Source organism: Halorubrum sp. SP3 (assembly GCF_005435195.1).
In the GTDB taxonomy this organism is placed as follows: Archaea; Halobacteriota; Halobacteria; order Halobacteriales; family Haloferacaceae; genus Halorubrum; species Halorubrum sodomense.
Window position 1 is genome coordinate 1 of the sequence record NZ_SGTU01000014.1, and the last position, 56,107, is coordinate 56,107.

A 56,107-nucleotide genomic window follows, 5' to 3' on the forward strand; every position below is an offset into this window, starting at 1 on the left:
TCTCGAACGACAGCGAGCGTGCGCCCGCCTCGCGACTGGGGCTTTGGCGGTGTTCGTCGCCGATCTACTGTCGTTCATTCACAAACAGAACTCCGACCAGACAGTATTCAGTTATAAATAACTGCTCGTGAGGTCGACGCTCACGCCGGCGACCGCAACGACGTAGCGCGACCGCTCACCGAACGAAACGAAGTATGAATGACGGACAGGCGGGGTAGCCCGGCGTTCCGGCACGGGGTATCCCGATTGCCTCCTCCACCCCGCGACCCGACGAGCGACGGGCGTTCGGCGGTGGGCTGCTCGCTTCCGCGCCTGACCCGGTGCCGCCGACGAACCGCGACGGACCGCTCCTGCGAGCGGGCGCCGCGGACCGCTGTCCCCGGCGGACGAGGCTTCCACGTTGGCTCTCGGGGCCCGTGCCGGTCTGACCGGACGTGCCCGCTGTTCGGTCCCCGCTGAAGACTACCTCGCGGGTTACGAGCGGGGCCTAACCGCCCGACCTAGTCCGTTCGACGCTACTCGGGTGTCCCATAAGGGCCTTTCGTTCGGAGACCGTCGCCGCCGCGGCGCCGTTCCGGCGACCTACGACAGCAGGTCCCACGCGTACGCCGTCGCGGCGAGCGGGACGGGAACGGACAGCGCGACGACCGCGCGCGCGTGCCACACCAGCCAGAGGTGGTCGCGGAACACCGGGCTCGGCTCGACCGCCAGCGCCCAACTCGCCGCGCTCACGGTCGCCGCGAGCCCGAGAACGACCGCAACGCCGGCGAGCGTTCCGGGATCGACGTTTCCCCGTTCAACGGAGGCGATGACGACCGCGGACAGCAGCGCGAACAGCGCGATGCCGCCCCAGCCGACGACGCCGGAGGCGTAGTACGCCGCCAGCTGGCCCGCGTACTCCGGCCCCGAAATGACCGCGTACGGGGCGACGAGCGCGACCACGGTGACGACGGCGGCGGCGATTCCGACCCGACGCGAGGCGGCGCGGAGGTCCATACGCGCACTCGGACCGGCGCCGCGGTAAAAGGACCGGATCGGGCGCGGCGTCGCCGGACGCAGGGGCAACGACGTCGCCGGACGCGTGGGCAACGGCGTCGCCGCTAACCCGTTCCCGTAGCGTTTTGCCGCGTCGGCACGCATACCGGAGCATGTCACTCGACGTCGACCCGCCGGAGCCCCCCGAACTCGCCGCCGTCGACCCGAACGAGTACGAGGACGCCGAGGTGGCGGGCGGGGAGTACCGCCGCGACGACCTGGAGGCGCTCCTCCGCGAGGGAGCGTGGGAGGACGCGTTCGACGAGTGGGCCGACGCGACCGACATGGACGAGTCCGACTGGGCCATCGCCGTCGACCTCGGTCTCGTCTCCCGGTTCGACTTCTTCTGGGACGACTTTGCCGACCGCGTCGGCTACCACGCGCCGGGGCTGCCCGAGGACTGGAAGGAGCGCGGCCTCCACCCGGATCTGGACTCCTGGGGCACCGTCTCCGCGATAAACGCGGGGCTCACGGAACTCGGCCAGATCGTCTGTGAGACGCTAAAAGAGGAGTACATCGACTGGGAGGCCGACTTCGACGCGCCGGACGACCTCCCGGACTTCGAGACGTAACTGGGGCGACCGCGAGCCGGCCGCGCCGCCGCCGCCGGCCTCAACGCCGACGCCGACTCCGCCGCTGACGTTGGCCCCGCCGCCGCGCTCAGTGACCCCAGAGGTTCCCGTCCGGATCGTAGCGCGCGTCCATGATCCGGTCCCACTGCTCGTCCGAGAGGCCGAGGTCGGCGGCCGCGACGTTCTCGTCGAGCTGATCGACCGTCCGCGCGCCGACGATGGGAACGCAGGTGAACTCGTCCCACTCGGTGAGCCACGCCAGCGCGACCTGAGCGGGCGTCGCGTCGAGTTCGTCGGCGACCTCGCGGACCGCGTCGAGCACCTTCCAGCCGCGCTCGGAGAGGTAGAAGCGCTCGAACCGGTCGTCGAAGCTCGCGCGGGAGCCGTCGGGCGCGATCACTTTCTCCGGGTCGTCCGGGTCGGCGCGCTCGTACTTCCCGGTGAGGAACCCGCCCGCGAGCGGGGAGTACGGACAGACCGCGAGGTCCTGGTCGATACAGACGTCGAGGTACTCGCTCACGTCCTCGTAGTAGCCCGCGTGGTGGAGCGGCTGGACGACGTCGAAGCTCGCGTAGTCGTTGACGTCGGCGGTCCACTGCGCCTTCGTCAGCTGCCACGCCGCCATCGTCGACGCGCCGAGGTGGTGTACCTTCCCCTCCGCGACGAGTTCGTCGAGCGCGCGCATCGTCTCCTCGATCGGCGTCTCCTCGTCCCAGCGGTGGATGTAGTAGCCGTCGAGGTAGTCCGTGTCGAGGCGGTCGAGCGTCCCCTCGATCTGCGCCCGGATGTGTTTCCGTCCCAGTCCGGAGTCGTTGGGGCCGGGCTCGCCGCGCCCGTCGAACGGGAAGTACACCTTCGAGGCGACGACGTAGTCCTCGCGCTCGCGGTCCGCGAGCCACTCGCCGATGTACGTCTCGCTTTTCCCGTTCGGCGTCCCGTACACGTTGGCCGTGTCGATGAAGTTGATCCCGCGGTCTGCGGCCGCGTCGAGCAGTTCGTGCGACTCCTCGCGGCCCGTCTCCACGACGCCGTTCGTCTCGCGCCCGAACCGCCACGTCCCGAAGCAGAGCTCCGAGACGCTGAGCCCGGTGTCGCCGAGTCGTCGGTAGTCCATGTCCGCACCTCTCGGCGGCGGTACCTAAAGCGTGTGGCACCGGCGGACGAGGCCGGCAGGAGGACGGTACTCTCGGCGACCGCGGCTAGCCGAAGTTCTCGACCTTCGCGGCGTCCGCGTCGCCCCCGGCCGAGTCGACCGCGGCCTCCGCGTCGGCGACGAGGTCCGCGAACCCGTAGACGAACACCGTCTCGCCGTCCGCACCGGTCAGGACGTCGGCGACGGCGTCGGTGAGGGGGTCGCCCGCGTCGAGGAGCCGGATATCGGCGCCGCGCTCGCGGAGCGCGTCGATCCGGTCGGCGTGTGCGACGTCGTCGTCGCGGTAGACGACCGCGGCCTCGGCGCCCTCGTCGAGCGCGCGCTCGGCGATGGCGACCGCGGGGCCGACGCCGGGGCCGCCCGCGATCACGACCGCGCGCGGTTCGCCGTCGTAGTGCTGGTCGCCGTAGGGACCGGAGAGCGTCATTTCGGTGCCGGCCTCGGCGTCCGAGAGGAAGGCCGAGAACTCCCCGCCCTCCTCGGGGTCGATGCCGACCGTGACCTCGAACGTCTCGCCCACGCGCGGCGACGAGAGCGTGTAGAAGCGCGCGACCGACTCGCCGTCGATGTCGGTGCCGAGCTTCACGAACTGGCCGGGTTCGGCCGCGAACCCGTCCGGCGCCCGGAAGCGGAGGGCGTACGTGTCGGGGCCGACCGACTCGACCGCCTCGACCGTCGCTGTCGTGTCCATACCCCGGATCGGCGGGGGAGACACAAACGCCTTCCCGTCCGCGTCGGTCCTGCCCGTGTCGAAACCGGTTCCCGTGACGCGTTCGGAGCCGGACCCGACTCTCGCCGACGCCGCCGGAAGGTCGACCCGCGACCGCGGAACTTCGACGGTCGTCGAAAACCGGTCCGACGCGAGGGGTCGATCGTGAGGATTTCGGTGAACGAACGTCCAATTACAGTTCTATATTGGCCGATATCGGCGCCTAAACCGACAATATTCGCGAACACAATCACGTTCGTCCAGAAACACGTCGGTGGCTCCTTCCAGAAGCCTTTTGATGAGTCCGCCGGAACCTTGCCCATAGCACATGGCCGCGGATTTCAACTGGGCTGTCGGCGGAGAGGCCGGCGACGGCATCGACTCGACGGGGAAGATCTTCGCACAGGCGCTCTCCCGCGCGGGTCGACACGTGTTCACGTCGAAGGACTTCGCATCGCGGATCCGAGGCGGGTACACCGCCTACAAGGTGCGGACCTCCGTCGACAAGGTACAGAGCGTCGTGGACCGACTCGACGTGCTCATCGCGTTGACTCCCCGGACGATCGAGGAGAACCTCGACGAGCTCCACGAGGGGTCGGTGATCATCTACGACGGCGAGCGGACGACGATGCAAGACGTCGAGATCCCGGAGGGGATGATCGGCCTCGACGTGCCGCTCAAGAGCCTGGCCGAGGAGGCCGGCGGGGCGATCATGCGGAACGTGGTCGCGCTCGGCGCAGCCTGCGAGGTGGCCGAGTTCCCCATCGAGAACCTCGACTCGGCGCTCGAGAAGCGGTTCAAGGACAAGGGCCAGAAGCTGGTCGACAACAACAAGGAGGCCGCGCGCGCCGGCCAGTCGTACGTCGCCGACGAGTACGATCACGAGTTCGACTACTCGCTGGAGACCACCGACGAGGACTACGTCCTCCTCAACGGCGACGAGGCGATCGGCATGGGCGCCATCGCGGCCGGCTGCCGCTTCTACGCCGGCTACCCGATCACGCCCGCGACAGACGTGATGACGTACCTCACCGGCCGCATCGAGCGGTACGGCGGCCACGTCGTTCAGGCGGAAGACGAGCTGTCCGCGATCAACATGGCGCTCGGCGCGGCCCGCGGCGGCGCCCGCTCGATGACGGCGACCTCCGGACCGGGGATCGACCTGATGACCGAGACGTTCGGGCTCATCGCCACCTCGGAGACGCCGCTCGTCATCTGTAACGTGATGCGCTCGGGTCCCTCGACGGGGATGCCGACGAAACAGGAGCAGGGCGACTTGAACCAGATGCTGTACGGCGGCCACGGCGAGGTGCCGCGGTTCGTCCTCGCGCCGACGACGATCGACGAGTGCTTCTGGAAGACGGTCGAGGCGTTCAACCTCGCCGAGAAGTACCAGCTCCCCGTCTACCTCACCGCCGACCTCTCGATGGCGGTCACCGAGCAGACGTTCTCCCCCGACACGTTCGACATGGACGAGGTGGAGGTCGACCGGGGCAACGTCGTCGACGAGACGACGATCGACGACCACACCAGCGACTCCGGCGGCTTCCAGCCCCACGAGATCACCGACGACGGGGTCTCGCCGCGGGCGTTCCCCGGCACCGCCGACGGCGCGCACATGTCCACCGGGCTCGAGCACGACGAGCAGGGCCGGCGGACCGAGGACACCGAGATGCGCGTCGCACAGGTCGACAAGCGCAACCGGAAGGTGGAGACCGCCCGCGAGCGCGAGGACTGGAGCCCGCGCGAGTTCGGCGACGAAGACGCCGACACCCTCGTGATCACGTGGGGGTCGAACGAGGGCGCGCTCGCGGAGGCGGTACGGATGCTCGACGAGGAGGGACACGACGTGCGGGTCCTCTCGGTCCCGTACATCTTCCCGCGGCCGGACCTCTCGGAGGACGTCGAAGCGGCCGAGACGACGGTCGTCGTCGAGTGTAACGAACAGGGGCAGTTCGCGGACCTGGTCGAACACGACGTGCTCGAACGGGTCGACCGCGTGAACAAGTACAACGGCGTGCGGTTCAAGGCCGACGAACTCGCAAGCGACATCAAGGCGACCCTCGCGGAGGGGGTGGAGGCGTAACCAATGAGCTCAGACATTCGATTCACCGACTTCAAGTCCGACAAGCAGCCGACGTGGTGCCCGGGATGCGGCGACTTCGGTACGATGAACGGGATGATGAAGGGTCTCGCGGAGACGGGCAACGACCCCGACAACACCTTCGTCGTCGCCGGCATCGGCTGTTCCGGGAAGATCGGCACGTACATGCACAGCTACGCGCTCCACGGCGTTCACGGGCGCGCGCTCCCCGTCGGGACCGGCGTCAAGATGGCCCGGCCCGACATCGAAGTGATGGTCGCCGGCGGCGACGGCGACGGCTACTCCATCGGCGCGGGCCACTTCGTCCACGCCGTCCGGCGCAACGTCGATATGACGTACGTCGTGATGGACAACCGTATCTACGGGCTGACGAAGGGACAGGCCTCCCCGACCTCTCGCGAGGACTTCGAGACGTCGACGAGCCCCGAGGGCCCCAAACAGCCCCCGGTCAATCCGCACGCGCTGGCGCTCGCCTCGGGCGCGACGTTCATCGCGCAGTCGTTCTCCTCCGACGCGCTCCGCCACCAGGAGATCATCCAGGAGGCCATCGAACACGACGGGTTCGGCTTCGTGAACGTCTACTCCCCCTGTGTCACCTTCAACGACGTCGACACGTACGACTACTTCCGCGACTCGCTGGTCGACCTGAAGGAGACGGACCACGACCCGACCGATCGCGAGGACGCGAAAGACGTCATCCTCGACAGCGAGACGGAGACCCAGGGCGTCATCTACAAGGACGAGTCGTCGGTGCCGTACCACGAGCAACACGGCGTCGACGAGGACATGTCCGTCATCCCGGAGGGCGCCCCCGAGAGCGCGACCGACCTCGTCCGCGAGTTCTACTGAGACCGCCGGACGAAACCGAGCCGATTCCGACCTCTCACGGCGGCCAAAACCGGCCGCACGAGGGTGTCCGCGCGGATTTTTCGACGGGTTTCAGCAAGCCTAATTAGGTGGGTCCGTATTTTTCGTGTATGGTTGACCGCTACGACGTCGCGATCGCCGGCGCCGGGCCGGCGGGCGCGCAGTGCGCCCGCGACCTGGCGACGCGCGACTACGACGTCGTCGTCTTGGAGACGGAGTCGGAAGACGAGTTCCCGCGACAGAGCAACAAGTCGACGGCCGGCACGTTCCCGTCGATGATGTCCTCGTTCGGGGTCCCCGACGACGTGGTGATGTCGTACACCGACGACGTGGTGCTGGAGTCGCCCAACGAGTACTACGAGAGCTACCAGCCCGGGGCGGTGTTGGAGTTCGCGGAGTTCAAGCGGTTCCTCGTCGCCGACGGCCGCGAGAACGGCGCGGAGTACCGCTTCGACGCGCGGGTCTCGCGGCCGATCCTCGACGACGACGACGTCATCGAGGGCGTGCGCTACAACGGCGACGAGGAGGTGTACGCCGACGTCGTGATCGACGCCACCGGGCCGGCCGCGCCGCTCGCGAGCGCGCTCGACGTCGTCGACCTCGAACGCGAGAACCAGGCGATCGGCATCGAGTACGAGATGGAGGGCGTCGAGATGAACCACCCCGAGTACGCGGACCTCCGGCGCGCGATGATGCTCCGGTTGGACCACGACATCGCGCCCGGGGGCTACTCGTGGATCTTCGCGACCGGCGAGGACACCGCGAAGGTGGGCCTCTGTTACATCCAGAACGACCGCCACCGCGAGTTCGCACAGGCGGGCAAGACCGTCGACGGCTACCTCGACGACTGGGTGAGTCGCGACCCCCGCTTCGCCGGCGCCGAACGCATCGACGGGAAGGTCCATCGCGGCTCCGCGCACATCCAGCGCCCGGGTCGGATGCACACGGACGGCTTCCTCGCGATCGGCGACACGGTCCCCACCATCGACCCGCTGTGGGGCGAGGGGATCCACAAGGGGATGAAGTCGGCCCGCGCCGCCGCGGCGACCGTCGACCGGTGTCTCACGGACTCGGAGCGGCGGGTGGACGCCGAGAGCCTCGCGGTCTACGAGCGGCTCTGGCACCGCGACGTGGCGCCCCGGATGCGCTCGCGGCTGATGCTCACCCGACTGCTGTACCTCGCGCCGAACGAGCGGTACGACCGGCTCATGCGTGACCTCCGTCAGGCGGACGAGAACACCCTCGAGAAGGCGAACCGGGGCGATAAGACGGCGATGGCGAAGCTCCTCCACCTCGACGACGTCCCGCTGCTCGCGAAGTTCGCCCGCGAACGAGTCGACGTCTGAGGGGGTCGACCGGACCGCGACGCGCGAGCGGCGGCGAACGCGGCGGAACGGCGGCCTCGGGCGAACCGCTTTTGCCGATTCGACGCGCACGAACGGTCATGCTCGACTACGTCGGATTAGAGGCCGATCTCGACGAGGAGGCGCGGCTGATCCGCGACACCGCCCGACAGTTCGTCGACGAACAGGTCCGCCCGGAGATCGGCGACCACTTCCGCGCGGGGACGTTTCCGACGGACCTCATCGAGGAGATGGGGGATCTCGGCTTCTACGGCTCGAACCTCGACGGCTACGGGCTACCCAACGTCTCCGAGACCGCCTACGGCGTGTTGATGCAGGAGTTGGAGGCGTGCGACTCCGGCCTTCGGTCGATGGCCAGCGTCCAGGGGGCGCTCGTGATGTACCCCGTTCACGCGTACGGCAGCGACGAGCAGAAGGAGCGGTGGCTCCCCGCGCTGCGGGACGGCGAGGCGGTCGGCTGCTTCGGGCTGACGGAGCCCGAACACGGCTCGGACCCCTCGTCGATGGAGACGACCGCGGAGCGCGACGGCGACGGGTACGTGCTCGACGGCTCGAAGACCTGGATCACGAACGCCCCCATCGCGGACGTGGCGGTCGTCTGGGCGCGCGACGTCTCCGCCGAGGAGCGTCCGGTTCGCGGCTTCCTCGTGGAGACCGACCGCGACGGCGTCACCACGAACGAGATCGACGACAAGCTCTCGCTGCGGGCGTCGATCACCGGCGAGGTCAGCCTTCAGAACGCGTACGTCCCCGAGGAGAACGTCCTGCCGGGCGTGAGCGGGATGAAGGGGCCGCTGTCGTGTCTCACGCAGGCGCGCTACGGGATCGCGTGGGGCGCGGTGGGCGCCGCCCGCGACTGCTTCGAGCAGGCCCGCGAGTACGCGCTCGACCGCGAGCAGTTCGGCGGCCCGATCGCGGGGTTCCAGCTCCAACAGGAGAAGCTCGCGGAGATGGCGACGGAGATCACGACGAGCCAGCTGCTCGCCCACCGGCTCGCGGAGCTGAAAGAGCGGGGGGATCTCACGCCCCAACACGTCTCCATGGCGAAGCGGAACAACGTCCGAATGGCCCGCGATCAGTCCCGAATCGCCCGCGAGATGCTCGGCGGGAACGGGATCACGACCGACTACTCGCCGATGCGACACATGGCGAACTTCGAGACCGTCTACACCTACGAGGGGACCCACGACATCCACACGCTGGTACTCGGAGAGGACCTGACGGGGATTTCGGCGTTCGAGTGAGGAACGGGGACGACGGCGGAGTCGAAACGCGACCGACGGCGCTCGCGACCGCTTACCGCTCGTCGAGCGGGACGAACTCGGCGTCTTCGGGGCCGGTGTACCGGGCGCGGGGGCGGATGAGGCGGTTGTCCGCCTGGTACTCGGCGATGTGCGCGATCCACCCGCCGGCGCGGCTCATCGCGAAGATGGGCGTGTACATGTCGACCGGGATGCCGAGCGAGTCGTAGACGGAGCCGGAATAGAAGTCGACGTTCGGGGCGATGCCCTTCTCGACGAGCCCCTGATCGGTGAGGTACTCCTCGATGGCGGTCGTGTAGTCGAGCCACTTCGTGTCGCCCGACGACTCGGCGAGGTCGCGGAGCTTCTCCTCTAAGATCTTCGCACGGGGGTCTTTCACCTTGTAGACGCGGTGGCCGAACCCGGGGATTCGCCCGCCGTCCTCGCGGGTGTCTTTCACCCACTGAACGGGATCCTTCGAGGAGGCGTCTATCTCGTGGAGCACCTCCATCACGTCCTGGTTGGCGCCGCCGTGGAGGGGGCCGGAGAGCGCGCCGATGCCGCCCGTGACGCCGGAGTAGACGTCCGCCATCGTCGAGCCGATCACCATCGCGGTGAACGTGGAGGCGTTGAGCCCGTGGTCGGCGTGGAGCGTGAGCGCCATGTCGAACGTCTCCTCGCTCACGGCGTCGGGCTCGGTCCCGGCGAGCATGTAGAGGAAGTTCCCGGCGTGCGAGAGGTCGGGGTCGGGGGCGACCGGCTCCTCGCCCTGCCGGACGCGCTCGAACGCGGCGAGGACCGTCGGGATCTTCGCCGTGATCCGCCGGCCCTGACGGAGGGTGGCCTCCTCGTCGCTCTCGTCGCTCTCGGGGTCGTACGCCGACAGCATCGACGTCGCGGTCCGGAGCGCGGCCATCGGTCGCTCCCCGGCGTCGGCGAGCGCGCGGACCGTCTCGATGACGTCGTCGTCCACGTCGCGCTCCGCCGCGAGGTCGGCGGCGAACGCGTCGAGCTCGTCGGCGGTCGGGAGGGAGCCGTGCCACAGCAGGTACAGCACCTCCTCGTAGCTCGCGCCGCGCGCGAGGTCCTCGATGTCGTACCCGCGATACACGAGCTTACCGACCTCGCCGTCGACGTAGCTCAGATCCGACTCCGCGACGAGGACGCCCTCGAGCCCGCGTTTTAACTCGTCAGCCATACCCCGAGTTATCTAGGCCGTCAAAAAAGCGTTATCTTTCAGGAGGGATACGTTACGACGATCGTGGTGAGGGACGGCGTCGAACGACGATTTGACAGGGAGCGGAAACGTCTCAGTTTCGACGATCGATTAAACGGGGCCGAGCCGAGCGCGCTCGGACGGCCTCAGTCGCCTCGCCTCACCGCGCCGGGACGACCGTCACCGTCCGGTTCCGGTCGATCGCGTCCTCCAGTTCCTCGGCGATGGCGGAGCCGCGGGAGACCTGGACCTCGCCGCCGCGGCCGACGGTAGCGGTGAAGAGGTACTCACCGTCCGCGCGCACCTCGACCGTCTCGCCGACGCCGTCGTCGACGTCGATGACGACGTGACGCGAGGTTATCTCCGGCGCGACCACCGTCCCGCGCTCGGCGCCGACCTGCCCGTCGCCGTGACCGTTCTCGGGGGCGCCGCCGCCGGAGCCGCCGCCCGACCCGCCGGGCTTCTCGTCGTGCGTGCGAACGTCGATGTCGATCCCGAGGCGGTTCTCGATGTCGGCAATGCGGCCGCCGCCCTTCCCGATGACGGTGCCGATGTCGCCCTCGGTGACGTAGACGACCGCCTCGTCGTCACCGTTGAGCGTCACGTCGACCCGGCCGTGCGCGACCGACTTGATCTCGCGTTCGATCTCCTTTTTCGCGATGCGGCCGACGCCGGACTCGCTTTCGGCCTCGCCGCCGTTCTCGTCGAGCGGCACCGTGACGACCTGCCGGTTGAACGTGTAGATCTCGTACTCCGGCCGGCCCGTCTCGAAGTTCGACACCTGGATGACCGGGCGGGCGAGGTCCTCGGCCGTCAGCCCGGCGGGCACCTTCACCTCGGTGGTCACGTCGTAGACGGTGTGGACCTCGCCGGCCTCGATGTAGACGACGGTGTCGACGATCTGGGGGATCATCCCGAGCTCGACGCGGCCGACGAGCCGCTGGAGCGCGTCGATGGCGCGGGAGGCGTGGACGACGCCGACCATCCCGACGCCGGCCATCCGCATGTCCGAGAACACCTCGAAGTCGTTCGTCTTCCGCACCTCGTCGTAGATGGTGTAGTCGGGCCGGACCAAGAGCAGCGAATCGGCCGTGTTCTCCATCTCGCCGCCGAGCGCGCCGTACTGGGTGATCTCCGGACCGACCTGGAGGTCCCGCGGCTTCTCCATCGTCTTCACCGCGTAGTCGCTGTCGTTCAGGAACTCCGCGACCGCCTGCGCGAACGTCGACTTCCCGGCGCCGGGCGACCCGGAGATGAGCACGCCGCGCTTCCGCTCCGTGAACCGGTCGCGGAGTTCGTCCGCGAACTCGTAGTCGTCGAGCGTCGTCTTCGCGATGGGGCGGACGGCGGTGATCTCGATGCCGTCGGCGAACGGCGGTCGCGCCACCGCGATCCGGTAGTCGCGGAACTGGACGATGTCCATCCCGTCGTCGGAGAGCTCGATGAACCCCTGGTTCGACTGGCGGGCGAGGTCGACGATCGAGTTGGCCCACTCGCGCATCTGTCCTTCGTCCGTCGCCTCGTCGTCGATCTCGACGTAGCGCATCTCGCCGAGCGTCCCGCGCTTCGCCTTCGGGACGGTTCCCGTCTTGAGGTGGACCGACATCGTCTCGTCGGTGAAAAAGTCCCGGATGGGGAGGTCGTCGACGACGCCGCGGGCGACGGGTTCGACGTACTCCACGTCGAGCCCCTTCGCGCGGGCGACCTCGGCCTGGACCACGTCGCTCGACAGCAGCGTCGCGTCGTGGTCGGCGGCCAGGTCGCGGATCAGCGCGTCCACGTCGCCCTCGTGGGCGTTCGAGCGGGCGTCGCCGCCGGCGCGCTCGCCGACGTACCGCAGTTCGACCGTTCCGTCGTCGGCGTAGTCCGCGAGCCGCTTCAGCTCGCTCAGCCCGTCCCAGCCGGATTCGAGCCCGTCGTTCGCCTGCGACTCCAGCTCGCCGACGACCGCCTCCGGGACGAACACGGTGACCGACTCGTAGGTCCCGTCCGCGACGCGTTCGGACACGCGGCCGTCGACGACCGCGCTCGTGTCCGGTACTACGTTCATACCGCAGATCGGTCCGGGAGGCGTATAAGGGTGTTTGACCGGGAGCGCGGGCCGCGACCGCGTCGGCCACGGGGATCGGCCGTCCGCGTCGGCGGGTCGCTCAGTCGTCCGCCGCGGCCGGCTCCGCGCCGTCGGCCGCAAGCCGCTCGGCGTAGGCCGTGAAGTTCTCGAACAGCGCCTTCGCCTCGCAGGCGGCGTCGTACGCGTCGGGCGTGATCGACCCGAGGACGGTGTCCACGCGAGCGTCGCCGATCTGGTCTCGCTTGCCGTCCGTCACGTCGCGGGCGGTCTCGACGTCGTACTCGGGGTGGAACTGGACGCCCCAGCAGTGGCCGTCGCGGAACGCGTGGACGCCGCGGTCGTTCTCCGCGAGCAGCGTCGCGGAGGGCGGGAGTTCGACGACCGCGTCGCCGTGGGTCGTGAAGGCGGTGAACGACTCGTCGATCCCCTCGAACAGGGGGTCGTCGCGGACCCGGCGGATCTCGTTGTACCCGATCTCGAAGCCGTCCATTCCCGCGACGCGACCGCCGAGCGCCTCCGCGAGCACCTGGTGGCCGTAACAGACGCCGAGGACCGGGACGCCGCGCTCGGCGGCCTCGGCGACGTAGTCGACGAGCGGCGGGATCCACGCCTCGTCCCAGTAGACGGACGAGCGCGACCCCGTCACCACGACGCCGTCGAACTCGGTGTGGTCGGGGAGATCGCCGGCGGTGGCGTCGAACTCGACGAGGTCGGCGTCGATCTCCCGACGGAAGTTCCGACGGGTGTTCGCGCCGTCGTGTGCGGCGTTCAGCAGGGCGAACCGGAGGCGAGTCATCGACTGAACGGAGAGGCGAGAGCGACAAAACGGTTGCGGCGCCGGCCGCGCCGGCCGACGACGCCGACGGAGGCCCCGCGGCTTCGAACCGGCCGGCTATTCGAACGTCGCGGTCGCGTGCTCCGCGAGCCAGCCCGTGAGCAGGTCGTTGACCGCCGCCGACGCCTCGACCCCGACGAGGTGCCGAGCGCCCTCGACGGCGTGGAACTCGCCGCGCGGGAGCCCCTCCGCGAGCGTCTCGCCGGCCGTGACGGGACAGGCCGTGTCGTCGGTCCCGTGGACGACGAGCGCCGGCGTCGTGACCTCGAAGAGGCCGTCTGCCAGATCGAACCCGTCGAGCGCGGCGCGGTGCGCCTGATACGCCTCGCGGTCGGCGTCCTCCGCGAGACGCCACTCCGCGATCCGCGAGAGGGCGTCCGGATGCGCCTCGCGGAAGTCGACCGAGAGCAGCCCGTTCAGCGACCCCTCGACCGCGGCCGGGTCGGCCGGGTCGGCCCAGACGCCGGCGGGGTTGTACGCGTCGCCCGCGGGCGGCGTGCCCACCAGCGCGAGACTCGCCGGGCGCGACGATTCGAGCGCGGCCGTCAGCGCGACCGCGCCGCCGAGGCCGTAGCCCACGAGGTGGGCGTTCCGGACCCCCTCGGCGGCACAGACCGCGTCGAGGTCGGCGGCGAGCGTCTCGACCCGGTACGGACCGGGCGGCGCGTCCGACCGCCCGACGCCGCGCGTCTCGGGCGTTATCACCGTGTGCGGCCCCGCCAGCGCGGCGTGTTGCCAGCCGAACTGCCAGGCGCCGAGGCCCACGTCGCCGCAGAAGACGACCGCCTCGTCGTCCGGGCCCGCGTCGGGCGCGTCCACCTCGTACCGGATCTCGACGCCGGCGTTGGTCGCGTATGGCATATCGAACTCGCGGGGAAGGAACTAGGCCTCTTGGAGACTGCGAAGGACGTCCGGCGCCGCCGCGAGCGCGTCGTCGAGCGCGTCCGCGTCGGGTCCCCCGCCCTGCGCGAAGTCCGGCGGGCCGCCGCCCCCGCCGCCGACGCGGGCCGCGAGTTCGGACACCACCTGGCCGGCGTTCACGTCGACCCCGTCGGGCACGCCGACGACGAAGCTCGCGGAGCCGCCCGCGCCGCTGCCGATCACCGCGACCTTCCCGTCGTCGACGTGGGCGTTCGCGGTCGCGCGCAGCTCGTCGGCGTCCCCGTCGAGCCGCTGGATCACCGCGGTCGCCCCGGCGACCTCGACCGCCTCGGCGTCGGCGCCGCCGGCGGCGCGCGCGGCCGCCAGCTCCTCTTTGAGCGACTCGATCTCCTTCCCCCGCGCCTTCCACTCCTCGAAGAATCGCTCGGCGGTGTCGGGGACGTCGAGCGGGTCGACGTCTAAGACGTCGGCCGCGTCGTACAGCGCGTCCTCGGTTCGCTGAGTCGCCTCGATCGCCGCGGCCCCGGCGGCGAAGGCGATGCGCTCGACGCCGTCCTGAACCGGCTCCGTCTTCAGCACCTTCACGGCGCCGATCTCGCCGGTCCGGTCGACGTGGGTGCCCGCGCAGGCCTGGACATCGGCGTCGCCGACGTGGATCAGGCGGACGTTCGTTCCCGGCGGAACGCCGCCCTGGTACAGGTCGAAGCCGTGTTCGGCCTCCGCCTCGTTGCGGTCGGGCCACTCCTGCCGGACGCGGACGTCGTCGCGAACCAGTTCGTTGGCGACGCGTTCGATCGCCGTCACGTCCTCCCGGGTGATACGCTCGAAGTGGCGCACGTCGAGCCGCGCGGAGTCCGTCCCCTTCTGGGCGCCCGCCTGTCGGACGTGGTCGCCGAGCACCTCGCGGGCGGCGTGGCCGATGAGGTGGGTCGCGGTGTGGTGCGCGCGGAGCCGGTCGCGGCGGTCGCCGTCCACCTGTCCGCGGACGAACTCGCCTTTCCCGGGGTCCGCGTCCGCCCGATGGAGGACGACGCCGTCGACCTCCTGGACGTCGGTAACGTCGACGGTGGTCTCACCGACCGTGAGCTGCCCCCGGTCGGCCGGCTGGCCGCCGCCCTCGGGGTAGAACATCGTCTGGTCTAACACCACGTCGTACCCCTCCTCGGCCTCCAACACGTCGAGGACGACCGCCTCGAACTCTGTGCGTCCCTGGTCGTCGTAGAACAGCTTCTCGGTCTCGGGGAGGTCCGCGAGCCGCTCGTCGCGCTCGTCGCGCTCGTCCGCCGCGTCGCCCTCCTCGTGTCTGTCGGCGACGAGCGCGTAGAAGTCGTCCGGCACGTCGACGGTCGCGCCCCGCTCGTCAGCGATGTCGGCGACCATGTCGGGCTGGATCCCGTGGGAGTCGTACAGCTCTAACAGCTCCTCGGTCGGGATCGGCTCGCCGGTCCCGGCGTACTCGTCGGCGAGCTGTTCGACCTTGCGGGCGCCGCGCTCTAACGTCTGTTCGTACTTCCGCTCCTCGCTCCGAACGATCTCCCGGATCGTGTCGCGGTTCTCGTAGCCGAGCCGCTCGGCCTGCATGTCGACGAGCTCGTCGAGGGGCGCGTCGACGCCCACCTCGTCGACGAGCCGCTTCATCCGGCGTAACACCATCCGCGCGAGGTAGCCCGTGCCGACGTTCGAGGGGACGATCTCGTCGCCGAACATGTACGCGAGCGTCCGCGAGTGGTCCGCGATCGCGTAGATCGACTCGAGCGGCTCGACCAGTTCGCGCAGCCGGTCGACATCGACGTCGAGCCGGTCGGCTATCTCGCCGCGCGCCGCCTCCACGTCGTCGACGTCGTCGATGTCGAGCCGGCCGGAGAGCTTCGCGGCGCGGTGGACGATCTCGCGTTCCTCGTCCGTGCGCTCGATGCCCGCGTTGTCCTTCAGGAAGTCGATGGCGTCGGGGTAGATCGCCTCGTACACCGTCGCGGTCCCCTGGCTCATCCACGTCCATCGTTCGAGCCCGTACCCGGTGTCGACGATGTACGTGTCCATGAACGAGTACGTGTGCCCGTCTTTCATCTCGTAGTCGCCGTCGGGGTCCCGCTCCATACACATGAAGACGAGCGTCGCCAGCTCGGCGCCCTTGTAGATGACCTCGATGGCGGGACCGGCGTTGCCGCCGCCGACCCACGGGTCCTCGATGTACGTGATCTCCTCGAGGTCGGCGCCGAGGGACTCGAACAGCTCGTCGCAGTACCGGACCGTCTCGTCTTTCCAGTACACTTCGCCGTGGTAGGCGTACTCCCCTTCGTCGACCGCCTCGCGCGTGTTGAACGCGTGGTGGGCCATCATCTCGAACGCCATCGTGTGCCGACCCGTCTTGCCGACGTTGTCGATGTCCTGCATCCGGATACAGGGCTGGGAGATGGTCAACGGGTTCGCCGGCGGCGGGGTCCGTCCCGACGTGACGAGCGGCTGGAAGTCGTAGATCGACGCCTGCGTCAGGAGGACGTCGTCGCGCCACCGGTTCGCGGCGACCGGGTACGGGTCGATCCGCTCGTGGCCGTGTTCTTCGAAGAAGGAGAGGAACGCCTCGCGCATCTCCGACAGCGATCGGGCCTCCGGGAACCCCGGGTCGTCGATGAAGCTGTAGTCCTCGCAGGGCGGCTCGCCGCACAGTTCGCGGTCGGCGTCGCGGGTCCAGAAGTGCGCGCCGCAGGAGGTGCACTCCTTGCGCTCGAACCCCTCCTCCTCGAAGTAGTCGAGACGGTACTCCGCTTCGAGATCGCTCATTACACGAACGTGGCCCGTGTTGCTCCAAAAGGGTTCCGGGGTCGCTCGTCGGCCGCGACGCCGTCGCTCGCCGCCGCGAGACGGACTCGACCGGCGACGTTCGTCGAGAGCGCCGGCGATCGGTCTCCCGGACGGCCGAGGCGGCCTCCCGGACGGTCGAGGCGGCCTCCCGGACGCGTGAGGGTGCCACGATCGTCGGAAACGGACAACCGCGCCGGGGTTCGCCGATCGGTACGAAGATTTATACTCTCTGCGCGGCGTAACATGTATAATTGTGACTTCCGCGCTAGGCGAGCGCGCGTCGGTCCTCGTGCTCGCCGACGACCCCGAGCTGGGCGACGACGTCGGGAAGCGGCTCGGCGCCGAGCGCCGCGACTCCGCCGACGGCGAGACCGTCGCGGTCGAGACGCACGCCGCCGCCCCGGGGGGAGTGGACGAGGCCCGGCTCGTCGGGGCCGACGCGACCGTCGTCGTCGACGAGGCGGGCCTCGAACGGGTCCGGTCGGCCGACCGCGCCGGCGCCGTGGTCGCGTACGTCGACGACCCGACGGGCCGCGTCGCGACCGACCCGCTCGTGGACGCGGTCGCCGGGTCGCTCGAGGCGCTCTCGGGGACGGTGTCGTGGCTGCTCGCCCGGGACCGGCGGTCCGTCGTCCGGTCGGAGCCGACGCGGACTCCCTCCCGGATCGAACAGCTCAACGCCGGGATGACGGAGCTCGCAGCCGTCAGGTCGGTCGACGAGGCGTACCGGGCGGCCGTCGCGGTCGCCGAGCAGGTGTTCCCGGAGTACCAGTGCGTGGTCGCCGTCCGCGACGAGGAGTGGGTCGAGCCGGTCGTCGCCTCCAGCGGGACGCCGGTAGAGGACTGTGACCGCGTCCGCGTCGGCACCGGCGTGGCCGGAAAGGCCGTCCAGACCGGCGACGTCTCCATCGCCCCGAATCCGAACCCCGAGAGCCGGTTCGACACGGTTCTCACCGTCCCCGTGGGCGACGACGTGGTCTTTCAGCTGGCCGCCGACGGGGGCGACTGCGCCGATGACTTCGACGGCGACGACCGTCGGCTGGCGGAGCTGCTCGCCTCCCACCTCGAGGAGACGCTCGACCGGATCGCCGTCACCGAGACGCTCCGGACCGAGCGCGACCGGCTGCTCGCGCTGTTCACGAACGTCCCGGACCCGGCGATCGCCTACGATTACGTCGACGGCGATCCGATCGTCCGGCAGGTGAACGACGCGTTCGAGCGGACGTTCGGCTACGAGGCCGAGACGGTGCTCGACGAGTCCATCGACGACTACATCGTTCCTCCCGACTCCGGGGAGGAAGCCAGCGAGCTCAACGATCAGCTGCGGCGCGGCGAGAACGTCCGGAAGGAGGTGACGCGGACCACTACCGAGGGGCCGCGCCACTTCATCCTCCACGTCATTCCGATCCGGCTCGACGCGGCGAACGCGGCGGGCTACGCCATCTACACCGACGTCACCGACCGGCGCGAGCGAGAGGAGACCCTCCGGCGGCAGAACGAGCGGCTCGACGAGTTCGCGTCCATCGTCTCCCACGACCTCCGGAACCCGCTGTCGGTCGCGGAGGGGTACGTCGACCTCGCGCGCGAGACCGGCGACGTCGACCACCTCGCGAAGGCCGCGGACGCGATAGACCGGATGGACGAGCTCGTCGCCGACCTCCTGTCGCTGGCCAGACAGGGGCGGGCTGTCGGCGAGACGGAGTCCGTCTCGCTGTCCGAGGTCGCTCGAGAAGCCTGGGAGAGCGTCGACACGGGGAGCGCGACGCTGACCGTCGAGTCGGACGCGACCCTCGACGCCAACCGGACGCGGCTGTGCGAACTGTTCGAGAACGTCTTCCGGAACAGCGTGGAACACGGTTCCGCGGGCGGCCGGACTTCGTCCGGCGACAGCGTGGACCGCGGCTCTGCGGGCGGTCAGGCGGAGCCCGACGGCAGCGCCGAGCACGACCGCGACCTCCCCGACGACCCGCTCTCGGTCCGGGTCGGTGCGGGAACGCTCCGCGACGACGGGGAGGCCGCGCCGGGGTTCTACGTCGAAGACGACGGCACCGGCCTGCCGGCGGAGGAGCGGGATCGAGTGTTCGAGAGCGGGTTCACGACCGACGAGTCGGGCACTGGGCTCGGACTCGCCATCAGCGAGCGCATCGCCGAGGCGCACGGCTGGACCGCTCACGCGCTCGCCGCCGAGGACGGCGGGGCCCGCTTCGAGTTCCGCACGGGCTGAAGATCGTCGAGCGCGCTGCGGTCCGAAACGACCTTACGCCGCGCGCGAGGGTATCCGGTATGGTCGAGAACGTCGTCTACCCCGCCTACTTCGACGCCGAGCTGTCCCGCTCGGAGGGCCGCCGCGTCCCGACGGATCTGGCGGTCGAAGCGCCGACGGTCGACGAGATCGCGAAGGCCGTCCAGCAGGTCGGCTACGACGCCGTCGTCGAGCGCGACGCCACGTACTCCCGGGAGTTCGAGGCCCGCGGCTCCGTGGCCGTCAAGGGCACCGAAGACACCGCGAAGAACGACCTCGTCCAGGCGATCGCCGCGTACCTCGGCGTCCTGCGGGAGTGACCGTGCGGCGCGTCGGTACCGTCGTCCGCACCGCCGGCGGGCTCGCGATCGCCCGCGGCGACGCCGGAGCGGACCCCCCGCGGATCGGCGCGAGCGTCGTCGACGAGTCGCTCTCGACGGTCGGCCGCGTCGTCGACGTGTTCGGGCCGGCCGACCGGCCTTACGTGGCCGTCACGCCCGGTAACGGCGTCGGACTCACCGACCTCGTCGGCGGCAAGCTGTACGCGCGGTAGGACGGGCGAGCGGCGCTACCCCTCCGTCGCGTCGCCGCCGACAACGTCGAAGTCCGCGAGCGTCTTATCCGTGCGAGCGAGCCGCTCGGCGACAAGCAGCTTCTCCCGGCGTTCCAGTCGGTCCCAGTCGAGCTCCGCCGGCGGCGACGCCTCCAGCGACTCGAACCGCTCGATCACCGACTCGTTCGCGAACCGCTCGAACGACCCGCAGTCCGGACAGGTCATCGAGAGGTGAGAGGTGTCGAACGAGCGCGTGACGGTCTCGTCGAGGCAGTTCAGACACCGGTAGGTGCGAGTCCGGGACACGAGGGTACCGAAGCGCCGAACGAACGAGTATCTGTGGGCGCCGGCGCGCGACTCGCCGATCGGCACCCCGCGAGCGCGGCGCGGTCGCTGCGGGTGCCGAACGCGTGGAAAGCGAAAGGAGCGGGAGGGGAGCGCCGCTTAGAACAGCGCGGAGGCCGCCGCCTCGGCCGTCTCGATGACGGGGCCGAAGCCGGGTAAGAGCAGGACCGTCGCGACCGCCGCGAAGACGACCGCGGCGTACAGCGCCGTCGGCCGCACGTCGATCGCGTCGAGCGCGCTCGGCGACGCGGGGTCGTCCAGGAACAGCGCCTTCACGACCCGGCTGTAGTAGTACAGCGACACGACGCTGTTTATCGCGCCGAGTCCGGCGAGCCACAGGAACCCGTTGTCGATGGCCGCCTGGAACAGGAAGTACTTCGAGAAGAACCCGGCGAACGGCGGGAGCCCCGCCAGCGAGAACATGAACACGGCCATCGCGACGGAGGCGACCGGCGCGCGCCGCCAGAGCCCCGCGTAGTCCGCGAAGGTGCGACCGACGCCCCACCGCTCCGCCATCGCGACGAAGAGGAACGCGCCGGTGTTCATGAACCCGTAGACGAGCAGGTGCGCCATCGCGGCGCCCATGACGGTGCCGTTCGCGGGGCCGTCGACCGTGAGCGCGGCGACACCGATGAGCGCGTAGCCGGCGTGGCCGATAGAGGAGTACGCGAGCATGCGCTTGACCTCCTCCTGGACCGCGGCCGCGAAGTTACCGAGCGTCATCGTGACTGCCGCGAGAATCGCGAAGGCGAGCATCCAGTCGATGTTCGCCGCGACCGCCATCTCGATCGGGAATGCCTCGGTGAACACGCGGAACGCGACGACGAACCCGGCCGCCTTCGAGGCCGACGAGAGGAACGCGCTCACGGGGGCGGGCGCGCCCTCGTACGCCTCCGGCGCCCAGAAGTGGAACGGGACGGAGGCCGTCTTGAACGCGACGCCGCCGATCATCATCACGATGCCGACGCCGAGCACGCCGGTGAGTCCCTCGATCGACGCCGACGCGATATCACTCAGGATGAGCGACCCGGTGGCCGCGTACACGAGCGAGATGCCGAACAGGAAGATCGCCGACGAGAGCGCGCCGACGAGGAAGTACTTCAGCCCCGCCTCGACGCTCCCGCGGTTCTGCTTGAGGTACGCGACGAGCACGTACGACGGCAGCGACACCATCTCTAAGGCGACGAACACGACGGCGAGGGAGTTCGCGACCGCCAAAATCGCCATCCCGGTCGCGGCGAACGTCACGAGCGAGTAGAACGCCGCCGGGTTGTCGTGGTCGTGGAAGTAGTCGTGCGCGGCGACCAGCACCAGCGCGGTCACCGACGCGAAGATGGCGGTGAAGAACAGCGCCATCGTGTCCACCTTGATCGCGTCCGCGAACAGGAGGACCGCGCCGGAGTCCGGATTCACCGCGCCGCTCGCGGTGAGCCAGACGCTGGCTGCGAGCGCGGCGAGCGAGCCGATCGCCCCGACGACCGCCATCGACGTGTTCGACCGCGCGTCCGGCCGGATCGTGTCGACCAACAGCAGCGTGAGCCCGGTGGCGGCGAACAGCAGCGCCGGCAGCAGCGCCGTCACGGCGGGGAGACCGTTAACCATCGACCGTCACCCCCTCGACGACCGGCAGGGCGGCGTCACGGATCATCTCGAAGAAGATGTCGGGCGCGACGCCCAGCACGATGATCGCCGCCAGAAGCACCGCGAGCGGGGCGACGTCGTGGAACGCCGCGGGCCCGACGTCGTAGTCGGTCTCCAGTTCGAACGGGCCGAACAGCGTGCTCTGCATCGCCGACAGCAGGTAGCCGGCGACGATGACGATACCGAACATGGCGAGCGCCGTGAAGGCCGGCGCGTACGGGAGCGCCGGCGCGGACAGCGAGCCCACGAAGATGAAGAACTCGCCCGCGAAGCCGGCCATCAGCGGCAGCCCCATGTAGCCGAAGGCGCCGGCGACGAGGATGCCGACGGTGACCGGCATCCGGTCGGCCATGCCGGCCATGTCGCCGACCATCCGGGTGTGGGTGGCGTTGTAGATGACGCCGACCGCCATGAACATCAGCCCGGAGATGAGCCCGTGCGCGACCATCTGGAACGTCGCGCCGCCGATCCCGTACTCGGTGAAGACGATAAGCCCGAGGATGACGTACCCCATCGACGAGACGGAGGAGTACGCGACGATCCGCTTGAGGTCCTTCTGTGCCAGCGCCAGCATCGCGCCGTAGATGACGCTGACGACGGCGACCGCGGCGATCGGGACCGCGAGGATCGACGCCTGTTCGGGCAGCATCGTGAAGTTGAACCGGAGCAGCGCGTACGTCCCCATCTTCAGGAGGACGCCGGCCAGGAGCACCGACGCGGGGGTCGGCGCCTGAACGTGCGCGTCCGGCAGCCACGTGTGGAAGGGCACGATCGGGACCTTCACCGCGAACCCGAGGAACATCGCGAGGAACGCGACCATCGCGATCCGGTCCGGCGGGATGCCGAACCACGCGCTCAGGTCGCCCGCGGCGATCGCCTGCGCGATCTCTGGCAGCGCGAACGACGACACCGAGTCGCCGAGCGCGAACACGAGGCTCATGAAGCCGATGAACATCAGCAGCGACGCCGCGTTCGTGTAGACGAAGAACTTGATCGCGGCGTACTTGCGGCGCGGACCGCCCCAGATCCCGATGAGGAAGTACATCGGGACCAGCACGGCCTCCCAGAAGACGAACCAGAGGAAGAAGTCGAGCGCGGCGAACACGCCCAGCAGGTTCGCCTCCATGAACAGCATGAGCCCGTAGAACTGGCTCTGTCGCGTGTCGACGGGCGTCCACGCGCTGAGGATCGCCAGCGGCACGAGGAACGTCGTGAGCACGAACAGCGGGAGGCTGATCCCGTCGAGCCCGACGAACCACGAGACGCTGCGACCGCCGACTTCGAGCCACTCTATCCGGGTCGCGTACGCGATTTCCCCGCCGAGCAGCGCGTTTCCGCCGGCCTCGAAGCCGGACCAGAGGGAGAGGCTGCCGGCGAACGGGATCAGGCTGATCGCGAACGCCAGCCGGCCGGCCCACTCGTCGGGCGCGAGGAACACCGTCAGCGCGCCGACGAAGGCGGCGGCCATGAGCGCTTCGAGTATCACAGGAACCACCCCCCGGTCGCGCCGAGTACGAGCAACAGCGCGACGAGTCCGAAGGTGAGCAGCGCGGCGTACTGCGAGACGACCCCCGACTGGAGCTTCCGGATCCGACCGCCGCCGGTCAGGCTCACCGAGGAGACGCCGTTCACGACGCCGTCGATGATCCCCTGGTCGAAGGTGTCCGCGCCGCCCGCGATGTCTTCCGTCCGATGCGCGAGCCAGACCTGCAGTTCGTCGAGGTAGTAGTTGTTGTACAGCACGTCTTTGACCCCGCCGAGTTTGGCGGTGTGTTCCGTCGGCGACGGCACGTCGTAGAGCCGCCGGGCGAGTCCGAGTCCGAGCAGCGCGAGGCCGAGCGAGACGGCCGCGCCGACGAGGACGGTGCCGACCTCACCGCCGACGAGGTACCCGCTGTTGTACGGGCTGATGTCGGCGTAGTGGTGCGAGGAGAGCCCCTCAATTCCGCCCCACTCGTTGTCGAGCCAGCGGTGGAGCAGGTCGATCCCCTCGAGGCCGAGGACCTTCTGGACCGGGACCATGTTGATGAGGCCGGTGACGACCGCGAGCGACCCGAGGACCGTCAGCGGTCCCTTCACGTTCCAGCCGACGGGTTCGGGGTCGCGGGCGGTGTCGCTCCGGGGCTCGCCGTGGAACGTCAGGAACACCATCCGGAAGGTGTAGAAGGCGGTGACCGGCACCGCGAGCAGTCCCATCAGGTAGCCGCCGAGCAGCAGCGGGTCGTTGAGGCCGTGGACGAGCGCCTCGTAGAGGATCTCGTCTTTCGACCAGAAGCCGGCGAACGGGAAGATGCCCGCGAGCGCCAGCGAGCCCGCGAGGAAGGTGTAGTAGGTGACGGGCAGCCGCGATTTAAGCCCGCCCATGTCCCACATATCCTCGTTGTGGTGCATCGCGATGATGACCGACCCGGCGCCGAGGAACAGCAGCGCCTTGAAGAACGCGTGAGTGGTCAGGTGGAAGACCGCGGCCACGTACCCGCCCGCGCCGAGCGCGAGCATCATGTAGCCGTACTGCGAGATGGTGGAGTACGCGAGCACCTGCTTCAGCTCGTCTTTCACCACGCCCATCGTCGCCGCGAACAGGGCCGTGAAGCCGCCGACGAAGGCGATGACCGCCATCGTCGTCGGCGTCAGCACGTAGAAGCCGTACATCCGCGCGACGAGGTAGACGCCGGCCGCGACCATCGTCGCGGCGTGGATGAGCGCAGAGACGGGCGTCGGGCCCTCCATCGCGTCGGGAAGCCACGTGTGAAGCGGGAACTGCGCGGACTTGCCGACGACGCCGCCGAGGACGAGCAGGCCGACGACCGTCAGCCACGTCCCGAGTTCGAGGCCGCCGGGCGTCCACGCGACCGAGCCGGAGCCGTTGAGCGCCGCGTCCGCGAGCGCCGGGAACGACTCGGGGCCGGCGAACTGCGCCGTGCCGAAGGTGGCGAACACCGCGACGACGCCGACGAGGAAGAAGTAGTCCCCGAAGCGCGTGACGAGGAACGCCTTCTTCGCGGCCGACGGCGGCCCGGGCTCCCGGAAGTGGAAGCCGATGAGCAGGTACGAGCAGAGCCCGACCAGCTCGAAGAACATGAACGCCATCAGCAGGTTGTCGGCGACGACGAAGCCGAGCATCGACGCCGTGAAGAGGCCGAGTCCGGCGTAGTAGCGCGGCAGCCCCGTCTCGCCCTCGTCGTTCATGTAGCCGAGCGAGAACACGTGTACGAGCAGGGCGACGAGCGTCACGATAACGAGCATGAGCGCCGACAGCGGGTCGATCAGGACGCCGAAAGACAGCTCGATGTCCGTCGGACCGATCCCCGCGCCGCCCTCGCTCGCCCAGTAGTACAGCGTCTCGTTGTACGCCTGCCCGCCCGCGACGGTCGCCGCGACCCATATCGACAGCAGGAACGATCCCGCCGTCGCCGCGATACCGCCGAAGGCGCCTCCCTTCGGGAGGTACCTGCCCGCGCCGAGCGCGACCAGGAACGAGAAGAACGGGAGGAGTACGATCGCCGGAACGTATGCGAATGCGTTCACCATTTTACCACCTCATCTCCGCGGGGACAGTCACGTCGGTCGTGCCGAAGTTGCGGTATAACACGAGTATGATGCCGATGCCGATCGCGACCTCGGCGGCGGCGAGCGCGATAACGAACAGCGCGAACACCTGCCCCGTGAGGTCGCCGTAGTACAGCGCGAACGCGACGAAGTTGATGTTGGCCGCGTTCATCATGAGCTCGACGCTCATGAGGAAGTACAGCGCGCTCCGCCGCGTCAGTACGCCGAACAGCCCGACACAGAACACGGCCGACGCCAACAGCAGGTACCACGACGGCGGGATCGTGGACGCGACGGCGGTCACCGCCGGTCACCCCCGTCGCGGCCGCCGTCGGTGAACGCCCCTCCGACCGCCGCGATGACCGAGCCGTCCTCCTCGCGTTTCGCGAGGTAAACGGCGCCGTCGACCGCGACGTCGAGCGCGACCGCGGCGATCAGGAACGCCGCGAGGAACCCCTCCGCGGGGACGGTCGCGACGTCGTACGCGCCGAGGTTGAAGAGGGCGTACCCGAGGTTGTGGACGATCGAGGCGTCCGCCGGGAAGCCGACCGCTTCGAAGCCGAACGTCGCCCCGTTGACCGTCGCGGCCAACACCGCGAACAGCGCGCCCACGGCGATCGCGGGCGCGATCCGGGAGCCGCGGCTCTCGTCGTTGCTCACGCGCTACTCACCTCCGTTTCCGTGTCCGATCGCGTGAGCATCACGGCGAACGTGACTAAGATGAGGACCCCGCCCACGTAGACGAGGATCTGCATGGCGGCGATGAACTCCGCCCGCAGCATCACGTAGTGTACCGCGACGCTCGTGAGGGCTCCGCCCAGAAGCAGCGCGGCGTGGAACACGTCGCGCGCCAGGACGACCCCGAGGGCGAACGCCAGCGTGACCGCGGCGAACAGCCCGAACGCGATAGTAGCATAAACCATTGTGTTTGTCTCCTATGAGAACCCCTTTGAAGATTTCGAGACGTGCCCGCTACTGGTAGTCGACCTCGCCGTCGCCTTCCCCGATCCACGCGCCGCGATCTGGGTTGCGGGACTCCAGCGGGTCGATCCCCTTGTACCACGGGACGTTCTTGAGCTGTTCTTTGTTGAACACGAAGTCGTCTTTCGTGTCCGCGGTGAACTCGAAGTTCTGGGTCAGCAGGATGGCGTCGACGGGGCAGACCTCCTCGCAGAGCCGGCAGTAGATACACTGCCCGATGTGGAGGTTGTACTGCTCGCCGTTGCGCTGGTCGTCCTGAACGATCTGGATCGTGTCGTTCGGACAGACGTTCTCGCACTGCCGACACCAGATACACCGCTCCTGGCTGAACTTGTGGACCCCGCGGAACCGCGGGCTCACCTCGGGCGCGTCCTCCGGGTATTCCACCGTGAACGTCGACCCGTCAAGCGCGTGTTTCATTGTCGTCGCCATGGATTTCATGAGTCCGATCATATCAGGCGATCACCCCCACGATTACGGCCGTGAGCACCAGGTTCGCGAACGACAGCACCAGCATTCCCTTCCAGCCGATCTCGATCAGCTGATCGATGCGGACGCGCGGCAGCGCGGCGCGGGCCCACTGCGTGAACAGGAAGAAGCCCCAGATCTTCACCACGAACCAGATGAAGCTGATGCTCTCCGGGCCCGGTCCGGAGGCGCCGCCGAGGAACGTCACGGCGAGGATCGCTCCGCCGAGGAAGATATGGACGAACTCCCCGAGGTAGAAGAGGACGAAGTACGCCGAGGAGTACTCCGTCTGGTACCCCGCGACGATCTCCGTCGGCGCCTCGGGGATGTCGAACGGGTTCCGCCCGATCTCGGCCATGTTCGCCGTGAGGAACAACACGAACGCGAACGGGTTCACGAACGCGTACCACGACGGGATCGAGACTCCGGCGATCGTCACCAGCGTCTCCGTCTGCGCGCCGACGACGCCGCTCATCTGGAGCGTCCCGGCGAAGATCACGACCGACATCGCCGTGACGATGAGCGGGATCTCGTACGCGAGGTTCTGCGCGACGGCGCGGAGGCCACCGAGCAGCGAGTACTTGTTGTTCGACGCGTAGCCGGCCATCACCAGCGAGACGGACGCGATCGACGCGAACGCGAACACCAGCGCGAACCCGACCTCCGGGTCCGCGAGGTGGAGGTTGATCGGTCCCAGCTGCCCCATCGGGATGACGGAGAAGCCCAGAAGCGCCGAGGCCGGCAGGAGGACCGGGGCGATGTCCCACGAGGGGCGGTCGACGCCCTCGGGGATGATGAGCTCCTTCGCGAGGAGCTGGACCGCGGCCGCCGGGATGATGAGCAGGCCGTACGGGCCGATCCGGTTGACCGCGATCCGGTCGGTGAACGCGGCCGTGATCTTCCGCTTCGCCCACGGGCCCGCGACGCCCGTGAACGCGAGGATGATGTTCCCGACGACGAACGCGGCGACCAGCGAGGCCGCGACCTCGCCGATGACGCTGTCGAGCCCGAGCGTGTCGACGATGAACTCGGGGAACAGCTGCGCGGGCGCCGCGGCCATCAGCGGTCCACCTCCCCGAGCACGATGTCGAGGCTACCGAGCGCGGCGATGACGTCGGGGATGTACTCCCCGTTCGCCATCTCCGGCAGGGTCTGGAGGTTCGAGAAGCACGGCGACCGGATCTTGAAGCGGGCCGGCTTGTCCGTCCCGTCCGACCGGATGTAGATGCCGAGCTCGCCCTTCGCGCCCTCGACGGCGCGGTAGATCTCGGTGTCGTCGTCCGGGCGCAGCGTGCGTGGCACGTTCGCCTGGATCGTCCGCTCGTCCTCCGGCCAGTCCTCCAGCAGGTCGACGCACTGCTCGATGATCTTCGCCGACTCCTCGACCTCGCGCATCCGGACGAGCAGGCGGCTGAAGTTGTCGCAGCCGTCCTCGGTCACGACGTCCCAGTCGAGCTCGTCGTAGTAGCCGTACGGGTCGTCGCGGCGGAGGTCGTAGTCGACGCCGGAGCCGCGGGCGACTGGGCCGGTCGCGCCGTAGTTCTTCGCGACCTCCGGCGGGAGGATTCCGGTGTCGATCGTCCGCATCTGGAACACCTCGTTCGAGGTGATCAGGTTGTGGTACTCCTCGATCGACTCCGGGAGCTGGTCGAGGAAGTCGCGGGTGTTCGAGAAGAACTCCTCGCGGGGCTCGGGCAGGTCCCAGACGACGCCGCCGAGCCGGAAGTAATTGAACATCAGCCGCTGACCCGTCAGGTCCTCCAGCAGGTCCTGGACGCGCTCGCGGTCGTTGATGGCGTACATGAACGTCGCCGTGAAGTCGCCGTTCACGTCGAGCGCGAACGTCGCCAAGGCGAGCATGTGCGCGGCGATCCGGCACATCTCCGCGCCCATCGTGCGGATCACCTGTGCGTACTCGGGCACCTCGATGTCCGCGAGGTCCTCGGCCGCGCGGGCGTACGCCCACTCGTTGAGCAGGCCCGCCGAGATGTAGTCCCAGCGGTCCGGGTACGGCATGATCTGGTGGCGGTACGTGCCGGACTGGGCCATCTGCTCCTCGCTGCGGTGGAGGTAGCCGATGTCGGGCTCGACGTCGGCGACCTGCTCGCCGTCGAGGACCGTCTTCAGGTGGAGGACGCCGTGGGTCGCCGGGTGGTGCGGCCCGATGTTGAGGAACATCGTGTCGGACTCCGCGTCCTTGTGGTGGTCCTCGAGCGGGTTGGCGTGCTCCGGCAGCGTGGCGATCTGCGGCCGGTCCTTGTCGTAGTCCATCGACAGGGGGTGGCCCTGCCAGGTCTCCGGCAGCAGGATCCGGCGCAGGTCGGGGTGGTCGTCGTACTCGATCCCGATCAGGTCGTACGCCTCCCGCTCGTGCCAGTCGGCCGTGCGGAAGACGGGCTCGGCCGACTCGGAGACGGGGTCGTCCTTGTCGGCGGGGACGACGACGCTGACCTCCTGGGTCGGGTCGTCGTACTTCTTCAGGTGGTAGATCGACTCGTAGCGGTTCTCGTACTCCTGTGCGGAGACGACCGAGAGGTGGTCGTATCCCGCCTGCTCTTTCAGGGTCCGAAGCGTCTCCTGAACGGTGTCCGGGCGGATGACGAAGGCGGGCGCGTTCAGGTGGTCGTCGCGGCCGACGACGAGGTCGCCGAGCAGCGCCTCCAGCTCGTCGGGGGTGCGCTCGATCGCCGCGTCGTCGGCGGTGTCCGGTCGTTCGAGGCTCATGGCGAATCAGCGAAGTTGTACCGCATGACGAGCTCGTCGTCGTCGATCTGGTCGGTCAGCTTGTCGACGAGTTCGTCGCGTTCGAGGTCCGAGAACTCCTCTAGCTCGTACGGCTTGACGGTGACGGGCGCTGCCTCGCCGTTGGCGACGCGCTCTTGTAGCTTCACGACGCCGTACACGAGCGCCTCGGGGCGGGGCGGACAGCCGGGGACGTGGATGTCGATCGGGATGACCTCCTCGGCGCCTTTGATCACGTTGTACCCCTCCTGAAACGGGCCACCGGAGATGGTACACGAGCCCATGCCGACGACGAACTTCGGCTCGGGCATCTGGTCGTAGACGCGCTTCATCCGCGGGGCGAACTTCGACACGATCGTCCCGGGGACGATCATCACGTCGGCCTGCCGCGGGGAGGCGCGAGGGACCCCGCTCCCGAACCGGTCGAGGTCGTGTTTCACCGCGTAGGTGTGCATCATCTCGATGCTACAGCAGGCGATGCCGAACTGCAGCATGAACATCGAGGAGCCCCGACACCAGTTCAGGAACTTGTCGAACTTGGTGAGAATGAACGGCGAGGAGCCGAACGCCTCCCGGAGCCGGGAGTTGAACCGGTCCCCCTGCCCGGTCATCCGGGCGTCTCTGGTCTCGGTTACGACCTGCGATTCGTCGGTGATAAACGGTTGATCGCTGCTCATTAGTTGATGTCCTCCGTCGTCTTTCTGCTGGTCGCGCGGGGGCTGCGGGCCCAGCTAATCGCCCCCGACCGCCACGCCCAGACGAGTCCGACCGCGAGGATTCCGACGAACGCCAACATCGGCCACAGCAGGTCGGCCATCGGCACGCCGGCCTGGACGGCCGGGCGGTAGATGACCGCCCACGGGAACAGCAACACGGTCTCGATGTCGAACACGACGAACAACAGCGCGACCATGTAGTACTGGATGTTGAACCGGATCCGCGTCCCGCCCGTCGGGGTCTCGCCGGACTCGTAGGTGGTACTTTTACCGGTCTCAGGCACGCTCGGACGGAGCAACGCCGACACTGTCATCATCGCTATCGGGATGAGCAGGCCGACGACCGCCAAGGCGCCAATCGCTATCCAATCGCTCATATAGGTCTCCGTAACGTGCTGGGGTTTGGACCGCCCCCTCATAAGCGTTGAGTCTTGTGCGTCCGCGGGCGTGCGGGCCGGTATCGGCCGTTCGCGGTGGAAGCGCCGGCGAAGTGACCGGCAACCGTCGATCCGGATCGGAGGGCGAGTCGACGGAAGCGCACCGATTCGGGGGTGCGCGGTACGGAGTTTGTTTATAAGTGAGCGCCGGTGCGGTCGGCGCGTGCCGACGAGCGCCCGCAGGGCGCGATGTCGCACGCGCGAGGGAGTCGGTCGCCGTCGCTTCGCTCGGCGACCGACGAGGCTGGGGAGGCGTGAGGTGCTGTGCGTGGCGGTTCGAGGCGGGACTCAAAGGGGCAGTCGCGAGGACGACGGCGCGCGACGCAAGGACCGCAGGAACGAGTGAAACGAGTGACGAGGACCGCAGCGAGCGCACCGAGTCCTCGCGACTGGGGCTTTGGAGGTGTTCGTGTCGATCGATAGTTTATAAAAAAATTCGTCGGACAGCCGAGGGGCTGGGGCTTTGGAGGCGTTCGCCGCCGATCCGGTGTCGACTACTTATAAACGAGCGGCTCGGGCTTTGGAAGCCTCTTCCGCGGTTCCGTACGCAGCCGGTTATAAACGAGTGTCTGAGAATTCATACGCAGTTACCACGTCGGCAGCTGCTTATCGGTCGCGGAACCCGTCGAGACCCAGATCGTGAAGATCGGCGGAGACGTCGGCGACGCCAGCCTTCTGCTCGTCGTGGAGTTCGACCAAGCGCTCCTCGATCGCGTCGTGTTCGCGCGCGAGCACCTGCGCGGCCGACAGCGCGGCGTTGTACGACTTCCCAGCGTCGACGGCGACGATGGGCGCCCCGGTCGGCATCCCGATGACGGAGTCGACCGACTTCTCCTGAACCGGCACGCCGATCACGGGCACCGGGTGCGCGACCGAGGCGGTCATGTTCGGGAGGTCCGCCGACTTCCCGCCCGCGCCGGCGATTATCACGTCGAGGCCCCGGTCCGTCGCCGTCTCCCCGTACGCGTACATCAGCTCCGGCGTCCGGTGCGCGGAGACGACGTAGCTCTCGTAGGTGAACCGCGCGTCCGGCGCCTCGGCGAAGTCGGTCTGCTCCGCGAAGCCGAGGTCGTCGAGCGCGTCGTAGGCGTCCTCCATGACGGGAAGGTCCGAGTCCGACCCCATGATGATCCCCACGTCCGGGGTGGTCGCCGGGTCCGCGTCGGCCGCCGCCTCCGATTCGAGCCGGTCGATCAGGTCGTCCACCGTGGTCATAGACGGAAGTTCGGCGGAGGGCTACAAGGAACTCCCGGATGCGGCGACTGCGCGAACCAGTGGGTAGCCGCGGTTGCCGTCGCGGTCGACGTCGCCGAAGCCCTGGCTGCTCACTTATAAATAACTGACAGCGGATCGGTAGCGAACACCGCCAAAGCCCCAGCCGCGAGGACTCGATGCGCTCGTTGCGCGCTTCGGTCGTTCGCTTCGCTCACTCCCTCCAGTGCTTACGTCGCGCGTCTTCGTCCTCGCGACTGCCCTTTTGAGCCCCACCCGACCGCGACCGCACCGCAACCTCACACCTCCCCAGCCTCGTCGCTGGCGGCCTTCGCTCCGCTCTGGCCGCCAGCGACTCCCTCGCGCGTGCTGACTCGCGGCCGCCGAGGGCGGCCGCTCGCAGGCACGCGCCACCGCAGTTCGTTTATAAACAGTCGTCGCCGTTGCCCCGGAAATCTACGCGTCTCGGAACGTCAGCCCGTCCCGGAGCTCCCGCGCCTGCGAGAGCAGCGCGTCGCGGTCGGCGTCTTCGGGGTCACCGACCGCCTCGGTCACCGTCAGGTGGCCCATCTTCCGGAGCGGGTACACGTCGTCCTTGCCGTACCAGTGGAGGTCGGCGTCGGGCGCGTCGAGGGTCGACTCGACGTTCCTGAGCGTGGCGGGCTGGGTCTCCTCGATGTCACCGAGCACGTTCGCGGTGACCGCGGGCGCGACGAGGTCGGTCGGGCCGAGCGGCCACCCGAGGACGGCGCGGACGTGGTTCTCGAACTGCGACGTGCGCGCGCCCTCGATCGTCCAGTGGCCGGAGTTGTGCGGGCGCGGCGCGATCTCGTTGACCAGCACCTCGCCCCCCTTCGTCTCGAACAGCTCGATCCCGTAGACCCCGCGGCCGTCGAGGACCTCCAGTACGTCGCGGGCGACCGACTCCGCCTCGGCGACGACCGCGTCGCCGGCGCGCGCCGGACTGACGCTCTCGCGGAGGATCTCCTCGCGGTGGACCGTCTCCGTGACGGGGTAGGTCCGCGTCTCGCCGTCGGCGCCCTTGAGCCCCATCACGGCGATCTCGCGCTCGAAGTCGAGGAACTCCTCGGCCATCGCGGCGCCGCCGACCGCGTCGAGCGCGGGGGCCGCCTCGTCGGGCGTCTCGACCGGGACGTTCCCGCGCCCGTCGTAGCCGCCCTCGCGGGCCTTCAGCATCACGCCGCCGAACTCCTCGACGACGCGTTCGAGCCCCTCGGCGGTCGCGACCGCGACGAACTCCGGGACGGGGATCCCGGCGTCCGCGAGCGCCTCCTTCTGGACCAGCTTGTCCTGTATCGTCTCCAGCGTGGCCGGGTCCGGGTGGACCGGCACCCCGTGTTCCTCGCTCGCGGCCGCGAGGCGGTCCGGGTCCGCGAGTTCGATCTCGAAGGTCAGGGCGTCGACGCGGGCCGCGAGCTCGTCGATCGCGTCCGCGTCGTCGAAGCCGCCGACGATCTGATCGGTCGCGACCGGCGCCGCCGGGCAGTCGGGCGTCGGGTCCAGCACGACGAGGTCGACGCCGAGCGGCGCGGCGGCCTCGGCCATCATTCGGCCCAGCTGTCCGCCGCCGACGACGCCGAGCGTCGGCCCCGGAAGGGTGATCGACATGTGGGCGTCGGTACTGGACACCGGTGAATAAGTATTACCAAAGGCGGTGACGAATACGCACGTACACGGATCAATCGGAGACCGGACCCCGCCGACTCAGACGGAGACGCGCCGGAGATCGCTTTCGAGTTCGTCGACGAACTCGTTGTACGCCTCGACGAACCCGCGGAACCGGTCGGCGTACTCTCGAACGTCGGCCGCGGACGGAGACTCGTACTGCGAGAGGAGGTAGAGACCGCCGGACCCGCCGATTCGGAGGTACGAAACCTCCCCCTCGTCGTATTTTAGCTCCCAGCGATCGCCCTCGACGCGGGCCGTGAACGTCCCGTAGTCGTCGCTCTCGTACCGGTGGACCTCGCCGGCGATGAGCGCGCAGGTGTCGCGGATCTCGTCGAGGACCCGGTCGCGCTCGGCCACCACGCCGTCGGTTGTCGCGGGCTCGGGAAACTCCGCGCTCACGCCGTCGAGGACGCCCGAAAGCGACGCGACGTGATCGTTCCACGCCGCAACGAACGCCGCGTAGTCGTCGAGCGCGCTCGACAGCGCCGCCGGCTCCGGCGGCTGCTTCGTCGAGATCACGTACGTGTCCGACCCCGAGTTCGGAGAGAACAACAGGAACTCCAGCTCGCCCGCCTCGTGTTTCACCGTCCACTCGCCGCCGGGCGTCGAGAGGCTCTCGCGGCCGTAGTCGCCCCCCTGGAGCTTGGCGAGCTGATACGCGATCCGTCCCGCGTGGTCGCGCACGGCGGCGACGAGCTCGTCGCGGCGCTCCGCGACGGCCGCGGCGTCGCGAACGTCGACGTCGATCCCGAGTTCTGCCTGCGTCGTCACGGATCTACTGGGCGCGCCACGCGCTTAATCCGTTCGGGTCGGCGTCCGCGCGTTCGACCGCGCCGTCGGCGGCTCGGTCACGCGATCGTCTCGCGGAGCTCGCGGACCCGGTCCGGCTCGTCGATGCCCGAGCGGATCACGACCGCGAACACGGCGTCTCCCTCGGGGACCGGCGCGTCGCCGCTCAGGATGGCGTCCGAGCCGGTCTCCTCGGCGAGCCAGCGCCGCCCGTCAGCGATCGCCTCGCGGTTGAGCCACGCCGGCGGGCCGCCGACCACGAGCAGCGTTCGGTCGGCCCGCCCCTCCGGGACCGCGATCGTGTTCTTCCCCCGTGCCGCCTTCCGGATGACCGTCTCGATCGCCGACACCGCGGCGCTCGTGTCGACCTCGGCCGGCTCCGAGGAGCCGAACAGCCCGAGCCCGAACCGGGACCCCTCGCCGGGCGACTCCACCGCCTGCGTCGCGTGGCCGATCGCCGCGATTTCGCCGTCGCTTCCCACCGCCCGGGCGACGTCGCTCGCGTCGAGCACCTGCTGGGGCGTCTCCGCCCCCTCTGGCGTCTCACCGGCGCCGAACAGCGCCGAGATCCGTTCGACGGCGACCCCGTTGAGCCGGTCGCGAGCCCCGTCGAGCGTCTCCCCCGGACGGAGCCACGCCGCGTTGTCGAACGGGAGAACCGCCGCGCAGCGGTCCGAGAGCGCGTCGAGCGTCCGCGCGGCGTTCCGCTCGGCCAGCGGGCGGTGCGGCGCCGACGGCGACTCGCTTCCGGAGGCCGCGCTCGTCGGACCCTCTCCCCCGTCCGGTTCCTCGGTCTCGCTCGGGGTCGGAAGGAGCCCGAAGGCGTAGACCGGCGCGTCGTAGAGCCGCGAGAGCTCCTCCGCGAGCGCGGGCGCCGCGCCCGCCCCGGCCGCGCCGCCGAGGCCGACGACGATCAGGAACGCCTCCGCGAGGGACGGGCGCTGGTCGTCCATCGCCCTGCCGAGTTCGCTCGCGTGTGCGTCACCGAGGCGGCGTCCCGCGTGGAGGTCGCCGCCGAGCCCGTCGCCGCCCGCGGCGTCACCGAACCGGTACCGGCGCTCCTCGCGGAGCGCGTCCAGCGTCCCGAGCGCGTCCATGTCGGTGTCGAACGCGTTGACGCCCGCCAGGAACGGGTCGTCGTCGTGGGCGGCGGCGAGCCGGTCGGCGATCCGACCCCCGGCCCCGCCGAGGCCGATGACGTGTAGTCGCATACGTGCCCCGGTCGTCGAGCGGGGATATATGACTTCGGCTCGCCGCGGCCGATCGGTCGAGCGTTCGCGCCGCGGCAGCGACCGCGTCGACGCGGCGCCCGCGACGGCTCAGAACTCGTCCAGCCGGCGCTGATGCTCGGGGATCTCGGGCTCCCGATCCGGCCGCACGCCGAGCAGGCGCAACAGCGCGGTGTCGGCGAACGTCAGCGCCAACACGAGGACGATCGGCGCGAGGAACAGCCCGTGGAAGCCGAACACGACCGGGCCGAAGATGTACGCGAGCATGAGCAGCCCGACGTGCGTCGTCTCGCCGCTGAAGTACGGCCGGAGGACGATGTCGGGGATGGTGTCGACGATCACGGCCGCGACGGCGAGGAACCCGGCGACGTACGCGAGGAGCGAGACGTCGCCGTCGAGCGCGACCGGAATCGACATCGCGGCCGCCAGCGGGACGTAGACGATCTTCATCCCGATCACGGGGATCAGGCTGGCGACCCCGGTGAGCGCACCGGCGAGCGTCGGATACGGGATCTCGACCGCGGCGGGGGCGATCGCGTTGTACGCGAGGTAGGTGACGACGGCGATGATCGCGATCGCGATGACGTTGAGGAGGTTCCCGTACAGCACCGCCTCCAGCTCGTCGTCGGCGGTCTCGAGGTACTCGCGGACGACCGCGTCGTCGTCGAAGGTGAGCAGCCAGTCGTGGAACCGGGAACCGTCGATGAGCAGGTAGTACGTGACGACGACGGTGATGAGGAGGTTTAACGCGAGCCCCGACAGCGTGCTCGCCAGCAGCGACGCCTGCTCGGAGACGAGCTCGATGAGGGGGTCGAACTGGCCGGAGCGGTACGCCGCGAGCAGCTCGTCCATCGTCGGGTTCGACAGCTCCGCGAGGTCGCCGATCACCGAGTTCTCCGCGCCGATGGTGTCGGCCACCGGGTACGTCTCGATGAACCGCCGCGCCTCCAAGATCAGCAGCACCAGCGTGTAGCTCACGAGGCCGATGAGCGGGACGCCGATGACCGACAGCGACACGACCGCGCGGATCCGGGCCGGCAGCCGGAAGCGTTCGAGCCGGTGGTAGAACCGCCGCGTCGAGTAGTAGAGGAAGACGGCGACGGTGAGCGGGGCGACGAACCGATAGGCCACGTAGCCGGCGACGGACGCGACCGCGAGGCCGAAGAGGGCGACGACGAACCGCTTTTCGTCCATGGCCCACGGTCTTCAGCGCCGGATATAAACCATGGTGGTCACCGGTGGAACCGCGACGCCGCGATCGCGGGCGCGACGATCCCAAAGCCCCTAACCGCGGGCGGTGAAGGGGGACGTATGACCGACATTCACCCGGACCAGCGCGTCGCGGTGTTGGCGGACTCGCAGAACCTGTATCACTCCGCACAGAGCGTTTACTCGCGGAACATCGACTACTCCGGCCTCCTCGATGAGGCCGTTTCCGACCGGTCGCTGGTGCGTGCCATCGCGTACGTGATCCGCGCCGACTCCCCCGAGGAGGAGAGCTTCTTCGAGGCGCTCCGCGACATCGGCTTCGAGACGAAGATCAAGGAGATCAAGACGTTCGCCGACGGCTCGAAGAAGGCCGACTGGGACCTCGGAATGAGCCTCGACGCCGTCTCGCTCGCGAGCCACGTCGACACCGTCGTCCTCTGTACCGGCGACGGCGACTTCGCGCGACTCTGCTCGCACCTCCGTCACGAGGGGGTCCGGGTGGAGGCGATGGGGTTCGGCAACTCGGCCGCCGACGAACTGATCGACGCCGCCGACGACTTCGTCGACCTCGCGGAGAAGGAGGAGACGTTCCTGCTCTAGTCGGCGGCGGTACGCCCCCCTCGCGCCGCTACCCGAGCAGCGTCGCGACCGCGTCCTCGACCGCCGCCGCGGCCGCCTCCACCTCGCGAACACGCACGTACTCCCGTTCGGCGTGCGCGACCGCGCCCGCCTCGTCGGCGAGGTCCCCGGGTCCGAACACGACCGTCGGCGCCGGCGCGAAGTAGGAGGCCTCCGTCGCGGCGCCGAACGGCCGGACGTCGCCGCCGCGCTCGCTCGGCAGGCCGACAGCGTCGCCCGCCTCGCGCGCCGCGTCCGCGACCGTGCTGACGAGTTCGTGGTCCGTATCCGTCGCGAACGCCTCTAGGAACGGTGATTCCCGGTCGGTCAGAGAGACCGCCGCGTCGACGCCGCGGTCGCCGGCCGCGCCGGCAGCGAGCGACTCCCGCACCGCGTCCGCGAGCGACGACCGGAATCCCTCTGCCGTCTCCGGCGGGACGCTCCGCCGATCGACGGTGACCTCGCAGTCCGCCGGCACCTGATTCGTCGCCGCGCCGCCCTCGATGACTGTCGGGGTGAGCTTCGGCGGCCCCAATTGCGGGTGGACCGTCGCGTCCGCGTCGAACGTCCGGATCGCGGCGAGCGCGTCCTCGGCGGCCGCGACCGCGTTCGCCCCGGCGGACTCCGCGGCGTGGGCGGCCGTCCCCGACAGCTCGACCGTCGCCTGAAAACGGCCCTTCGCGGCGGGACACGCGTCGAGGCCGGTCGGCTCGCCCACGAGGAACAGGTCGCCGTCGAGCCGGTCGACGGTCCCCGGAAGCCGCCCCGTCAGCGCCGCCGCGCCGAGGGAGAGCGCCTCCTCGTCGGGCGTGAGCGCGAGCGTGACCCGGCCGCGGTCGGGGTCGGCGGCGAGGAACCCCGAGAGCAGCGCCGCGAGCGGGCCCTTCGCGTCGCAGGCGCCGCGGCCGCGGATCACTTCCCCGGCGTCTCCCTCACCCCCCTCGTTCGACGCCGACCCTCCCCGCTCGTCCCCGTGAGCTTCCCCCCGATCGAACGGGACGTGCGGCGTCACGGTGTCGAGATGGGTGTTCAACACGAGGTTCGGGCCGGCCTCGGGCGCCGGCGAGCGCCTCTCCGCGAGGACGCACCCGTCCGCGACGACCGCGGGGTCGGCGCCGCGCCGCTCCAGCAGGTCGACGACGAACTCGCGGGTCTCGTCGACAGACTCGTGCGAGGGGATCCGAACCGCGGCTTCGAGGAACGAGACCGGATCGAAGCCGGAGCCGGCGTCAGCGTCGGAACCGGCGTCGGACCCTTCGCTCATCGCGGGTCGGCGGGGAGCGTCCCCGAGAACTCGTGGGCGACCGGACCGGTGAGGGTGGCGTGGCCGGAGTCGGGGACCGTGATCTCCAGTTCGCCGCCCGGCGGGCGGCTCACGGCGTCGTCGCCGTCGATCAGCCCGAGTCGGCGGGCAACCGCGACGACCGCGACCGCGCCGGTGCCGCAGGAGCGCGTCTCGCCCTCGACGCCGCGCTCGAAGGTACGCTGGTCGAGGACCGCGGGGCCGTCGCCGGCGCCGTCGTCGACGACCGCCGCGAGGTTCACGTTCGCGCCCTCGGGGAAGACGTCGGCGTGGCGGACCGGCGGCGCGACCGCGTCGAGGTCGACCCCGTCGATCCCGTCGGGGTCGTCGCGACCGCCGTCGACGAACGCGACCGCGTGCGGAACGCCGGTGTTGACGGCGGTAACGGTCAACCCCTCGACCGCCTCGTCGATCAGCGGTTCGTCCGCGAGCGCGCCGTCGCGGGCGACCGGGACGCGGCGGGGGTCGAACGTCGGCACGCCCATCTCGATGGCGGCGGCGGTCGCGTCCGCGGTCACGGTGGCGCGCCGGGTGCCGGCCTGGGTGTCGATCATGAACTCGCGGTCGCCCGTCCGGTCGTGGGCCCACCGCGCGACGACGCGGGCGCCGTTGCCGCACATCGTCGCGGTGGAGCCGTCCGGCTGGACCAGCGTCATCACGACCCGAGTCGGGTCGAACCGCTCATCGACGCTGAGAAAGAGGACGCCGTCGGCGCCGCGTCGACCCCCGGATGCGTCGCGGTCCGCGTCGCCGTCGCGCGGGAGTGCGGCGCCGAAGTCGCCCCCGTCGACGCCCGTCTCGCGGTCGCAGTGGGCGCGCGCGAACGCCGCTCGGTCGCCGACGTCCTCGGCGGCCGCGTCGACGACGAGGAAGTCGTTGCCCGTGCCGTGGTACTTCTCGACCGGGACGGCGTGGGTGTTCATCGGTCGCCCTCCGGTCGGTCGTCGCCGTCGGGATCCGCCCCTCGCTCGACCGTCAGCAGGTCCCCGAGCGTCTCTCGACGCCGGGCGATCGTCGCGGTTCCGTCGTCGAGCGCGACCTCCGCGGGCCGCGGTCGTGAGTTGTATTGGCTCGCCATCTCGTAGCCGTACGCGCCCGCGACGCCGACCGCGAGGAGGTCCCCGCGGGCCGGGTCGGCGAGCGCTCGGTCCTTACAGAGGGTATCGCCGGTCTCACAGATAGGTCCGGCGACCGTGACAGGGGTTGCCTCCCGCTCCGCGACCGAGGGGGCGTCGCCCCCGTCGCGCGCCCGTCCGCCCCCGAGGTTGCGGATCGGGTGATAGGCGTCGTACATCGCCGGACGCAGGAGGTCGGTCATCCCCGCGTCGACGCCGACGACCGTCTCGTCCGGCGTCGGCTTCACGGTGTTCACGCGCGTCAGGAGGACGCCCGCGTCGGCGACCACGTAGCGTCCGGGCTCTATCGCGAGGTCGGTGTCCTCAGGGAGCGGCGCGACCGCCTCCCGCGTCGCCGCCGCGACCGCCGGGAGGTCGAGCGGCGGGGCGTCCTCCTCGTAGGGAACGCCGAACCCGCCGCCGACGTCGACGTATTCGAGGGCGATCGGATCGGCGCTCGCGGCGGCGTCGCCGTCGCCGGCCGCGTCCGGGTCCGCGAGGTCGCGGGCCAGCTCGCCCATCCGCGCGACCAGTTCGCGGTGGCTGTCCAGCTGGTCCGGGTCGATGCCGGAGCCGGCGTGCGCGTGGATCCCGACCAGGTCGAAGCGCTCGGCCGCCTCGCGGGCCGCATCGGCGGCGCGGTCGTAGGGGATCCCGAACTTCGCCGCGCCGCCGGTGGTGACCTTCTCGTGGTGGCCCGCGCCGACGCCGGGGTTCACGCGGACGCAGACCCGGCCGTCGTAGCCGCGCTCCGCGAGGCGGTCGAGGGTGTCGACCGCGCCGACGGTGACCGTGATCCCCGGCTCCCCCGCCGCGACGCCGGCGGCGTGGTCGAGGTCGCGGGCCGGCGGATTGACCGCGGTGTAGTGCAGCCGCGAGCCGTCGAAGCCGGCCACGAGCGCGCGGTCGAGTTCGCCCGCAGAGGCGCACTCCGCGTCGAGGCCGGCGTCGCGGACGGCCTCCAGGACGGCGCGCCCGGTGTGGGCCTTGACGGCGTACCGCACGTCCGCGTCGGGGAACGCCGCGAGCAGCCGCTCGCAGTTCTCGCGGACGCGGTCGAGGTCCTGGACGTACAGGGGGGTCTCGTGGGCGGCGGCGAGCCCGTGAAGGCGCTCGGCGTCCCAGTCGCTCAGGCGGCGGACCGGCGGGTTGCCGCCGGCGGGTTCGCCCGCCGCCTCCGCGCCTGTGTCGCCCGTACCGCCCGCGTCGCGGTCGCTCATTCGCGGAGCGCGTCCTCCCGCCGCGTCGCTTCGAGGGTGTCCTCCTCGACGTGCGTCGCCACGACGGCGGGCTTGTACGCGCCGCCCTCGAAGAGCTCGTGGTCGCCGACCGACGACTCGACCATTCGGGTGAACGCGCGGCGCTCGGCCGGGAGGTGGCCGTAGAGGACCTCCTCCTCGACGAGGTCGTAGACGGGGATCCGAGGCGTCAGGAGCGTGTTCTCGCCGACGATCGAGTTCTCGCCGACGCGGAATCCCGAGGTGACCCGGCAGCCGGCGCCGAGCGAGACGCCGTCCTCGACGATCACCGGCGCGTCTTCAACGGGTTCGAGGACGCCGCCGATCAGCGTGTTGGCGCCGAGCTTGACGTTCTCGCCGAGCTGCGCGCAGGAGCCGACCGTGTCACAGGAGTCGACGAGAGTGCCGTCGCCGACGTACGCGCCCATGTTGACGAACGAGGGGCTCATCATGATACAGTCGCTGCCGAGGTACGCGCCCCGGCGGATCGCGGTCCCGTCCGGCGTGTTCCGGGTGCCGCGTTCGGCGAGGTCGTCGGTGTCGCGCAGCGGGAGCACGTCGTGGTAGGTGACGCCGCCGTACTCTCGCGGCTCCGTCTCGCGGAGGCCGAAGTTGAGCAGGATCCCCCGCTTGACCCACTCGTTGGCCTCCCACGAGGTCACGTCGTCGCCGGTCTTCTCGGCGGCGCGGACCTCGCCGGCCTCCAAGGCGGCGAGGAACTCGTCGATCACGGCCGCGTCCGCGTCGCTCGCGTCCGCGGCGGTCAGTCCGTCCTGATACCGGTTCCAGAGGTCGGCGACGTCGGCTTCGAGGCTCATTGGGTAGTGTATGGATGAGTGTCGGTATTTACTCGTCGATATGCTGATTCCCCGCAGTTATTCCTCGCCCGCGTCCAGCACGTCGCCGAACCCGTACCAGCCCGGGTCGCGGTCAGCGAGCCACGCGGCGGCGTCGAGCGCGCCCTCGGCGAACACCCCGCGGTCGCCGGCGCGGTGCGTGAGCTCGAGCGTCTCGCGGTTCCCGGCCAGCAGGACCTCGTGTTCGCCGGTCACGTCGCCCGCGCGGCGGGCGTGGACGCCGACCTCGCCCGGGCTCCGGGGGGCGTCTCCCTCGCGGCCGTAGACGCGCTCGTCGAGGTCGTCGCGGGCGTCCTCCACGTCGTCGAGGATCGACTTCGCGGTGCCGGAGGGGGCGTCGCGCTTGGCGTTGTGGTGCGTCTCCGTCAGCTCCACGTCGTAGCCGGGCAGCGCCGCGGCGGCCTCGCGGACCGCCCGGCGGAGCGCGGCGACGCCGCGCGCGAAGTTCGACGCCTTGAGGACGGGGACCGCGTCGCTCGCGGCCCGGAGGCTATCGACCTGCGCGTCCGAGAACCCGGTCGTCCCGGTGACGAGCGGGACGCCGGCGTCCGCGCAGGCCTCGGCGTACGCGACCGCCGAGTCGGGACCGGTGAAGTCGACGAGGGCGTCCGGCGCCTCGCTCGCGAGCAGTTCGTCGAGGTCGTCGGCGTCGTTGACCGCGACGGCCGCCACGGGATCGATCTCCGTGCGGTTGACCGCGACCGCGACGGCGACGGCCTCGCGGTCGGTGGCCGCCTCGATCACCTCTCGGCCCATCCGGCCGCCCGCGCCGGTGACGGCGATCCGGAGGTCACCGGCGGGGTCGCCGGCATCGCTCATTCGGCGCCCTCCGTCGCCGCGGGGTCGACGGCCGTCGGGTCGATCGTTCCCGGGGCGCGCTCGTCGTACGCGGCCAGCAGGTCGCGGAGCGACTCGCGACGGTCCTCCGAGAGCCGCGAGAGCGGTGAGCGGACGCGGGGTCCGCCCCGCCCGCGGATGTGCATCGCCTCCTTGACCGGGATCGGGTTCGTCTCGGCGAACAGCTCGCGGACGAGCGGCGAGAGCTCGTGGTGGAGCGCCCGCGCGCGGTCGTGGTCGCCCGAGAGCGCGGCGCCGACCATCGCGCAGGTGCGCTCGGGCTCGACGTTGGCGACGACGCTGATCGTGCCCGCGCCGCCGATAGAGAGGACCGGCAGCGTGAGGCCGTCGTCGCCCGACAGCACCGCGAACGCCTCGTCCCGGGTCCGCTCTATCACCTCGCTGATGAGGTTGAGGTCGCCAGAAGCAGCCTTGTACCCCCGGATGTTCGGGTGTTCCGCGAGTTCGACCGTGACGTCGACCGGGATCGACTGCCCCGTGCGGCTGGGCACGTTGTAGACGATCTGCGGGATGTCGACCTCGTCGGCGATGGTCCGGTAGTGTTCGAGGAAGCCCGCGGGTTCGGGCTTGTTGTAGTACGGAGAGATGAGGAGCAGGCCGTCGGCGCCCGCGTCGGCCGCGCGCCGCGACAGCGAGAGCGCCTCCGCGGTGTTGTTCGAGCCGGTGCCCGCGATCACCGGGATGTCGTCTAGGGCGTCGCGGACCGTCTCGATCACGGCGACGTGCTCGTCGTGGCTCATCGTCGCCGACTCGCCCGTCGAGCCGACGGGGACGACCCCGTCGACGCCGGCGCGCTCCAGGAACCGGGCGTTCGCGGCGAGCTGGTCGTGGTCGACCGCGTCGCCGTCGGTGAACGGTGTCGTCATCGCCGGATAGACGCCCTCGAAGGGGGCGTCGGTCGCTTCTCCGTCTGTCGATTCGGTCGTCGCGTACGGGGTCGTTGTCGTCGTGTCCGTCATGGGTTCGGTGTGGGTGCGTGTGGTGGGATTCGGTGTCGGTCATGAAGCGGAACGGCCGCGCGACCGTCTCCGGTCGCGGGTCGGGGGTCGTCCGGGACGGGGTCGCCACTCCCGCCGGCGGACGGTTCACGCGCGTTTTTTCGAGAAGAGCCGCGTCGCTGGCGCCGGTTGCGGACCGCGTGCGGACGCGGAGCGGGTCACATCGCAGTATGGATCGGTCGCGCGCTTATAGGTTGTGTCTCGGGTCGAAACTGCCGCGGCGGGCGGTCGCTGGCCCGCTCCGCGGCGGCCTCTCACGCATCCGCTCCGCGGCCCCCGTCGCGAACGCACGGACGCGACGCGAGCGCGAGCGCCGCGACCGCCGTCGCGAGGTTCAACCAGATCGTCGGCCTGTCGAAGCCCGCCAGCGCCTCGACCGCCAGCCAGCCCAGCAGGGCGAGGCCGACGGCGGCCGCGGCCGCGGGCGCCCCCTTCTGACCGGCGTACACCCCGTAGCAGACGGCCGCGGAGACGAGCCCGAAGACGACGAAGAGGACGACGCCGGGGACGAGGTAGTCGTCGAACGGCGTGCGGGCCAGCGCGTCGGTCGAGAGGCCGACGATCCGGCCGGAGGGCGCGGCGATCAGGGCGGCGCCGCCGACGAGCGCCCGGACGGAGAGCTGCGCGAGCGCGGCGATCAGCAGCCACGAGACGAGCGGGCGGCCGCGGAACCGGAACCGACCGTCGGCCGCGTCGGCGTCGCGGAGTCGCATCGGGCGGCGCCGTCAGGCCCCGAGCCGGTCCGCGAGCTCGTGGAGCGTCTCGACCGTGAGGTCCGGGTCGCCGCCGAACGGCTCCCACGGCGTTCCCTTCCGGTCGACCCACGCGGCCTGCATCCCGGCGTGTCGCGCTCCGAGCACGTCGAACCAGCCGGCCGTCGCGTGGACCACCTCGTCGATCGGCGTCCCGGTTCGGGCCGCGCCGTGCCGGTAGAGCTCGGCGTCGGGCTTGAACGTCTCCACCTCGTCGGCGCTGATCGCGTCCTCGATCAGGTCAGCGATGTCGGCGTGGTCGACGAGCGACGCCAGCATCTCGGGGTCGCCGTTCGAGAGGACGTAGCAGTCGTAGCCGGCGTCGCGGAGGCGGCCGATCGCGTCGCGCACGTCGTCGAACACCTCCAGCTCGTGGTACACCGCGAGGATCTCGTCGCGCTCCGCGTCCGGGAGGTCGACGCCGTGCGCGTCGAGCGCGTAGGTGAGCGCGTCGCGGTTCATCTCGTAGAACGGCTGGTAGGCGTCGACCGCGTTCGCGACGAACGTGTACGCCAGCGACCGCGACCGCCACAGCCGCGACACCGGCTCGGGGTCGTCGACGCGGTCCGCGAGCGCGGCCTCGGCGGCCTCCACGTCCACGAGCGTGCTGTACGAGTCGAACGTCACCGTCGAGACGCGGTCGGCGTCGAAGGGCATGCGCGGACCCACAGCCGGCGGCGGCATAAGCGCCGGGGACGACGGCGGGGTCGTCGCCGTTCGGTCGACGAAGCCGCGGCGACTCCGTGGCCGGCAGCGCCGCGCGCCTCGCACATTTATCCCCGGTGAAGGTTTCTGGGAGACGTATGACCGACCCTGCCGACGACGCGCCCGATCCGACACCGGACGACGCGCCCGATCCGACACCGGACGACGCGCCCGATCCGGCCGCAGACGACCTCGATACGCCCGACGAGGTCGACGCCGACACCGACGCCGACCGCCACGAGTACGACCCGGAGGCCGACCACGCGTTCCCGGACGAGCGGCTCAACGAGGTCATGTCGCGGCTCGAATCGGACGAGGAGATCGTCGCGTACCTGGAGGCGCAAAACGTCAATCCGGTCGCGCGGAAGGGGTACAACGACCACGGCGCGAAACACGTCGAGATCGTCCGCGACCGCGCGCTCCGGCTGTACGACCTGCTCAAGTCCGGCGGCGTCGAGTTCAACGGCGCCCGCCAGCAGGGGCTCGACGAGGCCGACGAGCCGGTGATCGTCGCGCTGGCCGCGACGCTCCACGACATCGGCCACGTCGTCCACCGCCACGACCACCCGTACTACTCGATCCCGCTCGCGGCCGACCTGCTCGACGACCTGCTCACCGACTTCTACGGCGTGGCCGACCGAGTCCGCGTGAAGGCCGAAGTGCTCCACGCAATCTTATGCCACCACACCGAGGAGCAGCCGCTCACGCTGGAGGCCGGCGTCGTCCGGATCGCGGACGGGCTGGACATGGAACGCGGGCGCTCTCGGGTCCCCTACGAGGAGGGCGGCCGCGGGATCAACACCGTCTCCTCGCAGGCGATCGAACGCGTCTCGTTGCGCGCGGGCGACGAGACGCCCGTTCAGGTCGTGATCCGGATGAACAACGCCGCCGGCGTCTACCAGGTCGACTCCCTGTTGAAGGCGAAGATCGACGGATCGCTGCTCGAAGAGCGGATCCGGACCGTCGCGATCAACACCCACAGCGACGGGACCGACGGGAACGAGGCAATCGTCGACCGGATCGAACTCTGACGGGTCGCGTCCGGGCTGGTACGCCCCGATTCAGGGCTCCGAAGCGTGTCGCCCGCGCCGTTCCGGTGAAGCGCCCCGGCCGCGACGGTCGCCGTCCGCGCGGAGTAGTCCCGCACGAGTCCCCGCAGAGTCGGCTCCCCACGGCGGTATCGTCGCCGGACGGTGTCGCAATCGCTTTGGGCGCGCGGTCGGTATCCCGGCCATGACCGACGCCGACACGCTCGCGGACCTGCGGACCGCCGCCGACTACCAGTTCGGGGCCGGCGCGGGCGACGCCCTGTTCCCCCCGGCCGACACCCTCACCGTGCGCCGGTCGAGCGGCGGCCGCCCGCGGCAGGTGATCGACGGCGACGTCGACGACACCCCCGGCAGCAGCGAGGGCGACCGCCTCGTCTCGTACGGCACCGACGGTCGGTTCACCCTCGGGCTCGCGGGCGGGAAGCGGATCGGCGAGGCGTTCGCCGCCCCGCGACACCGGATGGTCGTCGGCGAGGAGAGCGAGCCGTTCGTGCGCGAGGGGCGCAACGCGTTCGCGAAGTTCGTCACCGCGGCCGACGACGGGATCCGCCCCGGCGACGAGGTCCTCGTCGTCGACGAGAGCGGCGCGATCTTCGGGGTCGGCCGCGCCGAGCTCTCCGGCGCGGAGGCCGAACAGCTCGGCTCCGGCGTCGCCGTGAAGACGCGCGACGGGAATCCCGCGGACGACGAATAGCGAATTTCTCGGCGGTGGCGCGTGCCTGCGAGGCCGCTCTGCGGCCGAGCAGCACGCGCGAGGGACGCCGCGAACGCCCGGAGGGCGTGAGCGGCGAGGTTGGGGAGGTGTGAGGCGCGGTTGCTGTGCGGTCAGGCGGGACTCGAAGGGGCAGCCGGGAGGGCGGCGCAGGCGTTCACGAGAGCGAAGCTCTCGTGAGCCAATCAGAACGCGAAGCGTTCTGATGACGACGTAAGCACCGCAGGGAGCGAACGGAGTGAGCGACTGAGGAGCGTGGTTCGAGAGAGCTTCGCTCTCTCGTCATCACGAGACGCCTTCGGCGTCTCGAACGACAGCGAGCGCGCGCCGCCCTCCCGGCTGGGGCTTTGGTGGTGTTCGTGGCGATCGGCAGTTTATAAACAATGTCGTCGTACAGTCTCGCGGCTGGGGCTTCGGGGGGTGTTCGTGACGCTCACTAGTTTATAAACAAATTATCGGACGCCCGAATCTATTTAAAAGAAGCCCGCGAGCCCCAGCGCTTCGATCAGCGGGATGCCGGCGACGAGCGAGCCGATCAGGTAGCCGCCGATCGCGCCGCCGTTTAAAAGTGGCAGGCCCGCGTGCGGGCGGCCCTGTATCACCCATCGCATGAGGACGAGCAGCCCCGCGAGGGTGCCGACCATCGCGAGCAGCGCAGGGAGGTTGACGCCGAGGAGCGGGACCGCGAGGTCGGCCGCCGGCGAGAACGTCGCCGCGCTCGCTATCAGCACCGTCGGGATGACGGCGTCGCCGAGGCCGATGAAGAAGGCGTCGCGGTCGCCGCCTTCGGTGGGTTCGGCGGCGTCGCTTCCGTCGTCGCACCCGTCGTCGATGTCGGAATCGGCACCGCTGTCGGGCTCCCCGTCCGTTTCCGCCTCCTCGCCCACCCCGGACGCCTCGTCGCTCGCCGACTCGCCGTCGAGCAGCGAGTACGACAGCGACAACGGGATCACCAACACGACGGGGATGTTCAGGTCCATCACGCCCTCCGCGAGCGACAGCATGTGCTCGGTGCCGTACACCGAGACCGCGTCGTAGACGGCGAGGACGGCGAGCAGAATGAGCGCCGGCAGCAGCCCGAACGAGATGCCGAACAGCCCGGCGGCGCCCGCGCCCATCAACATCCCGGCGACGTCGATCACGTACCACTCGGGGTGGACGAGCAGCCCGACGCCGACCGCGACCGCGGGGACGGCGGCCGCGAGCGGCGAGACGAGCGCGGAGAAGACGTACCACGAGAGCCACGCCGAGACGCCGACGATCAACAGCCGGATCGCCCCGTCGAAGTCGTACCGGAACGCCGCCAGCATCACGCCCGTCATCGCGACGATGGCGAGGACGTACAGCACGCTGTTCGCGGGGTTGTCGGGGTTCTCGACCGCCTGATAGCCGCTCGCGGCGAACTCGGGGACCAGCGCCAGCGCGCCCACCTGGACGACGAGGAACAGCCCGACCACGAAGGCGACGCCGCGGTACTCGCGGGGGAACATTCGACCGTCGGTTCGTCGGCCCGGGGTTTCGTCCTTGCGCTTCGGCCCCGCGCTCCGACGGCGGTCGCTGTCCGTGAAGCGAGGCACGTACCGAAAGGGGTTCGGGCTCGGTGTGGGAGCGGGTGGACCCGAACCCAAGCCGACGGACGACGGACGGTGGAAGCGAGTGGCCGACCGGCCCGCCCGGAACGGGGTGGGGCCAGTCGGATTCGTCCGCGGCGTTTGCTTCCTCCGCCGAGCGACGTAAGAACCTACCGGCCGAATTATCAGTAGAGATATTCGCGCGCGAAGGAGGCGAGTCCCGCCGCGTCGTCCCCGAATCGGTCCGGAGTTCGGTAGTGCGTCGTGGAGACAGCGACGGCTGCGTACATCGGAAGGGGACGCGACTGGGCGTCGGTGGAAGGGGAGAGAGGTGGAAGTGGGAAGGGGAGGCGGGCGAAAGGCGAAGCGGCGGCGAGAGGCGGCGGGCGGCGGGCCGGACAGCGGACCCCCAGGCTGTCCTCGGCGTCGCCGCCCGGGTGGTCGGGACGGGCGCGCGGATCGGTTAACGCCGAATCCCAACGAGAAAAGCGTCGGTCTTCGGCAAGCATCGGTACGTGCCTCAGGCGTATAAAGGTGTGAGATCCGGAGGCGCGAGATACGGACGCGCTTACCGACGGCGCGTGATGCCGGCGCCGGGCGGCGTTCGCGGAGGCGGGCGACGGGGTCACCGAGACCGCGAACCGGCAGCTTCCCGTACCAGACGCCGACTCAGCGGCGGTCGCGGAGCGCGGGGAACTCCTCGCGGACCGCCGCGACCCGCTCGGGGTCCACCGTCGCGGTCACGACCCCGGGTTCGTCGCCGACCGACGCGAGCGCGGTCCCCCAGGGGTCGTACACCGCGCTCCGGCCGCAGAGCGCGTCGTCGCCGAACCGGCCGCTCCCGTTGACGGCGGCGACGTACGTCAGGTTCTCGATGGCCCGCGCGCGGCCGAGCGTCCGCCAGTGTTCGATCCGCGGGTACGGCCACGCGCTCGGCACCAGCACGCACTCGACGCCCGCGTCGACCATCCCGCGGAACTGCTCCGGGAACCGGAGGTCGTAGCAGGTCGTCACCCCGACGGTGACGCCCCCGAGCTCGACCACCGGCGTCCGCTCGCCGGGGACCATCCGGTCCGTCTCCTCGGAGCCGTACCCGAACAGGTGGCGCTTCCGGTAGACGAGCCTGCGCTCGCCGTCCGCGTCGAACAACACGGCCGCGTTGGCGAGTCCGGACTCGGACGGCACGTCGAGCCCGTCGGCGGCCGACGCCGACAGGTCCTCGACGACCGTGCCGGCCAGCACCGCCACGTCGTGGTCGTCGGCCGCGGCCGCGAACCGGGCGAGCCGGTCGCCGGCGAGGCTCTCCGCGGCGCGGCCGTACGCGTCGAACGCGAAGTAGCCCACGTCGAACAGCTCGGGCAGGACGACCAGGTCGGCGCCGTCGGCCGCGGCCGCCCGGACGCGGTCGAGCGCCCGCTCGACGTTCTCCTCGACCTCGCCGCCTTCGACCGCCAGCTGGACGCCGGCGAGCCTCATGCGGGCGAGGCCAGCGACGCGCGGAGCGCGTCCTCCAAGTTGTCCAGTTCGGCGTCGAAGTTGCGCTTGAAGAAGGACTCGACGCCGGGGAGGCGCCCGTCGACGACGAACTCGTTCGCGAGCCGGCACCCGCCGTCGTCGGTCTCGGTGATCTCGTGTTCGCCGGTGACGCGGAACGCCCGCGACTTCCCGACGAACTTCACTCGGTTCGGGGGGTCGCGCTCCACGTCCTCCGTCTCGACGTCGATCGTGGAGCGGATCATCGGTATCGGTAGCGCGACGTGCCAGGTCGCGCTGCCGTCGTCGTGGACCTCGAAGGAGTCGACCACGCTGATGGCGTCCGCGCGCTGCTCCGCGTCCGAGATGAACGCCCACACGTCGGCCGGCGGCGCGTCGAACTCGAACGTCCGGGAGACTCGAACGGTCATACCTCCGTTTGGGGCTACGGGGGTTAAAAATGCGCGTCGGCGGAGTCGGGTGCGGGGAACGCGGCGACAGCGTCGGGGCCGGGTCGCGTCCTCAGCCGTCCGGCGTCACGCGCCAGGTCGTCGACTTGGCGCGGCCCCACTTCTCGATGTCGACGTCGTCCGACTTCTCGGCGAGCCGGGGGAGCCGCGAGCCCACCTGCTTCGCGGTGAGACCGATCGCGTCAGCGATCGTCTTCGAGCGAAGGTACCGCTCGCCACGGGTGACGCTGTCCGTGAGGTACGCGAGGATCCGCTGTTCCTCCTCGGTGTACTCGCTCATTGCCGGATATACGCGTCTGACATGCTTAACGGTTTCTCGTTTTTCACGACCGATCGGCCGGTCCGCGTCGCGATCAGTCGAACAGCTGGACCGCGCCGACGGCGAGCGTCGCGAAGACGAACGCGCCCGCGAACCCCCACGCCTTCCCCAGCTGCCCGGGGTACGCCGCCATCACAACGGCACCGACCAACGCGATGGCGCCGAGCGCGAGCGCGACGCCGACCTCCTTGTCCGACTCGATGGAACCCTCGCTCATACGAACCGCTTCGCGGGGGGCCACTTAGTTCATGCGAACCGCGCGACGCGGTCGGGCGCGAGCGACGAGCGCTGACGCCGCCACGGGGTCAGATGATCTCGACGTGTTCCGACGCCTCGTTGAGCGCGAGGTTCGCCGCGATCTCGGCGTTCCGCATGGCGTACTCCGCGGTGTGCTGGAGGCTGACGAGCACCTCGCGGGTCATGAGCAGCGTCTCGTTGTCCAGGTCGTTCGGCAGCTCGTCGAGGATCTCCTGTTCGCGGTCCTCCAGCCGCGAGAACAGGTCGCGGCACTCGACGGTGAGGTCGTAGTCGCGCTCGACGACGGCCCGGACCGCGAGCGCCGTCAGGTCGTCCACCTGATCGGTGAACTCGCGGATCTGTCGCATCGTCGCGCTGTCGACGTCGAGGGTGTGCCCCTCGGCTTCCATCACGATCTCGGCGATGTCCTCCGCGTTGTCGGCGGTGAGTTCGAGGTTCTTCGCGACCGAGCGGTAGCCGATCAGCGGGAACCCCTCCTCGAGGCCGACCGCGCGGGCGAGGTTCGGGTTCTGGTACGCGGTGAAGATGAGCCGGAGCAGGAGGACGAATATCTTGTTCGCCTGCCGCTCGCGGTTGAGCGCGCGCTGCGCGAGGTCGGGGTTACCGTGCGCGAGCGCCTTCACGCCCTCGCCCCGCATCGTCGACCCGGTGTTCTCCAGCCGTTCGAGCAGGTTGTCGAGGGTGAAGTCCTCGGGATCGACGGAACAGCGGATCGAGATGTCCTCCGGCGTCTCCTCGATGACGCCGAGGCCCATCAGCTGGGTCTCCGCCTTGTACACCGCGTTGATGTGTTCGCTGTCGAGCGCGCCCTCGCTGCGGACGTGGATCACGCGCCGTCCCAGCACGTACTGCGCCACGATCGCGCGCTCGAGCGAGCGCGCGTCGAGCCCGTCCGCGTGGATCACCGCCTCCGACTCCTCCGTGCTCACCGACTCGGGAAGCACCGTGAGCGTCCCCTTGCCGCCCATCCGCAGCGACACCTCGTCGCCCTTGTTCACGCCGTGTTCCTGCGCCCACTCGGCCGGGAGGGTCATCGCCAGCGTCGACGGCCCCAACCGCTGGACCTTCCGCGTTTCCATACGCGATCGTATCGCGGGATAGACCTTAACCTTGTTCCCATGTTCATTATATGTTTTATCGGATATACAAGGGATACCCGCCTGCCGACGCCGGGCGGAGGCCGACCGGACGGAGCGGTCGCCGCGCCGAGCGATCCGCGCGCTTATGTCGGTCAGACCGGGACGATCGGTATGACCGAGCGGGTACTCGTCGTCGACGACTCCTCCTTCCAGCGGACCGTCGTGCGGGACGCGCTGGAGGACCGATTCGAGGTCGTCGACGAGGCGGAACACGGCGCGGAGGCGGTCGAGCTCTTCGAGGCGTACGAGCCGGACGCGGTGTCGATGGACGTCGTGATGCCGGAGATGACCGGTATCGAGGCGACCGCCGCGATCAAGGAGCGCTGGCCCGGCGCGGTGATCGTGATGTGTACGAGCGTCGACCAGCAGGAGAAGATGATGGAGGCGGTGAAGGCGGGCGCCGACGGCTACGTGACGAAGCCGGTCGACGCCGCGGAGCTGGTCAGCGAGTTCGAGAGCCACCTCGGGTAGCTTCCGGGCCGCGTCGGCGCGGGGTCAGGCCGGGTCGAACAGCCGGAGGATCGAGGCGAGCGCGCTCGCCAGCTCCTCGAACCGGTCCATCTCCATCGAGTCCGTGGTCACCCACGTCCCGTGATCGTTGGCGATCACCCGCGTGAGGTACCCGTTCTCGAACACCCGAACGGTAAACAGGTAGTCGCCGAGCTGGGTGTCGGCGTACATCGACTGCGCGTGGAACCCGTGGCGCTCGTTCTCCGCGAAGCCGACCAGGTCGGCGGTCCGGCTCAGGTCGCTGCGGAGGTACAGCTGCTCGACGTCGTCCCGAGTGAAGTACGTGAGGCTCCGCAGCTCATCCCCCGTCGCCGTGCGGGCGGCGCTGAGCAGTTCGTCGACGCGTTCGTCCGGTGGGTGGGACATACAACCATGATCAATACTCACGTACATGAGCGTGTGGGTGGCCGCAGCGACGCGGCCGCCAGCGCCGAAGGCGATGTACGCCCGACGTTCGCCCCGAAGACGGGGTGGGTACCGAGCGAGGCCGAACCGGCGTCGACGGGGAGGGACAGAGTTTACCGACTCCCCCGTGATCGCTCGTCTGATGACCGACCACGACGACGTCTGCGTCCTGTTGCCGACGATGAACGAGGCCGAGACGGTCGCACGCGTCGTCAATGATTTCCGCGACGTCGGGTTCGAGAACGTCCTCGTGATCGACGGCGGCTCGACGGACGAGACGCAGTCGATCGCCCGCGAATCCGGCGCTCGCGTCGTCGAACAGTCGGGACGGGGGAAGGGGCAGGCCGTCAGGGAGGGGGTTCGCGACCACGTCGAGGCGCCGTACGTCCTGATGGCCGACGCCGACGCCACCTACGACGCCGACGACGCGGCCGCGATGCTCGAACCGCTCTTCGCCGGCGAGGCCGACCACGTTATCGGGAACCGGTTCGCCGACATGCGTCCGGGCGCGATGAGCCGCCTCAACCGGATCGGGAACCGCCTGATCAACGCCGCGTTCCGAGCGATCCACCGAAACAGCTACCGGGATATCCTCTCCGGGTACCGCGCGTTCACCCGCGAGTCGTTCGAGCGGCTTCACCTCACCGCCGACGGGTTCGGCATCGAGACAGAGATGGCCGTCGAGTGCGTCAAGAACCGCGTCTCGGTCGAGGTGGTGCCGATCACGTACCGGGAACGCCCCGGCGGGTCCGCGACGAACCTCCATCCGATCCGCGACGGCGGCGTGATATTCCTGGAGCTGTACCGGAAGGCGAAGACGAACAACCCGCTGTTCTACTTCGGGAGCGTCGGCGTGGCGTCGACCGCGGCGGGGCTTGCGTTGGGGGCGTTCGTCCTCTACCGATACCTCGCGTTCGGGATCAGTCACGAAATAATCGCCGTCGGTGCGGTCGGCGCGACCATTCTCGGGATCCAACTGCTCGTGTTCGGCGTGCTCGCGGACATGATCTACTCGCTTCACCGCGAGCAGATCGTGCGGTACGACCGGGCGATCAGCGACGAGGCGGTGACGGAGTCGTCCGCCGACGACGGCGAGTAAAGGGGAGAACCGAGAGTGAACTGGAGAACCGAGCGGGGCCGTCGTGCGGGCGAGCGGAGCGGAACTACTCCACCGACGGCGTCACCGCCCCTGACCGGCCCGGCGAACGAGTGAAACGTCGATCGACGCGATCGGGCGCAGCGAAAAGCGGTGGGATAGTCGGGGACGAGTCACGTGCGATCCCGGGAGCGGTCCGTGGGTCGTATCGAAGCGGTTCGTACGTCGGACTGGACGGCGGTTAGCAGTATAGAAGTTAAATCTAGGCAGAAATATCGGGAAAAATCTCAGATACACGAAGAGACGCGTACATAGAGTGCGAATTCACCTTCTAATAAGAGGACTGTCAAGACGAATGTAAGATGAACGTCCCTGACAACTGTCCCGAAGTCTGAAGTTTTTTATACACACGCTCGTACTACACGGTATGCCACGGCGAAACATTGAGGATCGTGATGATTCCCGGCATATCGACCGGCGAGAATGGCTCTCTGCGCTCGGCCTCGCCGGCGCGGTAACGCTCGCCGGCTGTTCCGGAAACGGCGGGGGCGGCTCCGGGTCCGGCGGCGGCAACGGCTCCGACGGAATGAACGGCTCCGAGGGCGGCTCCGGCAGCGGGGGTAACCAGCTCGAACTCCCCGACTTCCCGAAGTTCGGTGTGGACCCCCTCTACGGTCGTGACGTCGCGCACACGCTGGCTGAGCGCGCTTTCGAGCAGTCGGAGTACGACTACAGCTTCGACGGGGACACGATGGTCAACCCCGACGGAGACCAGGTTGAGATCAACATCTACCACAGCACGGGGCAGGAGACCTCGCAGCTGACGGCCAACTTCATCGCGCAGGAACTCGGCCAGAACCTCGGAATCAACGTTATCGTCGAGGCCATCGACGGCACGCGGTTCAACAACGAGTACTGGACCGCCGAGCCCCAAGGGGGGACCGACACGGTCGACGGCGAGGAGGTCACGTGGGAGAACCCGACGCCGACGAACCCCGGCCCGCAGTCGGTCACGAGCAACCAGGCGTGGGACATGTCCATCGTGTTCGGGCTGAACACCTACCCGCTTAACCCGCTCACGAACTCGGCGTTCTTCGACGGCGCCACCGCGTTCTACAACCCGGTCGGCTACTACCCGCAGTTCGACGCGCAGGAGCTCTTCGATCAGGCGCAACAGGCGTCGAGCGTGGAAGAGCTCCAGCAGGCGTTCGTCGATATCTTCGAGAACATCGCCTACGAGCAGCCGTACATCACCCTGCTGTTCAGCGACGACCTCGTCGGCTACAACCCCGAGCTCGAGGGGCCGATCGAGAACTTCTCGAACGGCTGGGACCTGCCCGCGTGGTACGAGGGCGAGCCGGAGGTCAGCGGCTCCTACGACACGGTCACCTCGGCGCGGTTCACCACCCTGAACCCGCTGTTTAACACCGAGAACGGCGCCGGGACCGCGATCGCCCGCGCGCTCGACCAGGGGTACACGTTCGACGAGAACCAGGACGTCTTCCCGCTGCTGTACGACATGTCCACCGAGGACGGCGAGGTGTGGACGTTCGACGTGCGGGAGAACCTCCAGTTCAGCGAGCCGTACGGACAGGTCACCGCCGAGGACTTCGTCTACCTTATCCAGGAGCTCCACCAGGCAGACTGGGCGCCCACCGCGGCGTCGACCAGCTGGGACGGCGTCACCGTCGAGCAGACGGGCGAGTTCCAGTTCGAGGCGACGCTCGAGTCCCCGAACATCCTGTGGCCCAAGACGTACGACCCGCTCCTGTACCCGATCCCGAAGGACCTTCTCCAGCCGTACGTCGAGGAGGAGGACGTCCAGGGTCTCGAGCAGGACGAGGAGCTGCTCGAACTCCAGTTCGCCGGGAACCTCGGCGCGTTCGAGCTCACGGCGTGGAACCGCGGCTCCGGAACGGAGTACACCCGTAACGACGAGTACTACCTCCGCGACATCGACGAGGGGCCCGACCTGTTCTCGGAGGGGCCGTACTTCGAGTCCGCCTCG

Annotated in this window: 54 protein-coding genes and 1 other RNA gene (1 of these 55 cut by a window edge); 14 read left to right on the forward strand and 41 right to left on the reverse strand. The window is 69.6% G+C overall.

Annotated features, from left to right (window positions below; translation table 11 throughout):
- Positions 1-199: 199 nt before the first annotated feature.
- Together ffs and EXE42_RS11250 are read right to left on the reverse strand one after the other, a co-directional pair.
- An RNA gene (gene ffs, locus EXE42_RS11245) (signal recognition particle sRNA) lies at positions 200-511 on the reverse strand.
- A 71-nt stretch (positions 512-582) separates the two neighbouring features.
- Positions 583-996, reverse strand: coding sequence for a hypothetical protein (locus EXE42_RS11250; protein ID WP_137706538.1), 414 nt, complete (start codon positions 994-996; stop codon positions 583-585).
- Between the two features lie 152 nt (positions 997-1,148).
- Between EXE42_RS11250 and EXE42_RS11255 the strand changes: the two genes are divergently transcribed.
- Positions 1,149-1,607, forward strand: coding sequence for a hypothetical protein (locus tag EXE42_RS11255; protein ID WP_137706539.1), 459 nt, complete (start codon positions 1,149-1,151; stop codon positions 1,605-1,607).
- A gap of 88 nt (positions 1,608-1,695) precedes the next feature.
- Here the strand turns inward: EXE42_RS11255 and EXE42_RS11260 are convergent, their stop codons facing one another.
- Together EXE42_RS11260 and EXE42_RS11265 are read right to left on the reverse strand one after the other, a co-directional pair.
- Complete coding sequence (locus EXE42_RS11260) at positions 1,696-2,721, reverse strand: aldo/keto reductase (RefSeq protein WP_137706540.1); 1,026 nt, start codon at positions 2,719-2,721, stop codon at positions 1,696-1,698.
- Positions 2,722-2,806: 85 nt separating this feature from the next.
- Positions 2,807-3,451 (reverse strand): FAD-dependent oxidoreductase, encoded by a 645-nt coding sequence (locus EXE42_RS11265; RefSeq protein ID WP_137706541.1) that lies wholly within the window; start codon positions 3,449-3,451, stop codon positions 2,807-2,809.
- A gap of 346 nt (positions 3,452-3,797) precedes the next feature.
- Here EXE42_RS11265 and EXE42_RS11270 point away from each other — a divergent pair, with 346 nt between their 5' ends.
- From EXE42_RS11270 to EXE42_RS11285, 4 genes are all read left to right on the forward strand, one after another.
- Positions 3,798-5,555 carry a 2-oxoacid:acceptor oxidoreductase subunit alpha gene (locus EXE42_RS11270; protein ID WP_092921181.1) on the forward strand — a complete coding sequence of 586 codons (1,758 nt, stop codon included), beginning with the start codon at positions 3,798-3,800 and terminating at the stop codon, positions 5,553-5,555.
- A gap of 3 nt (positions 5,556-5,558) precedes the next feature.
- Positions 5,559-6,422 carry a 2-oxoacid:ferredoxin oxidoreductase subunit beta gene (locus tag EXE42_RS11275; RefSeq protein WP_137706542.1) on the forward strand — a complete coding sequence of 288 codons (864 nt, stop codon included), beginning with the start codon at positions 5,559-5,561 and terminating at the stop codon, positions 6,420-6,422.
- Between the two features lie 128 nt (positions 6,423-6,550).
- Positions 6,551-7,786: a digeranylgeranylglycerophospholipid reductase gene (locus EXE42_RS11280; protein WP_092921179.1), complete on the forward strand. Its 1,236-nt coding sequence runs from the start codon at positions 6,551-6,553 to the stop codon at positions 7,784-7,786.
- Between the two features lie 98 nt (positions 7,787-7,884).
- The gene (locus EXE42_RS11285; protein ID WP_137706543.1) at positions 7,885-9,048 is read left to right on the forward strand and encodes an acyl-CoA dehydrogenase family protein; all 1,164 of its coding nucleotides are present in this window, start codon (positions 7,885-7,887) and stop codon (positions 9,046-9,048) included.
- A gap of 52 nt (positions 9,049-9,100) precedes the next feature.
- Here the strand turns inward: EXE42_RS11285 and citZ are convergent, their stop codons facing one another.
- The 5 genes from citZ to alaS all read right to left on the reverse strand — a co-directional run bounded on the left by citZ (position 9,101) and on the right by alaS (position 16,830).
- Positions 9,101-10,243 (reverse strand): citrate synthase, encoded by a 1,143-nt coding sequence (gene citZ, locus EXE42_RS11290; protein WP_137706544.1) that lies wholly within the window; start codon positions 10,241-10,243, stop codon positions 9,101-9,103.
- A 178-nt stretch (positions 10,244-10,421) separates the two neighbouring features.
- Entirely contained in the window at positions 10,422-12,311 is a 1,890-nt protein-coding gene (locus tag EXE42_RS11295; protein ID WP_092921176.1) for a PINc/VapC family ATPase, read from the reverse strand.
- Positions 12,312-12,411: 100 nt separating this feature from the next.
- Entirely contained in the window at positions 12,412-13,128 is a 717-nt protein-coding gene (locus EXE42_RS11300) for a type 1 glutamine amidotransferase (protein WP_092921175.1), read from the reverse strand.
- Between the two features lie 96 nt (positions 13,129-13,224).
- A complete protein-coding gene (locus EXE42_RS11305) occupies positions 13,225-14,028 on the reverse strand; it encodes an alpha/beta fold hydrolase (RefSeq protein WP_137706545.1) in 804 nt (267 codons plus the stop codon).
- Positions 14,029-14,049: 21 nt separating this feature from the next.
- Entirely contained in the window at positions 14,050-16,830 is a 2,781-nt protein-coding gene (gene alaS, locus EXE42_RS11310; protein WP_137706546.1) for an alanine--tRNA ligase, read from the reverse strand.
- A gap of 274 nt (positions 16,831-17,104) precedes the next feature.
- Here alaS and EXE42_RS11315 point away from each other — a divergent pair, with 274 nt between their 5' ends.
- The 3 genes from EXE42_RS11315 to EXE42_RS11325 are packed head-to-tail and all read left to right on the forward strand — an operon-like array spanning position 17,105 to position 19,646.
- Complete coding sequence (locus EXE42_RS11315; RefSeq protein ID WP_137706547.1) at positions 17,105-19,075, forward strand: ATP-binding protein; 1,971 nt, start codon at positions 17,105-17,107, stop codon at positions 19,073-19,075.
- A 59-nt stretch (positions 19,076-19,134) separates the two neighbouring features.
- Positions 19,135-19,413 (forward strand): signal recognition particle subunit SRP19, encoded by a 279-nt coding sequence (gene srp19, locus EXE42_RS11320; RefSeq protein WP_092921171.1) that lies wholly within the window; start codon positions 19,135-19,137, stop codon positions 19,411-19,413.
- A 2-nt stretch (positions 19,414-19,415) separates the two neighbouring features.
- Positions 19,416-19,646: an H/ACA ribonucleoprotein complex subunit GAR1 gene (locus EXE42_RS11325; protein ID WP_137706548.1), complete on the forward strand. Its 231-nt coding sequence runs from the start codon at positions 19,416-19,418 to the stop codon at positions 19,644-19,646.
- A gap of 15 nt (positions 19,647-19,661) precedes the next feature.
- On the opposite strand, the gene EXE42_RS11330 is transcribed toward EXE42_RS11325, so the two are convergent.
- The 17 genes from EXE42_RS11330 to EXE42_RS11410 form a co-directional block, all read right to left on the reverse strand.
- Positions 19,662-19,952, reverse strand: coding sequence for a hypothetical protein (locus tag EXE42_RS11330; protein WP_092921384.1), 291 nt, complete (start codon positions 19,950-19,952; stop codon positions 19,662-19,664).
- Positions 19,953-20,090: 138 nt separating this feature from the next.
- Positions 20,091-21,593 (reverse strand): NADH-quinone oxidoreductase subunit N, encoded by a 1,503-nt coding sequence (locus tag EXE42_RS11335; protein ID WP_092921170.1) that lies wholly within the window; start codon positions 21,591-21,593, stop codon positions 20,091-20,093.
- Positions 21,586-23,100 (reverse strand): NuoM family protein, encoded by a 1,515-nt coding sequence (locus tag EXE42_RS11340; RefSeq protein WP_092921382.1) that lies wholly within the window; start codon positions 23,098-23,100, stop codon positions 21,586-21,588. The genes EXE42_RS11335 and EXE42_RS11340 overlap by 8 nt, the downstream gene beginning before the upstream one ends.
- Positions 23,101-23,114: 14 nt before the next feature.
- Positions 23,115-25,163, reverse strand: coding sequence for an NADH-quinone oxidoreductase subunit L (gene nuoL / locus EXE42_RS11345; protein ID WP_137706549.1), 2,049 nt, complete (start codon positions 25,161-25,163; stop codon positions 23,115-23,117).
- Between the two features lies 1 nt (position 25,164).
- Positions 25,165-25,485, reverse strand: a complete 321-nt coding sequence (gene nuoK / locus EXE42_RS11350) for an NADH-quinone oxidoreductase subunit NuoK (RefSeq protein ID WP_092921168.1) — start codon at positions 25,483-25,485, stop codon at positions 25,165-25,167.
- A complete protein-coding gene (locus EXE42_RS11355) occupies positions 25,482-25,841 on the reverse strand; it encodes a hypothetical protein (RefSeq protein WP_092921167.1) in 360 nt (119 codons plus the stop codon). The genes nuoK and EXE42_RS11355 overlap by 4 nt, the downstream gene beginning before the upstream one ends.
- Positions 25,838-26,104, reverse strand: coding sequence for an NADH-quinone oxidoreductase subunit J (locus EXE42_RS11360; RefSeq protein WP_008440357.1), 267 nt, complete (start codon positions 26,102-26,104; stop codon positions 25,838-25,840). Before EXE42_RS11360 ends, EXE42_RS11355 begins: the two co-directional genes overlap by 4 nt.
- Before the next feature lie 49 nt (positions 26,105-26,153).
- Positions 26,154-26,615: an NADH-quinone oxidoreductase subunit I gene (locus EXE42_RS11365; RefSeq protein WP_004596401.1), complete on the reverse strand. Its 462-nt coding sequence runs from the start codon at positions 26,613-26,615 to the stop codon at positions 26,154-26,156.
- Between the two features lies 1 nt (position 26,616).
- Positions 26,617-27,690, reverse strand: coding sequence for a complex I subunit 1 family protein (locus tag EXE42_RS11370; protein WP_092921166.1), 1,074 nt, complete (start codon positions 27,688-27,690; stop codon positions 26,617-26,619).
- A complete protein-coding gene (locus EXE42_RS11375) occupies positions 27,690-29,354 on the reverse strand; it encodes an NADH-quinone oxidoreductase subunit D (protein ID WP_092921165.1) in 1,665 nt (554 codons plus the stop codon). The genes EXE42_RS11370 and EXE42_RS11375 overlap by 1 nt, the downstream gene beginning before the upstream one ends.
- Positions 29,351-30,049, reverse strand: a complete 699-nt coding sequence (locus EXE42_RS11380) for an NADH-quinone oxidoreductase subunit B (protein ID WP_006629677.1) — start codon at positions 30,047-30,049, stop codon at positions 29,351-29,353. Before EXE42_RS11380 ends, EXE42_RS11375 begins: the two co-directional genes overlap by 4 nt.
- Positions 30,049-30,465 (reverse strand): NADH-quinone oxidoreductase subunit A, encoded by a 417-nt coding sequence (locus EXE42_RS11385; RefSeq protein WP_004596397.1) that lies wholly within the window; start codon positions 30,463-30,465, stop codon positions 30,049-30,051. Before EXE42_RS11385 ends, EXE42_RS11380 begins: the two co-directional genes overlap by 1 nt.
- A gap of 666 nt (positions 30,466-31,131) precedes the next feature.
- Positions 31,132-31,740, reverse strand: coding sequence for a 5-(carboxyamino)imidazole ribonucleotide mutase (purE, locus tag EXE42_RS11390; RefSeq protein WP_137694033.1), 609 nt, complete (start codon positions 31,738-31,740; stop codon positions 31,132-31,134).
- Between the two features lie 453 nt (positions 31,741-32,193).
- The gene (locus tag EXE42_RS11395) at positions 32,194-33,366 is read right to left on the reverse strand and encodes a 5-(carboxyamino)imidazole ribonucleotide synthase (RefSeq protein ID WP_092921163.1); all 1,173 of its coding nucleotides are present in this window, start codon (positions 33,364-33,366) and stop codon (positions 32,194-32,196) included.
- Between the two features lie 96 nt (positions 33,367-33,462).
- A complete protein-coding gene (locus EXE42_RS11400; RefSeq protein WP_092921162.1) occupies positions 33,463-34,197 on the reverse strand; it encodes a hypothetical protein in 735 nt (244 codons plus the stop codon).
- 77 nt (positions 34,198-34,274) lie between these two features.
- Positions 34,275-35,426: a cell division protein FtsZ gene (locus EXE42_RS11405; RefSeq protein WP_137706550.1), complete on the reverse strand. Its 1,152-nt coding sequence runs from the start codon at positions 35,424-35,426 to the stop codon at positions 34,275-34,277.
- 108 nt (positions 35,427-35,534) lie between these two features.
- Entirely contained in the window at positions 35,535-36,638 is a 1,104-nt protein-coding gene (locus EXE42_RS11410; protein ID WP_137706551.1) for an AI-2E family transporter, read from the reverse strand.
- A gap of 117 nt (positions 36,639-36,755) precedes the next feature.
- On the opposite strand from EXE42_RS11410, the gene EXE42_RS11415 reads away from it, so the two are divergent.
- On the forward strand, positions 36,756-37,253 hold the full coding sequence (locus EXE42_RS11415; RefSeq protein WP_092921159.1) for an NYN domain-containing protein: 498 nt from the start codon (positions 36,756-36,758) through the stop codon (positions 37,251-37,253).
- A gap of 28 nt (positions 37,254-37,281) precedes the next feature.
- Here EXE42_RS11415 and EXE42_RS11420 read toward each other — a convergent pair whose 3' ends face one another.
- The 8 genes from EXE42_RS11420 to EXE42_RS11455 form a co-directional block, all read right to left on the reverse strand.
- Positions 37,282-38,535, reverse strand: a complete 1,254-nt coding sequence (locus tag EXE42_RS11420) for a M20/M25/M40 family metallo-hydrolase (protein ID WP_137706552.1) — start codon at positions 38,533-38,535, stop codon at positions 37,282-37,284.
- The gene (gene dapF, locus EXE42_RS11425) at positions 38,532-39,497 is read right to left on the reverse strand and encodes a diaminopimelate epimerase (RefSeq protein ID WP_137706553.1); all 966 of its coding nucleotides are present in this window, start codon (positions 39,495-39,497) and stop codon (positions 38,532-38,534) included. The genes EXE42_RS11420 and dapF overlap by 4 nt, the downstream gene beginning before the upstream one ends.
- Positions 39,494-40,909, reverse strand: a complete 1,416-nt coding sequence (gene lysA / locus EXE42_RS11430) for a diaminopimelate decarboxylase (protein ID WP_137706554.1) — start codon at positions 40,907-40,909, stop codon at positions 39,494-39,496. Before lysA ends, dapF begins: the two co-directional genes overlap by 4 nt.
- On the reverse strand, positions 40,906-41,745 hold the full coding sequence (locus tag EXE42_RS11435) for a 2,3,4,5-tetrahydropyridine-2,6-dicarboxylate N-succinyltransferase (RefSeq protein WP_092921155.1): 840 nt from the start codon (positions 41,743-41,745) through the stop codon (positions 40,906-40,908). The genes lysA and EXE42_RS11435 overlap by 4 nt, the downstream gene beginning before the upstream one ends.
- A gap of 57 nt (positions 41,746-41,802) precedes the next feature.
- Complete coding sequence (gene dapB / locus EXE42_RS11440; RefSeq protein WP_137706555.1) at positions 41,803-42,603, reverse strand: 4-hydroxy-tetrahydrodipicolinate reductase; 801 nt, start codon at positions 42,601-42,603, stop codon at positions 41,803-41,805.
- Entirely contained in the window at positions 42,600-43,601 is a 1,002-nt protein-coding gene (gene dapA, locus EXE42_RS11445) for a 4-hydroxy-tetrahydrodipicolinate synthase (RefSeq protein ID WP_137706556.1), read from the reverse strand. Before dapA ends, dapB begins: the two co-directional genes overlap by 4 nt.
- Positions 43,602-43,894: 293 nt before the next feature.
- Positions 43,895-44,353, reverse strand: coding sequence for a hypothetical protein (locus tag EXE42_RS11450; RefSeq protein ID WP_137706557.1), 459 nt, complete (start codon positions 44,351-44,353; stop codon positions 43,895-43,897).
- A gap of 12 nt (positions 44,354-44,365) precedes the next feature.
- Entirely contained in the window at positions 44,366-45,049 is a 684-nt protein-coding gene (locus EXE42_RS11455; protein ID WP_137706558.1) for a haloacid dehalogenase type II, read from the reverse strand.
- 146 nt (positions 45,050-45,195) lie between these two features.
- On the opposite strand from EXE42_RS11455, the gene EXE42_RS11460 reads away from it, so the two are divergent.
- On the forward strand, positions 45,196-46,128 hold the full coding sequence (locus tag EXE42_RS11460) for an HD domain-containing protein (RefSeq protein ID WP_092921150.1): 933 nt from the start codon (positions 45,196-45,198) through the stop codon (positions 46,126-46,128).
- A gap of 202 nt (positions 46,129-46,330) precedes the next feature.
- Positions 46,331-46,840, forward strand: a complete 510-nt coding sequence (locus EXE42_RS11465) for a PUA domain-containing protein (protein ID WP_137694044.1) — start codon at positions 46,331-46,333, stop codon at positions 46,838-46,840.
- A 491-nt stretch (positions 46,841-47,331) separates the two neighbouring features.
- On the opposite strand, the gene EXE42_RS11470 is transcribed toward EXE42_RS11465, so the two are convergent.
- From EXE42_RS11470 to EXE42_RS11495, 6 genes are all read right to left on the reverse strand, one after another.
- Positions 47,332-48,348 carry a presenilin family intramembrane aspartyl protease PSH gene (locus EXE42_RS11470; RefSeq protein WP_092921148.1) on the reverse strand — a complete coding sequence of 339 codons (1,017 nt, stop codon included), beginning with the start codon at positions 48,346-48,348 and terminating at the stop codon, positions 47,332-47,334.
- A 750-nt stretch (positions 48,349-49,098) separates the two neighbouring features.
- A complete protein-coding gene (locus tag EXE42_RS11475) occupies positions 49,099-49,905 on the reverse strand; it encodes a nitrilase-related carbon-nitrogen hydrolase (protein WP_137694045.1) in 807 nt (268 codons plus the stop codon).
- Positions 49,902-50,333, reverse strand: coding sequence for a CoxG family protein (locus tag EXE42_RS11480; RefSeq protein ID WP_092921146.1), 432 nt, complete (start codon positions 50,331-50,333; stop codon positions 49,902-49,904). The genes EXE42_RS11475 and EXE42_RS11480 overlap by 4 nt, the downstream gene beginning before the upstream one ends.
- Before the next feature lie 91 nt (positions 50,334-50,424).
- A complete protein-coding gene (locus EXE42_RS11485) occupies positions 50,425-50,652 on the reverse strand; it encodes a hypothetical protein (protein WP_092921145.1) in 228 nt (75 codons plus the stop codon).
- Between the two features lie 73 nt (positions 50,653-50,725).
- Positions 50,726-50,908 carry a hypothetical protein gene (locus EXE42_RS11490; protein WP_092921144.1) on the reverse strand — a complete coding sequence of 61 codons (183 nt, stop codon included), beginning with the start codon at positions 50,906-50,908 and terminating at the stop codon, positions 50,726-50,728.
- A gap of 88 nt (positions 50,909-50,996) precedes the next feature.
- The gene (locus EXE42_RS11495; RefSeq protein ID WP_092921143.1) at positions 50,997-52,028 is read right to left on the reverse strand and encodes a phosphate uptake regulator PhoU; all 1,032 of its coding nucleotides are present in this window, start codon (positions 52,026-52,028) and stop codon (positions 50,997-50,999) included.
- A 171-nt stretch (positions 52,029-52,199) separates the two neighbouring features.
- Here EXE42_RS11495 and EXE42_RS11500 point away from each other — a divergent pair, with 171 nt between their 5' ends.
- Positions 52,200-52,559, forward strand: coding sequence for a response regulator (locus tag EXE42_RS11500; protein WP_092921142.1), 360 nt, complete (start codon positions 52,200-52,202; stop codon positions 52,557-52,559).
- A gap of 24 nt (positions 52,560-52,583) precedes the next feature.
- On the opposite strand, the gene EXE42_RS11505 is transcribed toward EXE42_RS11500, so the two are convergent.
- Positions 52,584-52,964, reverse strand: coding sequence for a hypothetical protein (locus EXE42_RS11505; protein WP_092921141.1), 381 nt, complete (start codon positions 52,962-52,964; stop codon positions 52,584-52,586).
- A gap of 181 nt (positions 52,965-53,145) precedes the next feature.
- Here EXE42_RS11505 and aglJ point away from each other — a divergent pair, with 181 nt between their 5' ends.
- Both aglJ and EXE42_RS11515 read left to right on the forward strand, forming a co-directional pair.
- Complete coding sequence (gene aglJ, locus EXE42_RS11510; protein WP_092921140.1) at positions 53,146-54,102, forward strand: S-layer glycoprotein N-glycosyltransferase AglJ; 957 nt, start codon at positions 53,146-53,148, stop codon at positions 54,100-54,102.
- A gap of 424 nt (positions 54,103-54,526) precedes the next feature.
- On the forward strand, positions 54,527-56,107 hold the 5' portion of the coding sequence (locus tag EXE42_RS11515) for an ABC transporter substrate-binding protein (RefSeq protein WP_092921139.1). Its footprint extends 345 nt past the window's final position; the window shows 1,581 of its 1,926 coding nt (coding positions 1-1,581); it begins with the start codon at positions 54,527-54,529; its stop codon lies off the right edge, out of view.

Bases quoted from the DNA above. Each gene is read 5' to 3' on its own strand.
- EXE42_RS11285 (WP_137706543.1), top strand. From the start codon at position 7,885: ATGCTCGACTACGTCGGATTAGAGGCCGATCTCGACGAGGAGGCGCGG.
- EXE42_RS11335 (WP_092921170.1), bottom strand. From the start codon at position 21,593: ATGGTTAACGGTCTCCCCGCCGTGACGGCGCTGCTGCCGGCGCTGCTG.
- EXE42_RS11360 (WP_008440357.1), bottom strand. From the start codon at position 26,104: ATGGTTTATGCTACTATCGCGTTCGGGCTGTTCGCCGCGGTCACGCTG.
- purE (WP_137694033.1), bottom strand. From the start codon at position 31,740: ATGACCACGGTGGACGACCTGATCGACCGGCTCGAATCGGAGGCGGCG.
- EXE42_RS11500 (WP_092921142.1), top strand. From the start codon at position 52,200: ATGACCGAGCGGGTACTCGTCGTCGACGACTCCTCCTTCCAGCGGACC.
- EXE42_RS11370 (WP_092921166.1), bottom strand. From the start codon at position 27,690: ATGGCCGCGGCGCCCGCGCAGCTGTTCCCCGAGTTCATCGTCGACACG.
- citZ (WP_137706544.1), bottom strand. From the start codon at position 10,243: ATGGCTGACGAGTTAAAACGCGGGCTCGAGGGCGTCCTCGTCGCGGAG.
- EXE42_RS11340 (WP_092921382.1), bottom strand. From the start codon at position 23,100: ATGGCCGCCGCCTTCGTCGGCGCGCTGACGGTGTTCCTCGCGCCCGAC.
- EXE42_RS11475 (WP_137694045.1), bottom strand. From the start codon at position 49,905: ATGAGGCTCGCCGGCGTCCAGCTGGCGGTCGAAGGCGGCGAGGTCGAG.
- EXE42_RS11275 (WP_137706542.1), top strand. From the start codon at position 5,559: ATGAGCTCAGACATTCGATTCACCGACTTCAAGTCCGACAAGCAGCCG.
- dapB (WP_137706555.1), bottom strand. From the start codon at position 42,603: ATGAGCGATGCCGGCGACCCCGCCGGTGACCTCCGGATCGCCGTCACC.
- EXE42_RS11415 (WP_092921159.1), top strand. From the start codon at position 36,756: ATGACCGACATTCACCCGGACCAGCGCGTCGCGGTGTTGGCGGACTCG.
- srp19 (WP_092921171.1), top strand. From the start codon at position 19,135: ATGGTCGAGAACGTCGTCTACCCCGCCTACTTCGACGCCGAGCTGTCC.
- EXE42_RS11435 (WP_092921155.1), bottom strand. From the start codon at position 41,745: ATGAGCCTCGAAGCCGACGTCGCCGACCTCTGGAACCGGTATCAGGAC.
- EXE42_RS11375 (WP_092921165.1), bottom strand. From the start codon at position 29,354: ATGAGCCTCGAACGACCGGACACCGCCGACGACGCGGCGATCGAGCGC.
- EXE42_RS11250 (WP_137706538.1), bottom strand. From the start codon at position 996: ATGGACCTCCGCGCCGCCTCGCGTCGGGTCGGAATCGCCGCCGCCGTC.
- EXE42_RS11380 (WP_006629677.1), bottom strand. From the start codon at position 30,049: ATGAGCAGCGATCAACCGTTTATCACCGACGAATCGCAGGTCGTAACC.
- EXE42_RS11265 (WP_137706541.1), bottom strand. From the start codon at position 3,451: ATGGACACGACAGCGACGGTCGAGGCGGTCGAGTCGGTCGGCCCCGAC.
- EXE42_RS11465 (WP_137694044.1), top strand. From the start codon at position 46,331: ATGACCGACGCCGACACGCTCGCGGACCTGCGGACCGCCGCCGACTAC.
- dapF (WP_137706553.1), bottom strand. From the start codon at position 39,497: ATGAACACCCACGCCGTCCCGGTCGAGAAGTACCACGGCACGGGCAAC.
- EXE42_RS11485 (WP_092921145.1), bottom strand. From the start codon at position 50,652: ATGAGCGAGTACACCGAGGAGGAACAGCGGATCCTCGCGTACCTCACG.
- EXE42_RS11295 (WP_092921176.1), bottom strand. From the start codon at position 12,311: ATGAACGTAGTACCGGACACGAGCGCGGTCGTCGACGGCCGCGTGTCC.
- EXE42_RS11280 (WP_092921179.1), top strand. From the start codon at position 6,551: ATGGTTGACCGCTACGACGTCGCGATCGCCGGCGCCGGGCCGGCGGGC.
- EXE42_RS11385 (WP_004596397.1), bottom strand. From the start codon at position 30,465: ATGAGCGATTGGATAGCGATTGGCGCCTTGGCGGTCGTCGGCCTGCTC.
- EXE42_RS11450 (WP_137706557.1), bottom strand. From the start codon at position 44,353: ATGCGACTCCGCGACGCCGACGCGGCCGACGGTCGGTTCCGGTTCCGC.
- EXE42_RS11495 (WP_092921143.1), bottom strand. From the start codon at position 52,028: ATGGAAACGCGGAAGGTCCAGCGGTTGGGGCCGTCGACGCTGGCGATG.
- EXE42_RS11455 (WP_137706558.1), bottom strand. From the start codon at position 45,049: ATGCCCTTCGACGCCGACCGCGTCTCGACGGTGACGTTCGACTCGTAC.
- nuoL (WP_137706549.1), bottom strand. From the start codon at position 25,163: ATGGTGAACGCATTCGCATACGTTCCGGCGATCGTACTCCTCCCGTTC.
- EXE42_RS11255 (WP_137706539.1), top strand. From the start codon at position 1,149: ATGTCACTCGACGTCGACCCGCCGGAGCCCCCCGAACTCGCCGCCGTC.
- alaS (WP_137706546.1), bottom strand. From the start codon at position 16,830: ATGAGCGATCTCGAAGCGGAGTACCGTCTCGACTACTTCGAGGAGGAG.
- EXE42_RS11480 (WP_092921146.1), bottom strand. From the start codon at position 50,333: ATGACCGTTCGAGTCTCCCGGACGTTCGAGTTCGACGCGCCGCCGGCC.
- EXE42_RS11300 (WP_092921175.1), bottom strand. From the start codon at position 13,128: ATGACTCGCCTCCGGTTCGCCCTGCTGAACGCCGCACACGACGGCGCG.
- EXE42_RS11365 (WP_004596401.1), bottom strand. From the start codon at position 26,615: ATGATCGGACTCATGAAATCCATGGCGACGACAATGAAACACGCGCTT.
- EXE42_RS11305 (WP_137706545.1), bottom strand. From the start codon at position 14,028: ATGCCATACGCGACCAACGCCGGCGTCGAGATCCGGTACGAGGTGGAC.
- EXE42_RS11420 (WP_137706552.1), bottom strand. From the start codon at position 38,535: ATGAGCGAAGGGTCCGACGCCGGTTCCGACGCTGACGCCGGCTCCGGC.
- EXE42_RS11505 (WP_092921141.1), bottom strand. From the start codon at position 52,964: ATGTCCCACCCACCGGACGAACGCGTCGACGAACTGCTCAGCGCCGCC.
- aglJ (WP_092921140.1), top strand. From the start codon at position 53,146: ATGACCGACCACGACGACGTCTGCGTCCTGTTGCCGACGATGAACGAG.
- EXE42_RS11410 (WP_137706551.1), bottom strand. From the start codon at position 36,638: ATGGACGAAAAGCGGTTCGTCGTCGCCCTCTTCGGCCTCGCGGTCGCG.
- EXE42_RS11260 (WP_137706540.1), bottom strand. From the start codon at position 2,721: ATGGACTACCGACGACTCGGCGACACCGGGCTCAGCGTCTCGGAGCTC.
- EXE42_RS11490 (WP_092921144.1), bottom strand. From the start codon at position 50,908: ATGAGCGAGGGTTCCATCGAGTCGGACAAGGAGGTCGGCGTCGCGCTC.
- EXE42_RS11270 (WP_092921181.1), top strand. From the start codon at position 3,798: ATGGCCGCGGATTTCAACTGGGCTGTCGGCGGAGAGGCCGGCGACGGC.
- EXE42_RS11395 (WP_092921163.1), bottom strand. From the start codon at position 33,366: ATGTCGATCACCCTTCCGGGGCCGACGCTCGGCGTCGTCGGCGGCGGA.
- EXE42_RS11470 (WP_092921148.1), bottom strand. From the start codon at position 48,348: ATGTTCCCCCGCGAGTACCGCGGCGTCGCCTTCGTGGTCGGGCTGTTC.
- dapA (WP_137706556.1), bottom strand. From the start codon at position 43,601: ATGACGGACACGACGACAACGACCCCGTACGCGACGACCGAATCGACA.
- EXE42_RS11405 (WP_137706550.1), bottom strand. From the start codon at position 35,426: ATGCGACTACACGTCATCGGCCTCGGCGGGGCCGGGGGTCGGATCGCC.
- EXE42_RS11460 (WP_092921150.1), top strand. From the start codon at position 45,196: ATGACCGACCCTGCCGACGACGCGCCCGATCCGACACCGGACGACGCG.
- lysA (WP_137706554.1), bottom strand. From the start codon at position 40,909: ATGAGCGACCGCGACGCGGGCGGTACGGGCGACACAGGCGCGGAGGCG.